Annotated in this window: 49 protein-coding genes (2 of these 49 only partly in view); 25 read left to right on the top strand and 24 right to left on the bottom strand. The window is 59.2% G+C overall.

What is annotated here, in order from left to right:
- Nucleotides 1-47, top strand: partial view of a DcrB/PsbP domain-containing protein gene (locus tag AC3IUE_RS12905; RefSeq protein ID WP_489267859.1) — the 3' end only. The gene continues 541 nt to the left of window position 1, outside the view; only the last 47 of its 588 coding nucleotides appear in the window; its start codon lies off the left edge, out of view; its stop codon occupies nt 45-47.
- A 3-nt stretch (nt 48-50) separates the two neighbouring features.
- Here AC3IUE_RS12905 and AC3IUE_RS12900 read toward each other — a convergent pair whose 3' ends face one another.
- From AC3IUE_RS12900 to AC3IUE_RS12890, 3 genes are all read right to left on the bottom strand, one after another.
- Complete coding sequence (locus tag AC3IUE_RS12900; RefSeq protein WP_489267857.1) at nt 51-767, bottom strand: alpha/beta hydrolase; 717 nt, start codon at nt 765-767, stop codon at nt 51-53.
- A 192-nt stretch (nt 768-959) separates the two neighbouring features.
- Entirely contained in the window at nt 960-2,072 is a 1,113-nt protein-coding gene (locus tag AC3IUE_RS12895) for a succinylglutamate desuccinylase/aspartoacylase family protein (protein ID WP_489267855.1), read from the bottom strand.
- Nucleotides 2,073-2,170: 98 nt separating this feature from the next.
- Nucleotides 2,171-2,950, bottom strand: a complete 780-nt coding sequence (locus tag AC3IUE_RS12890) for an ABC transporter substrate-binding protein (RefSeq protein ID WP_489267853.1) — start codon at nt 2,948-2,950, stop codon at nt 2,171-2,173.
- Nucleotides 2,951-3,198: 248 nt separating this feature from the next.
- Between AC3IUE_RS12890 and AC3IUE_RS12885 the strand changes: the two genes are divergently transcribed.
- A complete protein-coding gene (locus tag AC3IUE_RS12885; RefSeq protein ID WP_489267851.1) occupies nt 3,199-3,852 on the top strand; it encodes a type 1 glutamine amidotransferase in 654 nt (217 codons plus the stop codon).
- On the opposite strand, the gene AC3IUE_RS12880 is transcribed toward AC3IUE_RS12885, so the two are convergent.
- Nucleotides 3,820-4,254: a rhodanese-like domain-containing protein gene (locus tag AC3IUE_RS12880; protein ID WP_095131252.1), complete on the bottom strand. Its 435-nt coding sequence runs from the start codon at nt 4,252-4,254 to the stop codon at nt 3,820-3,822. The genes AC3IUE_RS12885 and AC3IUE_RS12880 overlap by 33 nt on opposite strands.
- Before the next feature lie 101 nt (nt 4,255-4,355).
- On the opposite strand from AC3IUE_RS12880, the gene ftrA reads away from it, so the two are divergent.
- Nucleotides 4,356-5,330 carry a transcriptional regulator FtrA gene (gene ftrA, locus AC3IUE_RS12875; protein WP_489267848.1) on the top strand — a complete coding sequence of 325 codons (975 nt, stop codon included), beginning with the start codon at nt 4,356-4,358 and terminating at the stop codon, nt 5,328-5,330.
- Nucleotides 5,331-5,459: 129 nt separating this feature from the next.
- Here ftrA and cobF read toward each other — a convergent pair whose 3' ends face one another.
- Together cobF and AC3IUE_RS12865 are read right to left on the bottom strand one after the other, a co-directional pair.
- Nucleotides 5,460-6,215, bottom strand: coding sequence for a precorrin-6A synthase (deacetylating) (cobF, locus tag AC3IUE_RS12870; protein WP_489267846.1), 756 nt, complete (start codon nt 6,213-6,215; stop codon nt 5,460-5,462).
- Nucleotides 6,215-6,787 carry a histidine phosphatase family protein gene (locus tag AC3IUE_RS12865; protein WP_489267844.1) on the bottom strand — a complete coding sequence of 191 codons (573 nt, stop codon included), beginning with the start codon at nt 6,785-6,787 and terminating at the stop codon, nt 6,215-6,217. The genes cobF and AC3IUE_RS12865 overlap by 1 nt, the downstream gene beginning before the upstream one ends.
- Nucleotides 6,788-7,128: 341 nt before the next feature.
- On the opposite strand from AC3IUE_RS12865, the gene AC3IUE_RS12860 reads away from it, so the two are divergent.
- The 8 genes from AC3IUE_RS12860 (at nt 7,129) to AC3IUE_RS12825 (ending at nt 15,333) form a co-directional block, all read left to right on the top strand.
- Nucleotides 7,129-7,983: a MurR/RpiR family transcriptional regulator gene (locus AC3IUE_RS12860; protein ID WP_489267842.1), complete on the top strand. Its 855-nt coding sequence runs from the start codon at nt 7,129-7,131 to the stop codon at nt 7,981-7,983.
- A gap of 2 nt (nt 7,984-7,985) precedes the next feature.
- A complete protein-coding gene (locus AC3IUE_RS12855; protein ID WP_489267840.1) occupies nt 7,986-8,630 on the top strand; it encodes a cysteine hydrolase family protein in 645 nt (214 codons plus the stop codon).
- Nucleotides 8,627-9,958 carry a type I glutamate--ammonia ligase gene (locus AC3IUE_RS12850; protein ID WP_489267838.1) on the top strand — a complete coding sequence of 444 codons (1,332 nt, stop codon included), beginning with the start codon at nt 8,627-8,629 and terminating at the stop codon, nt 9,956-9,958. Before AC3IUE_RS12855 ends, AC3IUE_RS12850 begins: the two co-directional genes overlap by 4 nt.
- Nucleotides 9,942-10,694, top strand: a complete 753-nt coding sequence (locus AC3IUE_RS12845; protein ID WP_489267836.1) for an N-formylglutamate amidohydrolase — start codon at nt 9,942-9,944, stop codon at nt 10,692-10,694. The genes AC3IUE_RS12850 and AC3IUE_RS12845 overlap by 17 nt, the downstream gene beginning before the upstream one ends.
- Nucleotides 10,695-10,751: 57 nt before the next feature.
- The gene (locus tag AC3IUE_RS12840) at nt 10,752-12,101 is read left to right on the top strand and encodes an APC family permease (RefSeq protein WP_056746654.1); all 1,350 of its coding nucleotides are present in this window, start codon (nt 10,752-10,754) and stop codon (nt 12,099-12,101) included.
- 119 nt (nt 12,102-12,220) lie between these two features.
- Nucleotides 12,221-13,237: an arginine N-succinyltransferase gene (locus AC3IUE_RS12835; RefSeq protein ID WP_461997861.1), complete on the top strand. Its 1,017-nt coding sequence runs from the start codon at nt 12,221-12,223 to the stop codon at nt 13,235-13,237.
- A 61-nt stretch (nt 13,238-13,298) separates the two neighbouring features.
- Nucleotides 13,299-14,333, top strand: a complete 1,035-nt coding sequence (gene astA, locus AC3IUE_RS12830) for an arginine N-succinyltransferase (RefSeq protein ID WP_489267833.1) — start codon at nt 13,299-13,301, stop codon at nt 14,331-14,333.
- A gap of 130 nt (nt 14,334-14,463) precedes the next feature.
- On the top strand, nt 14,464-15,333 hold the full coding sequence (locus tag AC3IUE_RS12825) for an isocitrate lyase/PEP mutase family protein (protein ID WP_033053984.1): 870 nt from the start codon (nt 14,464-14,466) through the stop codon (nt 15,331-15,333).
- A gap of 164 nt (nt 15,334-15,497) precedes the next feature.
- Here AC3IUE_RS12825 and AC3IUE_RS12820 read toward each other — a convergent pair whose 3' ends face one another.
- From AC3IUE_RS12820 to AC3IUE_RS12810, 3 genes are all read right to left on the bottom strand, one after another.
- Nucleotides 15,498-15,788, bottom strand: a complete 291-nt coding sequence (locus AC3IUE_RS12820; protein ID WP_489267831.1) for a hypothetical protein — start codon at nt 15,786-15,788, stop codon at nt 15,498-15,500.
- 125 nt (nt 15,789-15,913) lie between these two features.
- Nucleotides 15,914-17,155 carry a M20/M25/M40 family metallo-hydrolase gene (locus AC3IUE_RS12815; RefSeq protein WP_489267829.1) on the bottom strand — a complete coding sequence of 414 codons (1,242 nt, stop codon included), beginning with the start codon at nt 17,153-17,155 and terminating at the stop codon, nt 15,914-15,916.
- 91 nt (nt 17,156-17,246) lie between these two features.
- Complete coding sequence (locus AC3IUE_RS12810; protein WP_489267827.1) at nt 17,247-18,320, bottom strand: diguanylate cyclase; 1,074 nt, start codon at nt 18,318-18,320, stop codon at nt 17,247-17,249.
- 193 nt (nt 18,321-18,513) lie between these two features.
- Here AC3IUE_RS12810 and AC3IUE_RS12805 point away from each other — a divergent pair, with 193 nt between their 5' ends.
- The 3 genes from AC3IUE_RS12805 (at nt 18,514) to hglS (ending at nt 22,607) form a co-directional block, all read left to right on the top strand.
- Nucleotides 18,514-19,968, top strand: a complete 1,455-nt coding sequence (locus AC3IUE_RS12805; RefSeq protein WP_489267825.1) for a flavin-containing monooxygenase — start codon at nt 18,514-18,516, stop codon at nt 19,966-19,968.
- A gap of 22 nt (nt 19,969-19,990) precedes the next feature.
- The gene (locus tag AC3IUE_RS12800) at nt 19,991-20,932 is read left to right on the top strand and encodes an alpha/beta fold hydrolase (protein WP_056746639.1); all 942 of its coding nucleotides are present in this window, start codon (nt 19,991-19,993) and stop codon (nt 20,930-20,932) included.
- 289 nt (nt 20,933-21,221) lie between these two features.
- Complete coding sequence (gene hglS, locus AC3IUE_RS12795) at nt 21,222-22,607, top strand: 2-oxoadipate dioxygenase/decarboxylase HglS (RefSeq protein ID WP_489267823.1); 1,386 nt, start codon at nt 21,222-21,224, stop codon at nt 22,605-22,607.
- A 156-nt stretch (nt 22,608-22,763) separates the two neighbouring features.
- Here the strand turns inward: hglS and AC3IUE_RS12790 are convergent, their stop codons facing one another.
- Nucleotides 22,764-23,441, bottom strand: a complete 678-nt coding sequence (locus tag AC3IUE_RS12790; protein ID WP_489267821.1) for a type 1 glutamine amidotransferase domain-containing protein — start codon at nt 23,439-23,441, stop codon at nt 22,764-22,766.
- 444 nt (nt 23,442-23,885) lie between these two features.
- On the opposite strand from AC3IUE_RS12790, the gene AC3IUE_RS12785 reads away from it, so the two are divergent.
- From AC3IUE_RS12785 to AC3IUE_RS12770, 4 genes are all read left to right on the top strand, one after another.
- Nucleotides 23,886-24,401, top strand: coding sequence for an Hcp family type VI secretion system effector (locus AC3IUE_RS12785; RefSeq protein WP_054051032.1), 516 nt, complete (start codon nt 23,886-23,888; stop codon nt 24,399-24,401).
- Between the two features lie 132 nt (nt 24,402-24,533).
- Nucleotides 24,534-26,609, top strand: a complete 2,076-nt coding sequence (locus AC3IUE_RS12780; protein ID WP_489267818.1) for a type VI secretion system Vgr family protein — start codon at nt 24,534-24,536, stop codon at nt 26,607-26,609.
- Nucleotides 26,606-27,439 carry a DUF4123 domain-containing protein gene (locus AC3IUE_RS12775; protein ID WP_489267816.1) on the top strand — a complete coding sequence of 278 codons (834 nt, stop codon included), beginning with the start codon at nt 26,606-26,608 and terminating at the stop codon, nt 27,437-27,439. Before AC3IUE_RS12780 ends, AC3IUE_RS12775 begins: the two co-directional genes overlap by 4 nt.
- A gap of 19 nt (nt 27,440-27,458) precedes the next feature.
- Entirely contained in the window at nt 27,459-29,966 is a 2,508-nt protein-coding gene (locus AC3IUE_RS12770; RefSeq protein WP_489267814.1) for a LysM peptidoglycan-binding domain-containing protein, read from the top strand.
- Nucleotides 29,967-30,015: 49 nt separating this feature from the next.
- Here the strand turns inward: AC3IUE_RS12770 and AC3IUE_RS12765 are convergent, their stop codons facing one another.
- The 8 genes from AC3IUE_RS12765 to AC3IUE_RS12730 form a co-directional block, all read right to left on the bottom strand.
- Complete coding sequence (locus AC3IUE_RS12765) at nt 30,016-31,008, bottom strand: formylglycine-generating enzyme family protein (RefSeq protein WP_489267812.1); 993 nt, start codon at nt 31,006-31,008, stop codon at nt 30,016-30,018.
- 168 nt (nt 31,009-31,176) lie between these two features.
- Entirely contained in the window at nt 31,177-32,169 is a 993-nt protein-coding gene (locus tag AC3IUE_RS12760; protein WP_489267810.1) for a formylglycine-generating enzyme family protein, read from the bottom strand.
- A gap of 156 nt (nt 32,170-32,325) precedes the next feature.
- Nucleotides 32,326-33,138 carry a VanW family protein gene (locus AC3IUE_RS12755; protein WP_489268809.1) on the bottom strand — a complete coding sequence of 271 codons (813 nt, stop codon included), beginning with the start codon at nt 33,136-33,138 and terminating at the stop codon, nt 32,326-32,328.
- Nucleotides 33,139-33,495: 357 nt separating this feature from the next.
- Nucleotides 33,496-34,074, bottom strand: a complete 579-nt coding sequence (locus tag AC3IUE_RS12750) for a hypothetical protein (protein WP_489267808.1) — start codon at nt 34,072-34,074, stop codon at nt 33,496-33,498.
- Nucleotides 34,075-34,255: 181 nt separating this feature from the next.
- Nucleotides 34,256-35,320, bottom strand: a complete 1,065-nt coding sequence (locus tag AC3IUE_RS12745; protein WP_489267806.1) for a lipocalin-like domain-containing protein — start codon at nt 35,318-35,320, stop codon at nt 34,256-34,258.
- On the bottom strand, nt 35,310-37,781 hold the full coding sequence (locus AC3IUE_RS12740) for an ABC transporter permease (protein WP_489268807.1): 2,472 nt from the start codon (nt 37,779-37,781) through the stop codon (nt 35,310-35,312). The genes AC3IUE_RS12745 and AC3IUE_RS12740 overlap by 11 nt, the downstream gene beginning before the upstream one ends.
- A gap of 1 nt (nt 37,782) precedes the next feature.
- Nucleotides 37,783-38,451: an ABC transporter ATP-binding protein gene (locus AC3IUE_RS12735; protein ID WP_046049637.1), complete on the bottom strand. Its 669-nt coding sequence runs from the start codon at nt 38,449-38,451 to the stop codon at nt 37,783-37,785.
- A gap of 303 nt (nt 38,452-38,754) precedes the next feature.
- Entirely contained in the window at nt 38,755-39,561 is an 807-nt protein-coding gene (locus tag AC3IUE_RS12730) for a class I SAM-dependent methyltransferase (RefSeq protein WP_489267803.1), read from the bottom strand.
- Nucleotides 39,562-39,740: 179 nt separating this feature from the next.
- On the opposite strand from AC3IUE_RS12730, the gene AC3IUE_RS12725 reads away from it, so the two are divergent.
- A complete protein-coding gene (locus AC3IUE_RS12725; protein ID WP_489267801.1) occupies nt 39,741-40,127 on the top strand; it encodes a hypothetical protein in 387 nt (128 codons plus the stop codon).
- 3 nt (nt 40,128-40,130) lie between these two features.
- Here AC3IUE_RS12725 and AC3IUE_RS12720 read toward each other — a convergent pair whose 3' ends face one another.
- The 5 genes from AC3IUE_RS12720 to AC3IUE_RS12700 all read right to left on the bottom strand — a co-directional run bounded on the left by AC3IUE_RS12720 (nt 40,131) and on the right by AC3IUE_RS12700 (nt 48,615).
- Nucleotides 40,131-41,561 (bottom strand): sigma-54-dependent transcriptional regulator, encoded by a 1,431-nt coding sequence (locus tag AC3IUE_RS12720; RefSeq protein ID WP_056746619.1) that lies wholly within the window; start codon nt 41,559-41,561, stop codon nt 40,131-40,133.
- On the bottom strand, nt 41,530-43,023 hold the full coding sequence (locus AC3IUE_RS12715; RefSeq protein ID WP_489267799.1) for a sensor histidine kinase: 1,494 nt from the start codon (nt 43,021-43,023) through the stop codon (nt 41,530-41,532). The genes AC3IUE_RS12720 and AC3IUE_RS12715 overlap by 32 nt, the downstream gene beginning before the upstream one ends.
- Before the next feature lie 103 nt (nt 43,024-43,126).
- Nucleotides 43,127-44,170, bottom strand: a complete 1,044-nt coding sequence (locus AC3IUE_RS12710; RefSeq protein ID WP_489267797.1) for an SCO family protein — start codon at nt 44,168-44,170, stop codon at nt 43,127-43,129.
- Nucleotides 44,167-46,974, bottom strand: a complete 2,808-nt coding sequence (locus AC3IUE_RS12705; protein WP_489267795.1) for a multicopper oxidase domain-containing protein — start codon at nt 46,972-46,974, stop codon at nt 44,167-44,169. Before AC3IUE_RS12705 ends, AC3IUE_RS12710 begins: the two co-directional genes overlap by 4 nt.
- A gap of 192 nt (nt 46,975-47,166) precedes the next feature.
- On the bottom strand, nt 47,167-48,615 hold the full coding sequence (locus AC3IUE_RS12700; RefSeq protein ID WP_461997833.1) for a sensor histidine kinase: 1,449 nt from the start codon (nt 48,613-48,615) through the stop codon (nt 47,167-47,169).
- A 282-nt stretch (nt 48,616-48,897) separates the two neighbouring features.
- Between AC3IUE_RS12700 and AC3IUE_RS12695 the strand changes: the two genes are divergently transcribed.
- The 6 genes from AC3IUE_RS12695 to AC3IUE_RS12670 all read left to right on the top strand — a co-directional run bounded on the left by AC3IUE_RS12695 (nt 48,898) and on the right by AC3IUE_RS12670 (nt 56,620).
- Nucleotides 48,898-50,244 carry a hypothetical protein gene (locus AC3IUE_RS12695; RefSeq protein ID WP_489267793.1) on the top strand — a complete coding sequence of 449 codons (1,347 nt, stop codon included), beginning with the start codon at nt 48,898-48,900 and terminating at the stop codon, nt 50,242-50,244.
- A gap of 35 nt (nt 50,245-50,279) precedes the next feature.
- Nucleotides 50,280-52,523, top strand: coding sequence for a cadherin-like domain-containing protein (locus AC3IUE_RS12690; protein ID WP_461997831.1), 2,244 nt, complete (start codon nt 50,280-50,282; stop codon nt 52,521-52,523).
- A gap of 60 nt (nt 52,524-52,583) precedes the next feature.
- Complete coding sequence (locus AC3IUE_RS12685; RefSeq protein ID WP_489267791.1) at nt 52,584-53,045, top strand: curlin; 462 nt, start codon at nt 52,584-52,586, stop codon at nt 53,043-53,045.
- Nucleotides 53,046-53,072: 27 nt separating this feature from the next.
- Nucleotides 53,073-54,452: a curlin gene (locus tag AC3IUE_RS12680; protein WP_489267789.1), complete on the top strand. Its 1,380-nt coding sequence runs from the start codon at nt 53,073-53,075 to the stop codon at nt 54,450-54,452.
- A 459-nt stretch (nt 54,453-54,911) separates the two neighbouring features.
- On the top strand, nt 54,912-56,237 hold the full coding sequence (locus tag AC3IUE_RS12675; protein WP_489267787.1) for a hypothetical protein: 1,326 nt from the start codon (nt 54,912-54,914) through the stop codon (nt 56,235-56,237).
- Complete coding sequence (locus AC3IUE_RS12670; RefSeq protein WP_461997827.1) at nt 56,237-56,620, top strand: hypothetical protein; 384 nt, start codon at nt 56,237-56,239, stop codon at nt 56,618-56,620. The genes AC3IUE_RS12675 and AC3IUE_RS12670 overlap by 1 nt, the downstream gene beginning before the upstream one ends.
- 820 nt (nt 56,621-57,440) lie before the next feature.
- Here AC3IUE_RS12670 and AC3IUE_RS12665 read toward each other — a convergent pair.
- Nucleotides 57,441-57,671: the 3' end of a CsgG/HfaB family protein gene (locus AC3IUE_RS12665; protein ID WP_056746588.1), read on the bottom strand. It continues 636 nt past the right edge of the window; only the last 231 of its 867 coding nucleotides appear in the window; its start codon lies beyond the right edge, outside the window; the stop codon is at nt 57,441-57,443.

The raw sequence follows: 57,671 nt of genomic DNA, 5'->3' as shown, positions 1-57,671 counted from the left end.
ATGCTGGCCACGAGACGCTGGTCAAACAGATCGTCTCCGGCAAGTAACAATCAGCGATTGAGGCGCTGCAACCAGGCGCTCAAGTCCTGCATTTCGGCAGCGCTGATGTTGTGACCGACACCGGGGTAGGCATGAAATTCCGGCTTGAGTGACAGGCTCTGCAACAGGCTGTCGGCGTCCGTGCCGTCGATGTACGGAAGGCGTTTATCCGCCGTGCCATGACCGATGAAAATCGCCAGCTTCTGGCGTTTTTCATCCGGTTTCAGTTCGGACCTGAGCACCGGCAAAATCCGCCCGCTCAACGCCGCAATCCCGCCCACCGCCTCTGGGTGACGCAGGGCCACCTCGTACGACATGATTGCGCCCTGGCTGAAACCCACCAGGAACACCTTGTTCGGTTCGGTGTGATATTTCTTCGCCGCCTGTGCGACGAAATCTTGCAGCACCTGACCGCTGGTCTTCAGATCATCGGTCTCGCCGTCGTAGGCAGCGTTGCCCTTCTGACGAAACCACTTGTAACTGTCCTCCTCCATCACCATCGGTGCGCGTACCGACAGGTAGTTGTATGACGCGGGCAGTTCATCCTTGATGTCGAACAGGTCCTGCTCGTTACTGCCGTAACCGTGGAGGAAAATCACCAGGGGCTGATTGCGCGACTCGGGGTTGGCCTGCTCCAGGTACTTGAGCGGCAGATCGGTTTGCAGCGGGGTTTGAGCGTGGACGGTGGCGGACGCCAGGAGTGTCAGCAGAGCGAAAAACTTCAACATAAACCTTCCTTCACAAGTGCAGGATTCGGGGCAGAGCCTAACACTGTGAAGCTTGCCGGGGGATTCTGGGTGTTGCTGATGCCGCCATCGCGAGCAGGCTCGCTCCCACACTAGATCTCCAGTGTTCACACGATCCCTGTGGGAGCGAGCTTGCTCGCGATGAGGCCCTAAGACGCTACGAAGATTGCGCGGTTAATCATTGATGAGTTTTCCAACCCGAATCGGCTCGCGCCCCGCGACCTTCGCCTGCCAAGTGCCCGGCTGCGTATAGCGCCCGCGATCAATCGCAAACAACACGCCACTGGTCCCGGCGCAAACCGTGGTAACTCGATCATTCAGCGGGTCGACCACTTCGAACAGCGCATCACCCTTCTCCACCCACTCACCCGAATCGCGCAGGAAACTGACGACCCCGTGATGCGGTGCGAACAGGTATTGGGTGCCTTCGAACGGCATGCCTTCGCAGCATTCGCTCGGTGCCGCAGGCCAGGTGCCTTTGATGAAACCCTGCTCGGCGAGGAAGCCGAGAATCGCCTCGCAATTGGCCTGAGCCTGATCGACTCGCGTATCACCCATGCTGCCCAGCTCCAGCGTCGTCGCCAGGTTGGCCGGCGGGATCGCGGCCTCAGGGAAAGCCCTGGCCAGGCGCAACCACGGCGTTGAACACGACTCATCGAATGAGCTGCCGCCGGAGTCTTCACAGAGCAACGCCACCCCAGCCTTCAAACGCGCCGCCAGGGATTGCCACTGCGGCCAGTGTTGCGGCAAGGCATACAGATGAATCGCCGCGTCGAAATCACAATGCAGGTCGAGGGTGATGTCGGCCTCACAGGCGTGGCGCAGCAGCAAGCGGTGCATGGCTTCAAGCTGCGAGGCCGGTGCCGGCAGGCCGTCGAGTACCTGACCCATGGTCTGGCGAATCAGCGCAATGTTGGCAGCCGCATCACTGCCCAGCCGATCACCGATCAACTCGGCCACCGGTGCGCTGAGTTCGACGAAGGAGCGGTTGAAGTTCTTGCCGCTGCCCAGCTCGAAGCGGCCCATGTGGCTGCCTTGCAGGTGTTGATCGAGGCCGATGGGATTGGCCACCGGGACCAGTTCGATCACGCCCTGCAACTGACCCTGGGTTTCAAGTTCTGCAAGACGCTTCTTCAGTTCCCACGCCGTGCGCATGCCCGGCAGTTCATCAGCGTGCAGGCTGGCCTGGATGTAGACCTTGCGAGTGCCCGCGCCATAACGAAACACGCTGAGGGTGCGTTCGGTGCCCAGGTGACTCCAGGGCAGTGAATGATCGATGCGTTGCATGGGGTGCTCCTGTGTTCGCGTGCTGCGCAGAATAAATCATCAAGGCATAAAAAAAGTGGCAACCGCATCAACGGTTGCCACTTTTTTAAACGGCGTGATTACTGGCCGTAAACGTCAAAGTCGAAGTACTTGTCTTGCACTTGCTTGTACTTGCCATTGGCGCGGATTTCGGTGATGGCGGTGTTGAATTTCTCTGCCAGGGCGGTATCGCCTTTGCGCACAGCAATACCGGCGCCGCCGCCGAAGTACTTGGCGTCTTCATAAGTCGGGCCTACGAAAGCGAAGCCTTTACCGGCGTCGGTTTTCAGGAAACCGTCGTCCAGGTTGACCGAGTCGGCCAGCATCGCGTCGAGACGACCGGCGACCATGTCCAGGTTGGCTTCTTGCTGAGAACCGTAGCGAACCAGATTGATACCGGCTGGCACCAGTACTTCAGTGGCGAAGCGGTCGTGGGTACTGGCGCGCAGCACACCGACTTTCTTGCCTTTGAGTTCGGTCAGCGGGTCTTTGATGTCGGAGCCTGCCTTCATCACGAAGCGCGCCGGGGTGTGGTAGTACTTGATGGTGAAGTCGACGTTCTTTTTGCGATCGTCGGTGATGGTCATGGACGACAGGATCGCGTCGATTTTCTTGACCTTCAGGGCCGGGATCAGGCCGTCGAACTCCTGCTCGACCCAAGTGCACTTCACTTTCATCTGCTCGCACAGCGCGTCGCCGATGTCCACGTCGAAGCCGGTGAGTTTGCCATCAGGGGTTTTCATCGAGAATGGCGGGTAACCGGCTTCGATACCGAGGCGGATCGGCTTGGCGTCTTCGGCCACAGCCGTCAGGGACAACATCGACAGTGCCAGGGCACCGAACATCACTAGCTTCTTCATTTATAACTCCTGTGTGCGGAGGCTTTTATTGGCAGCTTTCGGTAGCTGCTTCCGATTGGAGAGCACCGAAGTGGCCGGCAGTCTAGAGCGGCTCAAGGAGGGCAAATTGTGTTTAAGCGACAAATAGTTATAGAAAAGTAGCCGGCAAATTCAAGTCCCTTGAAGCGTGCGCCAAGCCAGTGCAAAGACTGTAGGACAAGCCCTTTTTTCAGACAAAACCTACAAGCAAAAACTACAAGAGAGCCCTTATGCCCACGTTGAACCTGATCCAGCACCACCCCGCCGAAGGTCCCGGCGCCATTGCCACGTGGGCTGCGTCCCGAGGTTTGACCCTGAACGTGTTTCGCGCCGACCTCGGCCAGTTGCCGCCAGTCAGTGCAGCTCCCGTGATCCTGTTGGGTGGGCCTTATGAGTCCAACGGTGGGCCGGCCTGGCTGGAAGCCGAACGCCAGTGGTTGGCGGGCAGCCTGGATCAAGGCGCGCCGGTGTTTGCGATTTGTCTGGGGGCGCAGTTGCTGGCGCTGAGTCTGGGCGGGAATGTGCGGCGGATGGATCGAACTGAAACCGGTTGGACCCGCGTGACGTTCATCGATGGTCAGCATCTGAACGTGCTGGAATGGCACGAAGACGCCATCGACCTGCCGCCAAACGCGCAGTTGCTGGCCCGCAGTGATCAGTGCGAGCAGCAGATGTATCGCGTCGGGCCGACGCGGGTGGGTTTGCAGTTTCATCCGGAGTGGACGGCTGAATCGGTGGCGATGCTCAATGAACACTTTGCCGACGAGTCACCACTGCCCCGGGGTCAACAGGACAGCGCCGCCTACGCAACCGTGTTCGAGTGGTTGCAGACGACGCTGGATGCTTGGTGGTCAGCACTCACAACCGATCACGGCACTCACTGACTGTTGCACCCTCACACTCAACTCAAACCCTTCATCCAGCCACCCGGTCACCCCGCCGATCATTTCCTTGACCGGGTAACCCAGCGCCGCCAGTTTCACAGCAGCCTTGTTCGCACCGTTGCAGTGGGGCCCGGCGCAATACACCACGAACACGCTGGTTTTCGGGTAGGCCGCCAGACCTTCAGCGCTCAGCAGTCGCCCCGGAATATTGATCGCTCCCGGCACATGGCCACGCTCGAACGCGAGCGGACCGCGCACGTCCACCAGGACAAAATCCACCTCGCCGGCCTGTTGGCTGCCGTGGACGTCGGAACAGTCGGTTTCGAAAGTCAGACGGTTGCTGAAATGCATCAGGGCGATGGCCGATGGGGCGGCGGGAATCTCGCGGACCAGGCTGGTCATGGGCTGTACTCCAAAGTCTGTGTGGGTGTGAGAAGACTTTATCCGCCCGATGCTTGCGGCTACAGTGGCGCACAAGACACTCACCGGGAACTTTCCGCCAAATGCAGCCCACCCCTGGATTGGTCGCGATTCTGGCCTACGACGGCCTCTGTACATTCGAATTCGGCATCGCCGTGGAGATATTCGGCCTGGCCCGTCCGGAGTTCGACTTCCCTTGGTACGAGCACCGGATTGCCGCCGTGGATCAAGGCCCGATGCGTGCCATGGGCGGCATTCAGGTGCTGGCCGATGGCGGCATGGAGCTGCTCGAGGACGCCCGGACCATCATCATTCCCGGCTGGCGTGATCGCAGCGCCCCGGTGCCGGAGGCATTGATCGCGGCCCTGCGCCAGGCCCATGCGCGGGGTGCGCGGCTGCTGTCGATCTGCTCAGGCGTGTTCGTGCTGGCGGCCACCGGTTTGCTCGACGGTCGCGGCGCCACCACGCACTGGCGCTACACCGCTGAATTGGCTGAGCGTTTTCCGATCATTCTGGTGGACCCGGACGTGCTCTATGTCGATTCAGGTCAACTGATTACCTCGGCCGGCAGCGCTGCCGGTATCGATGCCTGTCTGCACTTGGTGGCGCGGGACTTCGGGACGCAGGTGGCCAACTCGGTGGCGCGGCGGCTGGTGATGTCGCCGCAACGCACCGGCGGTCAGGCGCAGTTCATTCCGACACCGGTCAGTCCTACGCCGCGTAGCGATTTGTCCCGCGTCATGCAGTGGGCACGCGAGCGTTTGCATGAACCGCTGGAGGTTCGCGAGCTGGCGAGTGAGGCGGCCATGAGCGAACGGACGTTTCTGCGCCGCTTCACTGAAGCCACCGGCATGCCGCCCAAGGCGTGGTTGCAGCATGAGCGCCTGGGCCGGGCCCGGGAGCTGCTTGAGAGCACGAGCCAGAACACCGACCAGATTGCCCAGCGCTGTGGGTATCGCTCGGTGGAGAGTTTTCGGGTGGCGTTTCGCAGCGTGGTCGGGGTGCCGCCGTCGGTGTATCGGGAGCGGTTTGGGCGGGAGGTTAAAGCAATAATTTGAGGTGTGTTTGAGGGCCTCATCGCGAGCAGGCTCGCTCCCACATTAGACCGCATCCGTCCAGACAACTCGGTCAACTGTGGGAGCGAGACCGGCTTGCCGGCGATGAGGCCAGCCCAGACACCGCTGCACTCAAGGCTTGCGCAACAGATACGTATCCATAATCCACCCATTGGCCAACCGGGCCGCCTTACGCACCCGTTCGATCTCATCCGCCACATCCTTGAGCTTGCCGCTGATCAGGATTTCATCCGCCGTCCCCAGGTAGGCCCCCCAGTAAATCTCTGTCTCCTGGTCCGCCACCCGATGGTAGGAATCTTCTGCATCCAGCATCACCACCAGGCTGTCGGCATCGCTCACCTGCCCCGCCGCCAGCCGTCGACCCGTGGTGATTTCAATCGAGCGGCCAATGCGATTCAGCGGCACCTTATGCTGCGCCGCCAATGCCTGGACACTGGTGATGCCGGGGATCACTTCAAATTCGAAGACGCACCGGCCTGAGGCCAGAATCGCCTGCAAGATCCGAATGGTGCTGTCGTACAACGCCGGATCGCCCCACACCAGAAAACCGGCGCACTGGTCGTCAGTCATTTCCTCGCTGATCAACCGTTCGAAGGTCTGCTGCTTGGCCAGGTTCAGGTCTTCCACACTGGCCTTGTAGTCCACATCACCGCGTTCGCGCTCCGGGCTGTGGGCTTCGACGAAACGGTAGTCGCGATCGGTGATGTAGCGCTCGCAGATCTCGCGGCGCAGGTCGATCAGTTTGTCTTTGCTCTGGCCCTTGTCCATGAGGAAAAACACGTCGACGAGGTTCAGCGCCTTCACGGCTTGCATCGTGATGTAGTCGGGGTTGCCGGCGCCAATGCCGATGACCAGAAGTTTTTTCATCAACGTGTTTCCTCAGGGTCCGTGCCCAGCAAGCGTAGGCGCCAGCGGCCGTTGAACCGCAACTCGATGGCCGACAGCGGTTCAACATCGATCAGGTTGAACGCTGCGCCTTGCAGCACCTGCGTCAGCGCGGCGCGAATGACAAACGGATGGGTGATGGCAACGATGTGTCCCGGTGTGGCCTCCAGTGTTTTCAGCCAAGCGGCCACCCGCTCACCGAGTTGCACCACCGACTCGCCACCATGGGGCGCCGAATTCGGGTCATCGAGCCAGATCTGAAGCGCTTGGGCTGAGGATTTTTGCAGATCGTCGATCCGCGCGCCTTTCCAGCTCCCGAAATCGCACTCCCTCAATGCCTCGACAATCTCCACGTCGCTGCCGAACAGCTCGGCGGTCTGCCGGGTTCGCAGTTCAGGTCCACACACCAGTCGCGGTGTCCCTTTGAACTGAGCACTACGAGATCCCATTGCCGATTTCCAATCCATCTCTATGGGTTCATTCGTAGGAAAACACGCCAATTTTTGTGCGACGGTTCGAGCGTGGCACATCAGGGTCAAACGGGTCGCCTGCACGAAGGATCACTCTGTCGATGGAAATTGAAACGGCGTCACGCCGAAAATAATTGCCTAATTGTGCCGCAAGAAGCGCGATCCAGGGCGTTTCGTTTGAGCCAGCCAACTCAGGTTCGACATCACCCACACCTGAAAAAATCGGCGATATCCGACACCGATAAGGGCAATGACCTACAAGCTCAGTCGACATCCATGTAGCCCAATGCCCACGGGGTTTTCGCCCTGTTTTGGGGCTTTAAAAAACCATGAAAAAATTCACTAGACATGTTGAGTCCACTACATAAATACTGTTTTAGCAATTTATGAAATGAAACCGACATATCCATCCAGCAGGAGCCCGGATGCCTTCTCTCAGAGACCTGATCACCGATCCCGGCCTGGACCTTACGCCGTCGGAACGCAAAGTCATCCGTGCCTTGCTGGACCAGTACCCGCGTAACGGACTGGGCCCGATGTCACGTTTGGCCGAACATGCCGGTGTCAGCGATCCCACCATCGTGCGACTGGTCAAGAAACTGGGTTTCAGCGGTTATGCCGATTTCCAGGATGCCCTGCTCAGCGACATGGACCACCGCCTCCGTTCCCCCAGCACCCTGTTGCAACCTCGTGCTCATCTTCAGAAAGGCGACGCCTGGAGCCAATATCTGGCGCACAGCCATCGAGCGCTGGTGGACACCCATGCGCTGACCCAACCCGAAGATGTGCGGATTCTGGTGGAATGGCTGCTCGACACCCGCCATCAAGTGCATTGCTTCGGCGGGCGCTTCAGCAGTTTCCTCGCCAGTTATTTACTCAATCACCTGCGCTTGCTGCGTCCGGGCTGTTTCGCGCTGGAAGACAATGCACAACTGCCCGACCGGTTGTTCGACGTGCAGCGTCAGGACGTGGTGCTGGTGTTCGACTATCGCCGCTACCAGTCACAAGCCCTGCGCGTGGCCAATGCGGCAAAAAGTCGATATGCACGCGTGGTGTTGTTCACCGACATCTATGCTTCACCGTTGCGGGAAATGGCCGACCTGATTATCAGTGCGCCGGTGGAATCGGTGTCGGCCTTCGACTCCCTGGTTCCGGCGCTGGCCCAGGTCGAGGCGCTGATTGCCTGCCTGTCCCTGCGCAGTCCGGATCTGGCCGATCGCCTGGAAGGCATCGACGCGCTGCGGACCGACTTCGACACCCACCTGCTGGAGGATAAATAAGGATGTTCACGCTCCCCCACCACTCGCCTCGGGATTTGCCGCTCGTCACCGATCACACCGCGCTGTTGCTGGTGGACATGCAACGCGCCTGGCTTGAGCCGCAGTTCGACCCGCACCTCAATGGGCCGGACGCCGAGTACTTCCTGACCCGCACCCACATGCAGGTGGTGCCCAATCAACGCCGGTTGCTCAGCGCCTTTCGCAGCGCCCGGCAAAACGTGCTGCACACGATCATCGAAAGCCTCACCGCCGATGGCCGCGACCGTTCGCTGGACCACAAGCTCTCGGACATGCACTTGCCCAAAGGCAGCCCGCAAGCACGGATCATCGACGACCTGACCCCGACAGAAAACGAAATCGTGCTGCCCAAGACCTCGTCCGGGGTCTTCAACTCCACCAACATCGACTACGTGCTGCGCAACCTCGGGACGCGGCACTTGATCATCGCTGGCATCGTCACCGACCAGTGCGTGGACATGGCCGTGCGTGACGCCGCCGACCGCGGTTATCTGGTAACGCTGGTGGAAGATGCCTGCGCGACTTACACACCCGCGCGGCATCAGGCCTGCCTGAATGCAATCAAGGGTTACTGCTGGATCACCGACACCCAGACTGTGCTCGGCCGGTTGCAGGAGATGCAGCCATGAGCGAGCGCCTGTTGCCACTGCCCCTGACCACCCTCGTCACCACTGACCTGATCGGTGTGACACGCGGACGCTCCTTTCCCACGGACGAACTCGAGCACTATCAAAAGACAGGGTGTGGCTGGGTGCCGGCCAACAGTGCGCTGACCCCGCAAGACATCATCGCCTACGCCAACCCGTGGGGTGCTTATGGCGATTTGCGGCTGATGCCTGATCTGCTCAGCCGAGTGACGGTCAGTAACGGCCCGGATGCCAACGCGCCGGCGCTGGACTTTATTCACAGCGACATTCGCGAAACCGATGGCCGCCCGTGGGGTGCCTGCCCGCGTACGGTGTTGCGCAACGAGGTAGAGCGTTATCGCGCCGAGTTGGGCTTGCAGGTCAATGCGGCGTTCGAGCATGAATTCAACTTGAACACCGGCGACGTTGAACACCTGGCGTTTTCGCTGCAAGCCCAGCGTCAGGGTGCCGAGTTTGGCGGTTGGCTGCTCAGCGCCCTGCGTGCCGGTGGCGTCGAGCCGGAAATGTTCCTGCCCGAGTATGGCAAGCATCAATACGAAATCACCTGTCGCCCGACCCTTGGGGTGGCCGCTGCCGACCGCGCGGTGAACGTGCGTGAAATCACCCGCGAGATCGCCCGGCAAATGGGCCTGGCGTTGAGCTTCGCGCCCAAGACCTCGGAGCATGCGGTGTGCAATGGCGTGCACCTGCACGTCAGCCTGCTGGACCTGGCTGGCCAACCGGTGATGTACGACGCCGGCACCACCAATGGCTTGTCGACTCTCGGCCAGCACTGGGCCGCCGGCATCCTGCATCACCTGCCCGCACTCTGTGCGTTTACCGCGCCGACGCCGGTGTCCTACGAGCGTTTGCAGCCCCATCACTGGAGCGCGTCTTACGCGTGCCTCGGGCAACGCAACCGCGAAGCGGCGCTGCGAATCTGCCCGACGACAAGCCAGGGCGGAAAATCGGTGGCGTCGCAATACAACCTGGAATTTCGCGCCATGGACGCCACGTCCTCGCCGCACTTGGCCATGGCCGCGCTGCTGATTGCCGGTCGGCTGGGCATCGAGCAACGCCTGGCCTTGAACGCAATCACCGATGAAGTCCCCGACGCCCTGAACGAAGAACAACGCCAGGCGCGCGGCATCGTCGCCCTGCCCGCTTCCCTTACCCAGGCCCTGGATTGCCTGCGCAACAGCGAGGCCCTGATTGAAGCCCTGCCGAGCGCGTTACTGGACACCTACTTCGCCCTTAAAACCGAGGAACTGACGCTGACGGAACAGCTGTCGTCCGCCGAACGCTGTGAACACTATGCGCGTCTGTACTGAATCTGCTGAGCTCGGTCTTTACACCGGGCCCGCGTACACCCTGAGTCGGGAAGACTCCGATCACCCGTTGATTCTGGTGTGCGAACACGCCAGCCGTTTTATTCCGGCCGGGTTAAATGACCTGGGCCTGAGTCACGAGGCGGCCCGCGAGCACATCGCCTGGGACATCGGCGCCCTGGCGCTGGCCGAGGGCTTGTCCCGAGCATTGGGCGCAACCCTGTTGGCGGCCAATTATTCGCGGCTGTTGGTCGACCTCAACCGACCGCGCCAAGCGCCGGACAGCATTCCGGCGCAGAGCGAGATTTATCAGGTACCGGGCAACCGGGACCTGGACGAAGCCACCCGCGAGTACCGTCGGCAATCCCTGTTCGAGCCATTTCACTCGCGTCTGACAGACTTGATCGACGAACGTATCGCTCAAGGACGACCAGTGCGGGTGGTGGGGATTCACAGCTTCACGCCGGTCTATCACGGCCAGCCCCGCGTGCTTGAAGTTGGCGTGTTGTATAGAGAGGCCAAGGAATATGCCCAGCGATTGATCGATGGTTTGAGCCAGCATCCGTTGAAAGTTGCCGGTAATGAGCCGTACAAAATCAACCCGCTGGGCGACATGACCGTGCCGGTCCACGGCGATGCACGCGGCCTGGAATCAGTGTTGATCGAGGTGCGCAACGACCTGCTGCGCACGCCTGAAGACATTAGTCGCTTTACCGAATACCTGGCGCCGCTGTTGTAAAGCAATCGCTTCAAACTCGCAGCTTGCAGCTGCTTTCATCCCAAGGAAAAGGGCTTCATGGAAATAGAAGAATTCGGCTACAAGCAAGAGTTGAAACGCAGCCTGTCGCTGACCGACCTGGTGGTGTACGGGATGATCTTCATGATCCCCATCGCACCGTTTGGCGTGTATGGCTACGTCAACGCCGAGGCCCCGGGGCTGGTACCGCTGGCCTACATCATCGGCATGGTGGCGATGCTCTTCACAGCCCTGAGTTACGGCAGCATGGCTCGGGCCTTTCCGATTGCCGGTTCGGTTTATTCCTACGCGCAACGGGGCCTGAACCAGCACGTAGGGTTTATCGCCGGTTGGCTGATGCTCCTCGATTACCTGCTGATTCCGCCGCTGCTGTATGTGTACGCGGCCATGGCCCTGAATCATTTGTACCCGGACATTCCGAAGGTCGGTTTCATCCTGGCCTTCCTGGTCAGCGCGACCTTCGTCAATTTGCGGGGCATCACCTTCACCGCGCGAATGAACATCATCTTCCTGCTGGCGCAACTGGTGGTGCTGGGGATCTTCCTGTTCTACGCCTGGACCGCGCTGCACAGTGGCGGCGGTAACGGTCAACTGACCCTGGCGCCGTTGTACAACCCCGAGACGTTCAACTTCGCCCTGCTGATGCAAGCGGTGTCGATTGCGGTGCTGTCGTTCCTCGGTTTCGATGCGATTTCCACCCTCGCCGAAGAGATCAAGGGTGACCCGGGCCGCAGCGTCGGCAAAGCCGCGCTGATCACGCTGGTGGTCATGGGCGTGATCTTCGTTGTGCAGACCTGGATTGCAACTGATCTGGCGGCCGGCATGGGTTTCAAATCGGCTGACACGGCGTTTTATGAAATCGCTGAACTCGCGGCCGGCAGCTGGCTGGCAACCCTGACCGCCGTGGCTACTGCCCTGGCCTGGGGTGTGGCGGTGGCAATCACCTCCCAAGCGGCAGTGTCTCGTCTGCTGTTCGGCATGGCCCGGGACGGCAAGCTGCCAAAGGTATTGGCCAAAGTTCATCCCAAACATAACACGCCGTACGTGAGCATCTATCTGGTGGCCGTGCTGTCGCTGGTGATCTGCTACCTGTTCATCAACTCGGTGGACACCCTCACCTCGCTGGTGAACTTCGGCGCACTGAGCGGTTTCATGTTGCTGCACCTGACGGTCATCAACTACTACTGGCGGCGGCAGAAATCCGGACAGGTAATCCGTCACCTGATCTGCCCGGTGATCGGCTTCATCATCGTCGCGGCGATCATGTACAACATGGGCGTCGATGCACAGAAACTCGGCCTGATCTGGATTGCCCTGGGCCTGGTCTACCTGTTTGTACTCAACAAACTGGGCACCCGTGCGGTACTGCCCGACCCAAGCAACGGCTGACAAGAAAAAGAGCGGCGTCTGACAAAAACTCAGGCGACCGCCGATTGAACGCGTGGAAACCGACAGTGATAGTCAGGTTCGGTGCCAACCGCCGAACCCTTTGATACAGGAGTGCATCCATGCTGGTCTTACGCCCAGTCGAGTTAACCGACCTGCCCCAGTTACAGCAACTGGCGCGCGACAGTCTGGTAGGCGTCACGTCCTTGCCGGACGACACCGAATGCCTGCGCGAGAAGATTCTCGACTCCTGCGCCTCATTCGAAAAAGACGTTGAGGGTCATGGTCCGGAGAACTACTTCTTCGTGCTGGAAGATCTGACCCGAGAGCGTTTGGTGGGCTGCTCGGAGATTCTTGCCACCGCCGGTTTCAGCGAGCCGTTCTACAGCCTGCGCAACCGGCACTTCACCAGCGCCTCGCGGGAGCTGAACATCGAGCACGGCGTGCCCGCATTGTCGTTGTGCCACGACCTCAGCGGCCATACCTTGCTGCGGGGTTTTCATATTGACGCAGCGCTGGTGCGAACACGGTTCTCTGAACTGCTGTCCCGGGCGCGGCTATTGTTCATCGCCGCCCACTCGCAGCGCTTTTCCGAAGCCGTCATCACCGAGATCGTCGGCTTCAGCAGCGACGAAGGTCACTCGCCGTTCTGGGATGCGGTGGGCAAGCATTTCTTCGACCTGCCCTACGCCGAGGCCGAGCGACTTTGTGGCCTGGAAAGCCGAACCTTCCTCGCCGAACTGATGCCGCAATACCCGATCTACGTGCCGATGCTGCCCAAGGCGGCGCAGGACTGCATCGGCCGCATTCACCCCGATGGCCAGGAGGCCTTCGATATCCTCGAGCGCGAAGGCTTCGAAACCAACAGCTACATCGACCTGTTCGACGGCGGTCCGACGTTGTATGCGCGCACTCCCGGCATCCGCTCCATCGCCCGGAGCCAGACTGGCACGGCGCAACCGGGCTCACCGATCGATGCCCGTGGCAGCTATCTGGTGAGCAATGATTCGCTGAAGGACTATCGCGCCATCGTCGCCGATCTGGATTACCAGGCCGGGCAACCTGTGGTGTTGAGCGCCGAGATGTGCGCCGCCCTGAACGTGACCGAAGGCAGCCCGATCCGGCTGATCGCCCTGTGAGCATCACCCGGCCCCGCGCCCAACGACAGCGCCCGAGCAGGCGTGCAGAAGGAGTTGCATCATGATTGTCCGCCCGGTTCGCGTCACCGACCTGCCCGCCTTGCTGAACCTGGTGCACCAGGCTGGCCCTGGCTTCACCACCCTGCCGGCCAACGAGGAACGCCTGACCCACCGGGTGCGCTGGGCCCAACGAACCTTCGCCGAACAGGTCGAACGCGCTGATGCCGATTACCTCTTCGTACTCGAAGACGACGATCAGCAGTTGGTGGGCGTCAGTGCCCTGGTGGGCGCCGTGGGCCTGCGCGAGCCCTGGTACAACTACCGGGTCGGACTCACAGTCAGTTCGTCACCGGACCTGGGTATCCGGCGGCAGATTCCGACGTTGTTCCTGAACAATGAAATGACCGGCCAATCGGAGATTTGCTCGCTGTTTCTGCGACCTGATCAACGCCAGGGCAGTAACGGTCGATTGCTGTCGTTGGGGCGTTTGTTGTTTGTTGCCGAGTTTCCGCACCTGTTCGGCGACAAACTCATCGCCGAACTGCGTGGCAGCGCCGACGAACAAGGTTGTTCACCGTTCTGGGACAGCCTGGGCCGGCACTTCTTCAAGATGGATTTCAGCCACGCCGATCACTTGTCGGGGCTGGGCAGCAAGTCGTTCATCGCTGAGCTGATGCCACGCCAACCGCTCTACACCTGCCTGCTCACCGAACAGGCCCAGGCCGTGATCGGCAAGGCGCACCCGAACACCGAACCGGCGCTGAAAATCCTCACAGCCGAAGGCTTTGCCCATAAGGGTTACATCGACATCTTCGACGCCGGCCCGGTGATCGAAGCCCCGGTCTCGAATATCCGCACTGTGCGCGACAGCCAACCGCTGCTGCTGGCCATCGGCACACCCGACGAGCAGGCCCCGGTGTGGCTGATCCACAACCGTCGCCTGGAAAACTGCCGCATCACCGCCGCCCAGGCCAGGCAAGTGGGCAACAGCCTGATCGTCGACCGCCTCACCGCCAAACGCCTGCAACTGCAACCCGGCAACTCGGTACGCGCCGTGCAGCTGCTCAATCAACAACAGCAGGCTGTTGCGGCGTGACCGACGGCGGTCCATCCGCCTCTGCAAATTCGTCATCATCCTTCCCCCGCTCGCGTGATAGCCTTTTGTTCCTTCGGCGTTGACACTTTTGCTCAAGCCCTTCCATTCCCATTGCAGTGGTGGAACTCATATGTCCAGGCTTTCTCATCAAGATTTACGCCGTAACTTTCGCGAGCTGTTCGCCTCCAACACCTGCTACCACACGGCGTCGGTCTTCGACCCGATGTCGGCCCGCATTGCCGCTGACCTGGGTTTTGAAGTGGGGATCCTGGGCGGTTCAGTCGCATCGTTGCAGGTACTGGGTGCGCCTGACTTCGCCCTGATCACCCTCAGCGAGTTTGCCGAGCAGGCCACTCGCATTGGCCGTGTTGCCCAACTGCCGGTCATCGCCGACGCCGACCACGGCTACGGCAACGCGCTCAACGTCATGCGTACCATCGTCGAACTCGAACGCGCCGGCGTGGCCGCCCTGACCATCGAAGATACGCTGCTGCCCGCCCAGTTCGGCCGCAAATCCACCGACCTGATCGGGGTGGCGGAAGGCGTCGGCAAGATTCGTGCGGCGCTGGAAGCCCGGGTCGACTCGGAGATGGCGATCATCGCCCGCACCAACGCCGGGATCCTGCCGGTGCAGGAAGTCATCAGCCGTACCTGTCATTACCAGCAGGCCGGTGCGGACGGGATTTGCATGGTGGGCGTGCGGGACTTCGACCACCTCGAACAAATCGCCGAACACCTGAGCGTACCGCTGATGCTGGTCACCTACGGCAACCCGTTGCTGCGCGACGATAAACGCCTGGCCGAACTGGGCGTGCGGGTCACCATCGACGGCCACGGCGCCTACTTCGCCGCGATCAAGGCCACGTATGACAGCCTGCGGGAACAACGGCAGATCTTTACTCAAGCGTCGGACCTGAGCGCAACCGAGTTGACTCATACCTATACGCAGCCTGAGGAATACATCCGTTGGGCGGAAGAGTTTATGAGCGTGAAGGAGTAGCGGTTTAGCAGATGTCGAAGTAGTGACTGCAATGGCCCCTTCGCGAGCAGGCTCGCTCCCACATGGGTTTTGGGTGAACACAAGATTCGTGAACACCGCCAATCCAATGTGGGAGCGAGCCTGCTCCGGGCGGCGCTCCGACGATGGCGTCCTTCTCTACACCGCTAAACCGGAGTCTTGAACTCCACCTCCCGCTGCAACGCCCGCGCCTGAACCACATTCAGCATCGCGCAGCCTTCGCGCATCAACAGATGAACCGCCCGGGTAACGCGCATCAGGTCGCAATCGGAAATGTCTTTGAGGTTCAGGCTGGACAAGGTGTCCGCCAGATCGCGAACCACGGTGAAGCGATGCGCAGCGCAAGCGGCGATGTCGCTGAGTTCTTTGTGAGTGTTGATGAAGAGCACCGGGGTTTCGGCGTCGTAGGAAACGTCTTGGAAAGTTGTGCGCCACAAGTTGATCGTTCCCACGCTCTGCGTGGGAATGCAGCCCGGGACGCTCCGCGTCCCTTCCGAAGCCGAACGCAGAGCGTCCGTTGAGGCATTCCCACGCGGGAGCGTGGGAACGATCGGCGGTGAGATTAGTGCTTGGCCAACTCCATAATCATCCGCGACAACAGATAAATCCGCGGCGCCACACTCTCAACCTCCGCGTATTCCTCCGGCGTATGAATATTGCCGCCGACAATCCCGAACCCATCCAGCGTCGGCGTGCCCACACCCGCTGACAGGCTGGCATCCGCCGCCCCACCGCTTCCCTCTTCCGTCAACTTACGGCCAATCTCCCCGTAAATCCCTTGAGCCATGGCCATCAACCGATCGGATTCCGGCGTTTGCGGCATCGGCGGCAATCCGCGCTGAAGTGTGGTGGTGACCTCGGTGTCAGGAATCAGCTTGTCTTTCGAAACCCGCGCGAGGTCCTTCTCGATCCGGTCAAACTCCTCCGGCACTGCCGCCCGCACGTCTGCCTTGGCGGTGGCTTGATCCGGAATCACGTTGGTGCGGTCGCCGGCCTTGAGCACGGTGAAGTTGATGGTGGTTTTCTTCTCCGCGTCGCCCAGTTTGCCGAGCTGCAAAATCTGGTGCGCCGCTTCCATGACGGCGTTGCGTCCCAGCTCCGGCGCGACACCGGCATGAGCCGCCTTGCCCTTGACCTCGACCACGGCTGTGGCGCTGCCTTTGCGCCACACCACCAGGCCATCCGCCGGGCGGCCCGGTTCCAGGTTGAGGGTGACATCGTGGGACTTGGCGGTTTTCTTGATCAGGTCGGTGGCGATGTCCGAGCCGGTTTCTTCGCTGGCGTCGAGCAGGAAGGTGATTTGCGCGTAGTCCTTGAAGTCGAGGTTTTTCAGGACTTTCAGCGCGTAGATCCCGGCAACGATGCCGCCCTTGTCATCCATCACGCCCGGCCCGTAGGCGCGGCCGTCCTTGATGTGGAACGGACGCTCGGCGGCCGAACCTTCCTTGAAGACGGTGTCCATGTGCGCCATCAGCAGGATTTTCGCCTTGCCGGTGCCTTTCAGGGTCGCGATCACATGGCTGCTTTTGTCCGGGGTATTGGGCACAAGCTCGATGGTCGCGCCGAGTTTTTTCAGTTCGTCGATGGCGATGTCGCTGACTTTCGTCAGGCCCGGTTCATAGCCGGAACCGGAGTCGATGTTCACCAAACGCTCCAGTAACTTCAGGGCTTCGCCCTTGTACTGTTCGGAATCGGCGAGGACTTGTTTGTGCGGTTCGGCGAAAACGGCGGGAGCGAAAACGCCGAGGGCGAAGGTCAGGCCAAGGCTGGTGGCCAGCAGGGAGCGAGGGAGATTGAACGTCATGAATCGATCCTTGTTTCGTGTCGGGGGTGAAAAACACCCTACCTGACTACGACGCAAGGCTCTAGACCGAATGCGACACCTGCGAAACGGTTCACACCGAATCAAGCATTTCGTGATGCGATTTGCCATCGCCGCAACAGATGACGCGGTTGCGACCGGTGGCTTTGGCTTCGTAGAGCGCCTGGTCGGCGTCGTTGAGCCACAGGGTCGCGTCGGTGTGTGCCGGGTTGAAGGCGGCCAGGCCGATGCTCAGGCTGACTGTCAGCGCCGGGCTCTGCTCATAACCCAAGGTGGCGAAGCGATCACGCAGGGCATCCATGGCGGCCGCAGCACTCGTGAGCGGAAGGTCCGGGAGGATCACGCAGAACTCGTCGCCACCGTAGCGCCCGGCTACATCCGCCGCGCGCAGGTTCTGCTTGAGCATTTTGCTCAACTGACGCAGGACGATGTCCCCGGCAACGTGGCCGTAGGTGTCGTTGATGGATTTGAAATGGTCGATGTCGATCAGCGCAATCGCCCCGCCCTGCTGCTGACGTTTGCAACGCTGGAATTCGACCTCCAGTTGATCCTTCCAGGCGCCGTGGTTCAGCAGGCCGGTGAGGCTGTCGGTGCGGCTCAGGGCCAGCAATTCACGCTTTTGGCGGCCGAGGGTGTGGGCCTGACGGAAGCAGATCCAGCCCAATGCCAGCGGATACAAACACATCAAGGGCAAACAGGCATACATCTGCAGTTGGCTGGTTTGTGGGATGAACGTGGGGGAGAAAATCAGCAGTCCGACGCCCATCCCGAGAATCTGCGCCACGGTTCCCGCCAACAGGAAACGCAAACCGCCAATGGCCACATTGTTCATCGCCATCATGCCCAGGGTCGTCGCGCTGGGCAGTGGATTGAAGTGCATGGCGGCGACCCAAAAGCCGCCGAGAAAGGCGTCCACCAGCAGGTTGCGGTGTTCGGCGTGATAAGGCACTGGCGCGCGGCGCGCCCATTGGTAAGCCAGGTGCGGCCAGAGGATGGCGTTGAGCAGCATCACCACCCAGACCCACGGTGCAGGGTTGAGTGGATACATCGCCGCGCTCACGAGCAACAGCCCCAAGGCCAAACCCAGGGTTCGCGATGTATAGAGCCTCCTGGCCAGTGAAAGTCCTTTTCCTCCCGTTTTTTCCATAGAGGCCTCTGCGCCACAGAACGGAACCTGAAAACACAAGGGTTTCAAGTGTGGTGAGAGTCTATCAGGGCAACGGCAAATAGCCATCACCGGCTGGCGGTCTGAATACCAAGGCATAGCCATGAGGCGAGCGACCAATGTTTGGCTATACATGAAAGGAGGGTTCGATCAATAACGATAAAAAAGGAGGCCCATGCAGACCTTTCAAGTGTTGATCATCGGCAGCGGTTTTGGCGGCCAGTGCGCGGCGATCAATTTGCTCAAGGCCGGCATCGACGATTTCCGCCTGCTGGAACGGCGGGACTTTTTCGGCGGCACCTGGTGCCAAAACACCTACCCCGGTGCGGCGGTCGACGTGCCCTCGCCGCTCTACTCGCTGTCCTTCGCGCCCTATCGCTGGACGCAAATGTTCGCCGAACAGGCCGAACTGCACCACTACACCCAGTACGTGGTGGAGCACTTCGGCCTGCGAGACAAGGTGGAACTGCAGGCCAATGTCGAGCGCATCGAGTGGGACGACGACAGCAAACACTGGGCGGTGCACACCGCCAGCAAAGGCACGTTCCATGCGCAGTTCCTGATCAACGCCACCGGGCCGCTGAGCCAACCCATGGTCCCCCACTTTGAGGGCCAGGAGCGGTTTCAGGGCAAGACCTTTCACACCAACAACTGGGATCACACCTACGATTACCGGCAAAAACGCGTGGCCATCGTTGGCAGCGGCGCCAGCGCGGCCCAGGTGATTCCGACGATTGCCCCGGACGTCGAGCATCTGCATGTGTTCCAGCGCACGCCTCACTGGGTATTGCCTCGGGCCGACCGCGCCTTTGGGCCATTCCAGCGTTGGTTACTGGGGCTCAAACCGGCCTACAAACTGTTGCGCTGGATGATCTACTGGCTGTTCGAAACCCGAGTGATTGCCTTCAAGTATTCGAAACCAGCGATCCGCTTGGTCCAGCAACACGCCCTGCGCTTTCTCAAACGGCAAGTGCCCGACCCCCAATTACGGCAAAAACTGACACCCGACTACGTCATCGGCTGCAAACGGATAATCATCTCAAGCACCCTGTACCCGGCGTTGGGTCGCAGTAACGTGAGCCTGCACAGCCGCGAGCAAGGCATCGCCGCCATCGATGAAACCGGCATCGTCACCCAGGACGGCCAACACATTGACCTGGACCTGATCGTCTGGTCCACCGGTTACGACGCCACCGACGGGGTGATTTCCTACCCGGTCACCGGCAAAAACGGCACACAACTCAAAGAGTTCTGGGCCCAGTACCCGCGGGCCTATCTCGGCACCAGCCTGCCGGACTTCCCCAACCTGTTTATCGTCACTGGCCCCAACACGGGCATCGGCCACACCTCGGCGCTGTTCATCATCGAGTCTCAGATGAACTACATTCTGGATTGCATCCGCACGTTAAAAGAACACGGTTTGCGCAGCATCGAAGTACGCCCCGAAGCAGAACGTACCTACACTGAAATGATCCACCGGGAGATGGAACGCACGGTATGGAAGTCCGGGGGCTGCCACAGTTGGTATCAAAGCAAGAGCGGTCATGTGATTGCGATGTTTCCGGGGTTCAGTTTCAGCTATCACCGGTTGACCAGGGCGCTGAAACCCGCCGATCACATTCTGTCCTGATCACGTAAAAGGAAGATGCCTGATGCTTTTGTTGGTTGTCGCAATCGCAGTTTTCGTGGCCTGGAGCTGGTTGAGTTACCCGGCCATCGGTCATTGGCTCTATGACTTGAACATGTCGATAGAGGCCAAGCTGTATGGACTGCACAAAATTGTCGTGCCGATCGCCGAAATGACCGTCTCGACCTGGCAAGGCGGGCCGTACGAAGCGTCCAGCAGCGTGCTGATGCTCCACGGTTACAGCGCCGACAAAAATATCTGGCTGCGCTTTGCCCGGCACTTTGTCGGCAACTATCGGGTGATCATCCCCGACATCGCCGGCCATGGCGAAACCGGCTTCAAGGCGGGCGGCGGCTACGACATTCCCTTGCAGGCCAAGCGGATGATCCAGTTGCTCGATGTCTGCGGCGTCGAGAAAGTCCACGTGATCGGCAACTCGATGGGCGGCTACATGGCAGCGTGGCTGGCGGCCACTTACCCGGATCGCATTGTTTCGGTGGCCCTGATCGACCCCGCGGGGGTCACCGCCCCCGAAGCCAGCGACCTGGAGCGGCATTTGGCCAAGGGCCACAACCCGTTCCTGATTCATTCACGGGAAGAGTTCCAGCGCTTCTACGCCATGACCATGGCCGAACCGCCGTGGGTACCCAAAGTGGTGCTGGACGCCATCGCGCAACGCTATGAACAGCAATGCGAGGAGCTGGAAGAAATCTTCAGGGACTTGCGCGCCAGCCCGCCGATGGAGCCGAAACTGCCCGACATCAAGTGCCAGGCGCTGTTGCTGTGGGGACACAAGGACCGCTTGATCGATGTCAGCAGCGTGGCGATCTGGAGCAAAGGCATCGCCGATCTGCGAGTGGAAGTCTGGGACCACACCGGCCATATGCCGATGGTGGAACAACCGACGAACACCGCGCGGCTGTATCGGGAATTTTTGGCATCGCTGCGTTCAGAACTTCCTGTGTAGCAGCTGCCAAACACCGCGCCCCTGTAGCAGCTGCCGAGCCTGCGAGGCTGCGTTCGGCTGCGCAGCAGTCGTGAAATCAGCCACTGCGGTGTGTCAGAAGGAACGTGCATACAGGGTTTGCGACTGCTCCGCAGCCGAACGCAGCCTCGCAGGCTCGGCAGCTGCTACAAGCTGCTACAACCAGCAGTCCTTTGCAGAATGAAGTTCGTAAGATTCTTCGTTTGTCGGCGGCGCGCAAGGCTGCGATCTTTTCCCGCATCCTTTACGTCACCGCATCAGGAATTCCTTCATGAGTCACCCGAACTTCATCAGCCCTGACCTGATCCGCCAACGCTTCTCCAAAGCGATGTCCGACATGTACCGCGAAGAAGTGCCGCTGTACGGCGCGCTGATGGAACTGGTGGAACAGACCAACCGTCACGTGCTGGACAGCGATCCACAGATCGCCCGACAGTTGAACAGCACCGGTGAAATCCAGCGCCTGGACCTGGAGCGGCATGGCGCGATCCGTGTCGGCACCGCCGATGAACTGGCCACCCTCGCCCGGCTGTTTGCGGTGATGGGCATGCAGCCGGTGGGTTATTACGACCTGACCCCGGCCGGTGTGCCGGTGCACTCCACCGCTTTTCGCGCGGTGCATGAAGCGGCGTTGCAGGTCAGCCCGTTCCGGGTATTCACCTCCCTGCTGCGCCTGGAACTGATCGAAGACCTGGAACTGCGAGCGTTCGCCCAATCGGTGCTGGATAAGCGTTCGATCTTCACGCCCACCGCGCTGACCCTCATCGAGCGCGCCGAAACCCGGGGCGGCCTCACCGAACAGGAGGCCCAGGACTTCGTCGAGCAGGCGCTGGAAACGTTCCGCTGGCATCACACCGCCACCGTGACCGCCGAGCAGTACCGCAAACTCAGCGCCCAGCATCGCCTGATCGCCGACGTGGTGGCGTTCACCGGCCCGCATATCAACCACCTGACGCCGCGCACCCTGGACATCGACATCGTCCAGGCGCAAATGCCTGCCCACGGCATCACCCCCAAAGCGGTGATCGAAGGACCGCCCCGCCGTCAGTGCCCGATTCTGCTGCGCCAGACCAGTTTCAAGGCCCTGGACGAGCCTGTCGCCTTCACCGATCAAGCCGAGAATCGTGGCAGCCACAGCGCCCGTTTCGGCGAAATCGAGCAACGCGGCGCCGCGCTCACTCCCAAAGGCCGGGCGCTTTACGACCGTTTGCTCAACGCGGCCCGGGATGAATTGAAAGACTTCCCCAATGAGGCCAATGCCGCACGTTACAACGCGCTGATGGCGCAGCACTTTGCAGAATTCCCTGACACCGTTGAGGGCATGCGCCAACAGGAACTGGCGTACTTTCGCTACTTCGTCACGGAAAAAGGTTTGGGGGCCGATGAGCTGAAATCGTGGTCGCTGGAAGATCTGCTCAGCGGCGGGTATTTGCGGGTTGAACCGTTGGTGTACGAAGATTTTCTGCCGGTTAGCGCTGCGGGGATTTTTCAGTCGAACCTGGGGGAAGCGGCGCAAACCCACTATGGCGTGCAGTCGAACCAGCAGGTGTTCGAGAAGGCGCTGGGGCGATCGGCGATTGATGAACTGGCGTTGTATGCCGAGACACAGCGGCGCTCGATCGAGGAATGTTTCGCGGCGTCGAGCCTCGCGATCTGAGGCGTGGCACGAACCTGTAGCAGCTAGCGCAGCCTGCGTCCGGCTGCGCAGCAGTCGTTGTTTCAGCCGCCACGGTCTTTCAGACAAACCGTGTTTGCCGGTTTTACGACTGCTCCGCAGCCGAACGCAGGCTACGCCAGCTGCTACACGTCAGATTTAGCGGAGCTTCGCCAACAGTTCTTGTGCCGCAGCCTCAGACGATGCCGGATTCTGACCGGTAATCAGCAAACCATCAGTGAGTACATAACTCGCCCAGTCAGCACCTTTGGAATAGACACCACCCTTCTCCTTAAGCATGTCCTCCACCAAAAACGGCACGACATTCGTCAGTTGCACGGCCTCTTCTTCAGTGTTGGTAAACCCCGTCACGCGCTTGCCTTTGACCAGCGGCTGGCCGTCCGCGCCCTTGACGTGACGCAACACACCCGGTGCGTGGCAGACGGCCGCGACCGGTTTGCCTGCCTTGTAAAACGCCTCGATCAGAGCGATCGAAATTTTGTCTTCGGCCAAATCCCACAATGGGCCATGGCCGCCCGGATAGAAAATCGCGTCGTAATCTTCAGCCCTCGCGCTGCTCAGCAGAGCGGTAGACGCCAATGCGGACTGGGCGGCGGAATCTTTGCGAAAGCGCTCGGTGGCTGCGGTTTGCGCGTCGGGCTCGTCGCTTTTTGGGTCCAGCGGTGGTTGACCACCCTTGGGCGAGGCCAGGGTCAACTGAGCACCGGCGTCTTTAAAGGCAAAGTACGGTGCGGCGAATTCCTCCAGCCAAAAGCCGGTTTTCTTACCCGTGTCACCCAATTGATCGTGTGACGTTAGAACCATCAGGATTTTCATGTCGTTCTCCTTGAGTTCGCAGATGTTCATTCATCTCGGCGCTGAGTTTGACCTTCAGGCTGCAGCATTCGTTGCACCAGTCACCCTAGCGGTTCTGCTACCGGTTTTCGGCCAATCAGACGATGGGGCACCGAATGATGGCTAACCGCCTTGATGCGCAAGAAGTTGCGCACTCAACGCTGCGAAAGCCCTTCCCGGGACGCTGATCGCCCGGCCTGTCAGGCGCCCCAGCCAAGTGCGCAAGAAGTTGCGCAGTACTGCGCAACTTCTTGCGCACATTCTCCGGCGATCTCTGCCGAAGATTCTCCGCGAGCGCTTAAAAACCTCTCAACCGCCTGATTTATATAGCCTTAACCGCTTCTGGCACGGACCTTGATAACAGTCAGGCACCCACCGGGCGATACCGCCTCCCGGGCACCCTAACTTTTAGCAAGGAGCACATCCATGGCTACACCAGCGTACATGTCCGTCACTGGCGAAAAACAAGGTCTGATCACTGCCGGCGCATTCACCGCCGACTCGGTTGGCAACACCTACCAGGAAGGTCACGAAGACCAGGTCATGGTTCAGGCTTTCAGCCACGACGTGATCATCCCGCGTGACCCACAGTCCGGCCAACCGACCGGTCAGCGCGTCCACAAGCCAGTCGTGATCACCAAGGTGTACGACAAGGCTTCGCCACTGCTGCAAGCAGCTCTGACCTCCGGCGAGCGCATGAGCGAAATCGTTATCCAGTGGTACCGCACCTCGGCTCAAGGTACCCAAGAGCACTACTACACCACCAAACTGGAAGACGCGATCATCGTCGCCATCAACAACAAAATGCACAACTGCCAGGACCCGTCGAACTCGCACTTCACTCACCTGGAAGAAGTGCAATTCACCTACCGCAAAATCACCTGGACCCACGAAGTATCCGGTACTTCGGGTTCCGATGACTGGCGTCAGCCGGTCGCCTAACTCAGGCCGACCGTCTCAAGCATCGGCCAGCTCTGCTGGTCGATGTTGTTTTCGCCCTTCCAGAATTTTCGCGTCCGCAAGCTCCCTGCACGGGTGCCGGCGAGCGCCGCTGCACTGCACGAGGAACAAGGGATGTTCGCGCCGGCCAATCAAACTCACTTTGCCCTGACCATCGAAGGTCTTTCCAGCGACTTCCAGGTTTTTTCCCTGCAAGGTCGGGAAGCCATCAGCCAGCCTTTTGTGTTTGAGGTGGAGCTGGTCAGTGAACAGCCGTCCCTGGACCTCGAGACCCTGCTGCACAAACCGGCCTTTTTGCAGCTCTCGCCCGACGGTAGCGGCATTCATGGCCAGATCTACCGCGCCGCCCAGGGTGATTCCGGCAAACGCCTGACCCGCTACGCGGTGACCCTGCGCCCGCACCTGTCTTACCTCGCGCACCGCATCAACCAACGCATCTTCCAGAACCTCACGGTGCCGAAAATCATCGGCAGCGTCCTCGAAGAGCACGGCATCCAAAGCAATGCCTACGAATTCAAAGTCGGGGCGATTTATCCGGAGCGCATTTACTGCGTTCAGTACGATGAATCGGACCTGCAGTTCGTCCAGCGTCTGTGCGAGGAAGAAGGTATCCACTACCACTTCCAGCACAGCGCCACCGCCCACAAACTGGTGTTCGGCGATGACCAGACGGTGTTCCCGAAACTCGCGCCCGTGGCCTACCAGCAAGACTCCGGCATGGTCGCCAACGACCCGGTGATCAAGCGCTTCGACCTGCGCCTGGAAACCCGCACCAGCCGCACCACCCGCCGCGACTACGACTTCGAAAAACCGCGCCTGACCCTGGAAAGCGAGAACCGCGGCGACGCCCTGCCCGACCTCGAAGACTACGACTACCCCGGCCGCTTCATCGACCGCGAACGCGGCAAGCACCTGGCCAAACGCGCCCTCGAACGTCACCGCAGCGACTTCCAGCTCGCGGAAGGCAAAAGCGATCAGCCGTTGCTGGTCAGCGGCCATTTCCTGGCCCTGACCCAACACCCCAAGGCCAAATGGAACGACCTGTGGCTGCTCACCGAAATCCTCCACGAAGGCAAACAGCCGCAAGTGCTGGAAGAGTCGGTCACCAGTGACACGACCAAACTCAAAGACGATTTCCACCAGGGCTACCGCAACCGTTTCCAGGCCACCCCGTGGGACGTACCGAACCGCCCGCCCCTGACGCAAAAGAAACCGCGCATCCTCGGCAGCCAAAGCGCCGTGGTCACCGGGCCCAAGGGTGAAGAGATCCACTGCGACCAATACGGTCGCGTCAAAGTGCAATTCCACTGGGACCGCGAAGGCCAGGCCGACGACAAGACCAGCTGCTGGCTGCGCGTCTCCTCCGCCTGGGCCGGCGCCCACTACGGCGGCATCGCCATCCCGCGCATCGGCATGGAAGTGCTCGTCACCTTCCTCGAAGGCGACCCCGATCAACCGCTGATCAGCGGCTGCCTGTACCACAAGGAAAACGTCGTCCCGTACGCCCTGCCGGCGAACAAGACCCGCAGCACCTTCAAAACCCTGAGCTCCCCCGGCGGCGGCGGTTACAACGAACTGCGCATCGAAGACAAAAAAGGCCAGGAACAAATCTTCCTGCACGCCCAACGCGACTGGGACGAAAACGTCGAGCACGACCAGAAAATCCGCGTCGGCAACGAACGCCACGACACCGTCGAGCAAAACAGCTACAGCGAATTCAAGGCCGAAGAGCACCACACCGTCTACGCCGACCGCAAAGTCGAAACCCGCGCCAACGACCATCTCACTGTGGGCATCAACCAGCACATCAAAGTCGGCACCGGCCAATTCATCGAAGCCGGCCAGGAAATCCACCTGAGCAGCGGCATGAAAGTCGTGCTCGAAGCGGGCAGTGAACTGACCCTCAAGGGCGGCGGCAGCTTCATCAAGATTGATGGCAGCGGCGTGACCATGAGCGGGCCGGTGATCAACATGAACTCGGGTGGCAGCCCCGGCAACGGGACTGGCGCGGCACCACTGATGCCGGGGCCGTTGAAGCAGGCGGATGCGGATAAGGCTGGGCAGGTCGTTGCGCCCTCCCTTGCATCGTATAAAGCGCAAGCAAAGACGGGGGTGCTACTGCCGACTCCTTCGTGCCACCTCGATGCTTCCGGCCATTGCCCCATTCACCAGCCGGGTAAAACAGCATGATGGACTCGATTCCTTCGCCGTTCGAGCAAGCTGCGTCACCGGGCACCATGTGCCTGATCCTGGATGGCAGCTTTGATGCTGATTTGCTGACGCGTCTGTTTCAAGGTGACGAACAATCTCGCCCTCGGTGTATTCCACTGTTCCTCAACACGCCATATGCCGAACTTCAGCCTGCTGGACCTTACGTTGTCGTGTGCCCGGAAAAAAGCGACTCGACGGCATATGCCAGCGCCTTATTGGAGCAGTCAGACGCCGGCTGCGTGGCCTGGCTGAGCAATGAACAAGCCTTGGACAACGGGGTTGAACACTGGCGCAGCCTGCTCACTGTGCGCACCGACGACACGCCGCAACAGATGATGCGGTTTTTCGATCCACGTTGGATGGAGCCCCTGCTGCGCAGCCTCAATGAAACTGAGCGCGCCCAGTTTATCGGGCCATTCACCGGCATGGCCTGGCGTAACGAAATGGGCTGGCGGTATTGCGCCAAGTCCCCCAAAAGTCCCGCCACCGAACTGCAACCGCCCGCTTGGCTGTACCTGAGTCCGGAGCGCGAAGAATCGATTGAGCAAGGTCGATTGAAGGTCATTGCAGCACGCTTTGCCGAAGACTATCGCGAAGTGTTGCCTGCCGAAGACACCGTCGAGTTTGTACATCGTCAATTGCTGGCCGGGCAACAAGCGGGCTACCAACAGGTGGCAGATCAGGAGCGCTGGCTACGCCTCGCCATAAGCCGTGGAGACTCCTTTTGGGCAAACGCCCCGGATGCAGAACTTCTGGCTCGTAACGACGTGGCGCTGGGTGAAAAATTGACTCAGCTGGAAAGCCTCTGAATCACAAGGACGATGAGCAATGAGCAACACCTATACCGTCAAAAGCGGCGATACCCTCGGCAATATTGCCAGCGCTAACAAATGCTCCGTGGCGGATCTGCGGGCACTTAACCCCAATATCACCGACCCCAACCACATCAAAGCCGGTTGGGTGTTGCAGCTACCAGCCGCTAAAGTGTTGCCGCCACCCAAGCATGCGGACAACCAGAGCACCACCAGCGTGAAGGGCGAAGCCCAATGCAAGGACGAACTGGTGGACGTGGTGCATATCACCGGTGAAGACACTTTTTACGTTCTGACGGAAAAAGAGTCAAAAGCACTCAAAACGCAGACTGACCTCGTTAAAAAACTCATGGACGAGCTGCACCAGAACCTGGCCAAAGCCACCGAAGCGAGCAAATGCACCAAGGCATCAAATCCTCAGACCAGTTGCGCCTGCTCGCGCTGTGTCAAAGACGCCTGGAACGCCAAGGCTGAAGATGCCAGCCTGGTACAGCGATCAGAGCCACCGCCGGAAAAAGCGACCGCAAAGGCGGTTACGCGCAAAGAAGACTTACAAGGTCAGTTGGCAACGGTGCAGCAGGCACGTGACTGGTATCAGCGCTATACGCCGAAGGTTTCGCTTGGGGGCAACTACCTGGAGAGCAACTGGAAACAGCTGCAAACCAAAAAAGTACTCGAATTGAACGCCGAGATTGAATCCCTGCGAACCAAAATCGCAGCGCAAGGAAAGGCCGAAGCCGGCGACAGTTCCACCAGCGCCAACAGCGCTGCGCCGGACATCAAGCATGGCAAGGGAAAAACCACCGAAAGCCAAAAGGGTCGGCAAGTAAAAACGGGCATTACCGTCATCGAAGTCATCTCGTTCAGCGACCCAAGCCGCCGGCACTACATACCGATGAGTTACCGGGAACAGCTTGACTGGAAAGTGAAGGTCAGCACGAAGGTAATGCAGGGCAAGCCACTCGATAAAAACCTGGCTAAAGAGCTGTTCAAGGACATCAAGTCCGCCGTCAATGAAAGCCGCAAAACCAGCCCCCTGGGCGGTCTGGAAGCCAAATTTACGAGCTGGACGAGCAAGGACGACAACCTGCTTAATGCTCTGCATAAAGAATGCTCCTGGACTTCCAACCAGGCAGACTCGGCTAAATACGCAGTCTCCGCCGAAGCCCACGCCTTCCGTTTCGCCGCCACAGCCAGCGCCGGCATCAACAGCTGGGAACCCGGCAAGGGCAACATCGAAGTGGGCGTCAAGGGCAGCGCTGCGATTTCGTTGGCAGAAGGCTCGGCCGCCCTCAAGAGCTTCTTTCCCGATCAGGGCGGCTATGTCGTGCGAATGCCTTACCGCAACGCCGAAGGCAAGGAAGTGGTGAGCGACATCGGCATCTTCCGTCTTGACGGAAAAGTGGAGCTGTCGTGTTTCGTCGGTGCGACGGCACAAGGTCAGGCTGGCGTTAAAGCACAATACAAACCTAAAGAGGTTGAAGCTTCTGGCGCGACGGCGTTGCTCAGTACGCCAAGCATGGCTGTGGATAAAAAACGCGGGGGTAGCCTTGGTGTGAAGGGCAACGCGTTTGCTGGCGTACAAAGTGGCGGCACAGTGACCGGGACATTGAAATGGCTTGATCCGGCCAAGCAAGGGGGCGGCAAAATTGTCGCGGGCCAGGCGAATGATAGTGGGAGCACCGACTGGGCGAGTCTGGTTGAGATTAAGGCTGAAGGGAATGTGGCGCTTGGTGTGGGGGCTGGATTCGATTTTAGTATCGAAATTAACGCGGATCGCTTGGCAGTTAATTGCAAAGCGAGCTTGGTATTCGGTCCTGGAGCTGGCGGGGGTTTTGGCACAGCAGTGGATTTGGAACAGGTAGGGAATCTGGCGTTTGTGTTTTGCAGTGCGCTGTCTAAAGCTGACTTTCACTATCAATTGGCGGTAACTCAGGATGCCTTCAACTACATGGCCAGGGGGTTATACCAAATTGCAACCCATCCTGGAGAAGTAGCGGGAAAAGCATTTGCGGATGGATTTCGGAACATGGGGCTTTGGTGGAAACAGCGCGAGGCTACAAAACAGGAAGCTGAAAATCTTGCAAAATATCTACTCAGCAACCAAGCCATCAACGTGAATGGAAAGAAAATCCCCCTCAAAATACTGCCACCAGAAACTATTGGCCCCATGCTGTATTTATTAACTGAAAGTTTTGTCGAAAGCTGGGCCGAAGATCAGGAAAAAGCCGTCGTCTTGTTGCTGTCACATTTACGCAGTTGGCGGCATTTTTTCGAGGTATTGGAACATTGTTCGAAGAGCGGTAGTAAAGTCAAAGCCATGGACAGTTTGGATCGTATCAACGCCATGCTAGACGGGAGCGAGCAACGAGAGTTCAACCGATTTATCGGCACCTTAGCAATCAATGGAGAGTCATCAGTGCAGTCTGAGGGTATGCTGGCTTGGACTCCAGGCTTGCCGTGGCGCAAAGAAGGTGTGTTAGTTGCAGCACGGCGCAGCAATCTATTTGATGGCTTGTCTTAAATATACAATTAATTATAAGGGCGCCATCGGCGCCCTAACATTTAATACGCTATAGATTCTTATCTGACTGAATAGCACAGCGAAAGCTCGTACCAGGATAATAAGCATCCTGTATTGGCTTATCGGGCCATCGCCTTACAATTGAAGCAGCTAGCAATGGACCCTCAGGATAATACGAGCCGCGCTTAACTTTATCTACCCCTGTCTTCGGACCTTGCGGATTTTCCAACGGCGAGTGCTGATAATAATCTTTAGAATACCAATCGTTAACCCAGTCCGTAGCATTACCGGACATATTGTAAATACCCAAGGGATTAGGGGTGAATCGGCTAACTGCAAAAGTCTCACCTTCACCTTCTACCGGAAAGTTCTTCCCAAAACTCAGGCTTCCGGTATCGGTAGGAAATAGCACATGTTGCCCGCGGCTACGGGCGGCATATTCCCACTGAGCTTCTGTAGGCAAATCTACCGGATAGCCACTCAGCAGCCCAATCCATTGACAGTAATCTTTCGCCTCCTGCCAGCTCTTTGTGGGCGTCGGTAAATTTGGGGTATACATACTTTTCAAATCTGCTCTGTCGCGGAATTTAGTATCAAACAACGGCTTATTATGCACGGTAAAAAACAGATCGAAATCACCCAAAATAGTTTGAAACTTCGACAGGTAGTAGCTGCTCAGTTTTACCGGATGTACGAAATCGTCATTACCGTCCATACTGATATTACAAAGCTGCTCAGGATCCTGCCCACAAGGCCAGGTGCAAACATCCTTCTCGTCGTATTCACAAATCCAACCGAAGTCCCCCATATCAAACTGACCACCCTCGACAAACACCATATTGTCGATGGACTGCACGACGGTGTTGAGCACCTTGCCGCGAATCTCACTAGAAAGATCAGGGTACTTCTTCGCGATTGTGGCGGCGATGGACGCGACTTTCTCTGGGGCAAGGCTCTTGCTGCTTGGCAAAGGCCCGGATTCCGCCTCGCAACCGACCAAAAACATCATGGCTGGCAGGGCAAGTACAAGCTGACGTAGCACTGGGAATATCCTTATAAAATGCGACAAAGACTGAACATTACCATTCTCCGGCCGCACAACAAAGCCTGATAACGAACCTTAGAGAAAAGGACAGAGGAAAAGGGGATAGATTTATTTTTACGCGCTCACAAAAATAAATCCACCCCCTTATTTCTGAACTACAGCTAACTATAAAGATTTGTCAGTTTGAACAGCACATCGAAAACTCACTCCGGGATAATGCGCATCCTTTGATGAAGCATCAGCCCAGCGACGAACAACCGGAGCGGCGCCTATAGGCCCCTCTGGATAGTTTGAACCGCGCCTAACCCTCTGAGTACCAGTTTTAGGCCCTTGTGGGTTATCCATAGGAGAATGCTGATAATAGTCCTTTCCATACCAGTCATTGACCCAGTCCGTAGCATTCCCGGACAAGTTATAGATACCTAAAGGATTAGGAGCAAAACTATCGACGGCAAATGTGCTGCCGCCACTCTTCACTGGGAAATTGCGTCCAAAGTTCAGACTGCCATTATCAGTAGGAAATAGTACGTGCTGACCACGACTACGAGCTGCGTACTCCCACTGCGCCTCTGTAGGCAAATCAACCGGGTATCCACTTAGCTGACCAACCCACAGACAATAATCTTTAGCCTCTTGCCAACTTTGTGTAGGCGCGGGTAAGTTTGGTGCATAAAAATGCTTCAGACCTTCTTGTTCTCGATCTTCATTATCAAGTATCGACTTACCCTGCGCGATAAAAAAAACGTCAAAATCACCTAGCCGGGTCTGAAACTTTGAGAGATAGTAGCTACTCAGATTTACTGGATGTACAAAATCATCATTCCCGTCCCTGCTGATATTGCAAAGTTGCTCAGGATCCTGCCCACAAGGCCAGGTACACACATCCTTTTCGTCGTATTCACAAATCCAGCCGAAGTCACCCATATCAAACTGACCACCCTCGACAAACACCATATTGTCGATGGACTGCACGACGGTGTTGAGCACCTTGCCGCGAATCTCGCTAGAAAGATCAGGGTACTTCTTCGCGATGGTGGCGGCGATGGACGCGACTTTCTCTGGGGCAAGACTCTTGCTGCTTGGCAAAGGGCCAGACTCCGCCTCGCAACCGACTAAAAACATCATGGCTGGCAGGGCAAGTACGAGCTGACGTAGCACTGGAAATATCCTTATAAAATTCGGCAGGGGCAGAACATTACCACCCTCCGCATGTACAACAAAGCCCAACACTACGCCTTCAAAAAAGACCAAATGAAAGGCACAGGCTTAGATAATAAAAAATGGGCAATCTAATGATCGCCCGTTTTATGCATTTCAAGTCAGCAACCTTTCCTCAACCTCGTACTTAACCACCACCCGATTCTTATAAAGCCGCTCACTCTTCAACACCTGACTCTCCTGCCCCTTGCTCCTGACCTCCCGCCATATCTCGTTCTCCCGAAAAACCCGCCCACCGTCTCGCACAAAACGATGCCCAAGTTGATAAACGTGATACCGAAACTCTCTCACCTGATCGCACAACAACTCCCCTTCCAACTGTTGCTCGGCGACATTCAGTTTCAACTGAAAATGGCGATCGGTCGGGTTATGCAGTACCAGGTCAATGTAGTTGTAAAAGATCGCGGCCCCGGAGCCGAATGGCAATACCCGCCCTTCGTCAGGAAAGGGATCGAAGCTGTGGTTGGACCGCTCAACCACGACCAACGGTGAGTGAATCGCCATCCAGTGAATCAGGTTGCTCAGTTGGCAGATCCCGCCACCGATGCCGCTGCGGGCTTCACCAAATGACAGCTCCATGCCTTCGACATAACCGCGTTTGCGGGTGGGCCGACCCACGAGGCGGCAGAATGAAAAATACTCGCCAGGGCCGATGACGACGCCGTCCATCGAAGCGACGGCCAGTTTCAGGTTGATGACTTTGTTGTGTTGCAGGGCGAGATCGGAGTTGCCGAGTTTGCGGATCAGTTTGGAGGTGTGCTTGAGGTAGCGAAATGGCAATCGGGAGACGGTGTTCGGCGAAACAGCGTATTGCTTGCGGGAGAAGCGCCAGGTCAGTTGGCGGAACAGTCTTTTTTGCCACACGCGAAGCCAGTAGAGCGCCGGGTGGTAGAGGGAGAGTGGTTTCATCCGTGTCAGAACGGCGGCAGCCGTTTTCTTCCTTGATCTGCAAAATGCCGCGCATTTTAACGTATTGCTGCAGGGGTGTACCGCACTTCGAAAAGGTGTTCGCCCAGTGTAATGGCCTGGCAATCCATGCACCGGTAAAGAGCCCTGACACTGGGCGAACGGGAAGCATTTTAATTGAAGTTTTCGAATATGTCCGCGTATATGAACATGAAATTTATCGAAACAACTTTCGATTAAATGTCGGCCCAAATACTATTTTACAGACCAGCAAACTCACCAGTTAGACCATTAAAACTGATTGTTCTTATACAGGAAAGTTGTACAAGAACAATCAACATATAGAGCTAATACTCAACTTCAGTGCTTGCTGGTCACTTTCAATATGTCGGTATAGGTCACAACGACACTCTGTCCAACTTTCAGGTCTTTCAATTTCGCTTGAACTTCGGGTCTTACGACGTCAACAGTCTTGGACTGGCCGGCGGGGTTTTCGAAGGTTACCTGGTTTTTCTTCACGTCGATTTTGGTGATTTTCAGTTGGACCTGCACCTGACGGTAGGCTTCGCCGCCCGGGTTGTCGCTGCCAGGGGCTGCGCGGACTTCGCCAGCGCGTTCGACGGTGCCTGGCAGACCTTTGTCGACATCGGTGTCGAGGTAAGCGGCGACAGAGCTAGTAACCTTGACATCGACTTGGTCGCCGGCTTTGAGTTTGCCGAGGTTTTTGGCCTTGTCGGTCAATTGCACATGGACCTGACGACCTTCCGGCCCCTCCAGGACGACCTGATGTTTGGCAGCATCGACCGAGACAACTTTGGTGGTGACCTGATCTGCCTCCACCACGGCAGACAGCGGGATTTCCGCAGCCATGGCGCTAAGGCTGGCGGCAGACAGCAGCGTTGCGAGGGTGATGGCTTTGGTTAGTGCATGGAGTTTCATAGGCGATACATTCCCTGTGATTTGGAGGCAGCAAAGAGCGCTGAACCACCGTCCAGCGCTCTCTGTGCAGATGAGCATAGACGCTGATCAGGGAGTGTTCGCAGTTTCTTGGGGCGTTCCTCAAGCCTCGGGATTGTCAACCTCTTGGGCGACGGGCCATCGCTCTGCCGAGAGCTCCGACTCAATACCCGGTCATTTCCAGATAACCCTGCCCACCATGGCTGCCGCTCAATTGCACCGGCCCTTCCCAATAGGGAATGCGCAAAGCCATCCACGCTTTGGGGTTGAGCGCGCTGATCGTAATGTCGAGGTGTTTGTCAGGGATTTTGATCGACCAGCGCACCGGCATCGAACGTCCAGCAACGTTGGCAGTGTCTTGCGGTGTGAGGCTGATGTCGGCGGCGTGCAGCAACTGCGTCTGGCCGTCAGCGTCGATCCAGGTGCCGGTGAGGTAAGGTGCGCCGTCCTTTTGCCGCATGCGGTAGAGCATCACCTGCTCGCCGCTGTCCAGGTGCAAGGAAAACCAGTCCCAGCCGATCTGGTTGGCGGTCAGGGGTTGGCTGCTCCATTCGCGGTCGAGCCAGGCCGGACCACTGACTTGATACGTTTTGCCGTCGATTTCCAGCGTGCCGCTGGCCTGAAAAAACGGCTGACTGTAGTAGTACGACGCCTGCCCTTGTTCGGATTTCTGACTGAAGCCTTTGTCGCCCTGAAGCACCAAGGGACGTGTGGAGGTCAGCCGCAGTTGATAGCCAAAATCCTTGTCCCGGGCGCTGAGTTGAAGATCCGCCATAGGGTCGGAACCCTGACTGCTGAAACGCCAATCATCGATCCACGCGTTGAACGGCGCGAGACTCACGCCAGCCTGACCAACGCCACCACGGGCATAACGCTCGGCAGCGTGATGCACCGTCGCCGACGTCACGGCCGCGTGGCCAAGCCAGATAATTTGATTACCCCAGCCAGCCACTTCGGGCGTCGCTTTCAAGGCGCTGCGAAACAACGTCCACTGCGCGCCGAACTCGCGTCCCTGATCGTCCTTGAGGTTGGCGGTGACGTACCACCATTCGATGCGAAAACCGTCATGAGGACCGTGATCCGCCGGAAAGCTGAACACCCGACCGGGCACCACCGGCGTAAACGCGGCGGCCTGATGACCCAGCCCCGCGAAGCCTTTCTCAACAGGCGCCGAGTTATCGCACCCGCTCAATAACGCCAATAGCAACACGCCAACCTTAATCTTCATGAGCAAACGTCCTCAGCAGATCCGCTGGTTGCGTGCGGTACAGCGAGTACAGCGGCCACGCCGACGCCAGTAAAGTCGCCAACAGCGCCAACCCCATCAACTGCAACAGCTGCATCGGAAACACCCGCAGCGGCAAGCGCCAGCCGAAGGCCTGGACGTTGATCACCGTGTCCAGGCACCACGCCAGCGCGATCCCCAACGGCAACGCCAGCACCAGGGTCAGCACCGCCAGCAACCAGGTCTGCCCGAGATTGAGCAGCATCAGTTGCCGGCGAGTCACGCCGAGCGCCCACAGCGGTGCGAGTTGCCCGAGGCGGCTCTGACTTTGGGTCAACAGGCTGATGAACAGCGCCACGCCCGCCACACAGAGGGTCAGGCTGTTGAGCGCAGCGGTTGCGGCAAAGGTGCGTTCGAACACTTGCGTGGACCAACCCTTGAGCCGGGCCTGGTCGACGATGCGGCTGTCCTCCAGCGTGAAGCGGGTTTGCAGCGCGGTCAGGAAGGCGGGGATCAACGTCGGGTCGATGCGCAGGTTGAAACGGCTCGGTGTCAGCTGCGGCCAGCCGCGCAGCAGATGGTTGACGTTGACCAGCATGTGGCCCTTGGGATTGCCGTAGTCGGCGTAGATGCCGACGATCCGTGGCGACCAGGCGCCGTTCGGTGTGGGAATCGTCAGGTGATCGCCAAGGCGCACCTTCAGCCGACGGGCTAGTTGCTCGCTGAGCATCAGTGCGTCGTCCTTGGCCAGTCGTTCCCAAGGGTTGTCGCCCAAGGCTTCCAGCAGCGGCCAATGCTGGCGATACGTCGGGTGATCGATCACGCCGAAGACGTCCGCCGGCCAGCCTTGCAACTGGATCGACACTTGCCAGTTGGGCAGCACCGCCGTGAGCCCAGGTTGCTGCTTGAGCCAGGTTTGCAGCTCTCTGGCCTGGGCCGGATTTCGCGGGTTGACGTACAGTTCGGCGGTCAGGCGTTGTTCGAGCCAATCGCTGAAGGTCTGACGAAAACCGGCCGTCATGCTGCCCGCTCCAATGTTCGCCGCCAGTGCCAACAACAGCGCCATCAACGCCAGGCTCAGCGCCGGCAGTTGCTGACGGCAGTCGGCGAGAAACCATTGGCCGAGCACCGAACGACTGCGATGCAGCACCCGATTCAACACCCAGTTGAGCACCACCGGCAACGCCAGCGCAGCGCCGATCAACAGTGCCGCCATCAGCACAAAGCCACTGCTCAGGCTGTCGCCAAAGATCAACGCCAGCAGTGCGATCACCGCGGCAATCACGGCAACCCAACCCTGACGCCGCAACCAGCGCGCGTGAGCCTGATGCCAGGCTTGCGGGTCGGCCAGGGCCAGCAAAGGCAGGCGCGCAGCCCGCAACAAACTGTTGGCCCCCGCCAACAACGCGCCCAACAGGCTCAGGCCGACGCCGCTGAGCCACCACCACGGACTGAGACTCAACTGCCCCGCCACTTCGGCGCCGTACAACCCGCGCAGACTGGCGGCGACGTCCGGCAACAGCACGCTGGCCAGCAGGTAGCCGCTGGCCACGCCGACCAGTCCGCCAATCAACGCCAGACCACCCAGTTCAACCGCCAGACAGGCAATCAGCATCCGTGCACTGACACCGCAGGCGCGCAGGGTTCTGAGCACGCCACGGCGTTGTTCCAGCGCCAGGCCGATCGCGGCGTGGACGATGAACAGGCCGACCACGAATGACAGAAAACCCAGCGCATCGAGGTTCAGGTGAAAGCTTTCGGTCAGGCGCGACAAATTGTTCTCTTCACCGCGGGTCTTGAGCTGCAACTGCCCCTTGAATTGATCAGGCAGGGTCGCGGTGAAATCCTTCGGCAGCAGCAGGCGCGACAGCTGATCCGGCAGGCCGAGAATCTGCTGGGCGAAGCCGATGTCGACCAACAACACACCGGGGGCCATATCGGGTTGGGCATGCAGCGGCGGCAATGCCTGACCACTCAAAGTCAGCGGGCGTTCGCCCTCGTGCAGACCCAGAGCCTGCAACGTCTGCGGCGAAATCCAGGTACTGCCTGGAGGGCTGAAAAACTCGACAACCTGCTCAATCGCCAACGCCTGCCCGGCCACTGAGGAACCGGCGGGCAGCGACACCGGCTCGATCCCCATCAGCTGCAAGCGCTGGTCGTCATGGCCCTTGAGCGTCACCCGGCCTTGCAGGACCGGCGACACCGGCCAACCCGCACGGCGCAGGTCGACAAACACTTGCTGGGAGAAGGTTGCGCCACTGGGTGAACTGAGGCTGGCCTGGGGTTCGCCGCCGATCAACTGACTGGCCCGGGCATAGCTTTCACGCGCCTGGCTGTTCAGCGCCTGCACGCCGGTCAGCAGGCTGGTGGCGAGCCAAAGCCCGGTCAGCACACTGAAAAACTGCACCGGGTGCTGCCGCCAATGACTGAGCAGCGCCCGCAGCGTTTCGCGAAAGACCTGCACCTCAGCGCTCGTCCGCGCCAGCCAGACGGCCACCGTGGAGCACCACTTTTTCGGCCAGCCGCGCGGCAACCCGTGGGCTGTGGGTGACCATCAACAAGGTGGTGGGACTGTCGTCGAGCAACTCCAGCAACAACTTCAAGACCTCATCGCTGGTGGCTTCATCGAGGCTGCCGGTGGGTTCGTCGGCCAGCAGCAGTTTCGGCTGCGACGCCAGGGCACGGCCCAGCGCGACCCGTTGCTGCTGGCCGCCGGACAGCTGTTCCGGATAACGCTGCAGCAAATCACCCAAGCCCAGACGTTGCACCAGATGCGCCTGCCAGCGCGGATCATGGCGCCCCGCCAGTCGTGCCTGGAACGCCAGATTGTCCTCCACACGCAGACTGCCGATCAGGTTGAACTGCTGAAACACCAGGCCGATTTCGGTCCGTCGCCAGTTCGCCAGTTGCCCTTCACTCATCTGCTCCAGCCGATGTTCGCCACTGCGGATGCTGCCGCGATCGACCTTGTCCAGCCCGGCAATCAAGTGCAGCAAGGTGCTCTTGCCACTGCCCGACTCCCCCATCAACGCCAGGCTGCTGCCGGGTTTCAAGGTGAGGTCGACACCTTGCAGAACCGGCAGTGGGCCCTGTGGAGTGGCGTAACTTTTGAAGACGCCTTGGACCGAAAGCATGGGGAAAACCGTTCGATGTGCGTGGAGCAAGGATAGCGGACGGCAGCGGCACCGCGTTATCGTTCATCGCGAGCAAGCTCGCACACATTTGACCTCGGGTGAACGCTGGATGTGTGATCAAACTAATTCCCTGTGGGAGCGAGCTTGCTCGCGATGGCGTCCGCACACTCAACATCAATGTGACTGACGCACCGCTATCGCGAGCAAGCTCGCTCCCACATTGGACCTCGGGTGAACGCTGGATGTGTGATCAAACTGATTCCCTGTGGGAGCGAGCCTGCTCGCGATGCAGACGACGCGGCTTTAGGTCTTCACAGCCACCCACGTAAAACACAACGGCAACTGCGCCGTTTGCTGCTCATACCGATCATAGAGTTCCTCGCGGTTGGAATGCGGGTACTCCTTGAAGTGGCTGATCTGCAATCCGGCGTCGATGGCGCCGGTGAAAATGGCGCCGAGGGTGTGGACGAACCAGTAGGACGAAGCCGCCTGCTGGTCGACTTTGCCTTCGTAGACGATCGGCTGGTCCTGCACGAAAGGTTCGCTGCGAAAGTACGAGCTGTCCGGCCGATACGGATCGGCGGACTCGGGGTCGAACATTTCGAGGAAGGGATGGGTTTCGTACACCACCAGGCTGCCACCGGGCTTCAGGGTTTGCGCGACGTGGCGGAAGAATTCGCCAATGTCCGGCATCCAGTTCAACACGCCGATGGTGATCAGGGCCACGTCGAAACGGCCATGAAGTTCAGTCGGCAAGTGATGGATGTCTGCCTCGATGAACTCAGGTGTATGGGGCGAGCGTGACGCCAGTTCCCGCGCCTGATCGAGGAAAGCCTCGGACTGGTCGACGCCTACGACGCTGCGGGCACCCAGCGCAAACAACGAAAGGCTTTCGCGGCCGTTGTTGCAGCCCAGTTGCACCACGTCTTTGCCGTCGACACCCACTTGTTCCAGCAAACCTCGGAGGGTGTCGTCCATGCAGCAAAAATCCCTCTCACCCACAGCCGCCAAACGGGCCTGCCATTCGGGGGTGTCTTTGTGGTGTCGGGCGGAGTCATTCCAGGCATCGCGGTTACTGGCGATGGCTTTTTCTTTTGTCGGCATTTCCATTGCGCGCTCCAGACGGGGGTCTTGATTGACCGGCACGAGTCTAGATCAGCGCTTTGAAAAACCCCATTGCGTCTTTGTTCAAATCTTGTAATCCGGGCATCGCGAACGCGCGCTCATACGGCAAGCTATAGTTAATGACCTTGGGGAATTGCGGGAAAACCGATTTCGCAGGTGCTGCCATGAAAACAACCGATCCGAGGCTACTGCTCGCCCTCTGCCTGATCACCACAACCGGTGCTTACGCGGATAACAGCCTGACACCCACTACCGATTACAGCAGTGAATTCAACTATTACGGGGCCGACCAACCCTTCGCTCACCCCGTGCCACCGTCACTGAGCACGGTGCCGCCCGGCTCGTACATCCCGACAGCGCCTCAGGACTTCATCCCCATTTCGAGCCAGCATGAGTTCTACGACTCAAGATTGCCGACAGTAGCGGATGCCACGGTTCGAGTGTTCATCCGCTCCTACGATCAGCAACGCGGTGTCTACGTGAACGAAGAAGTCCTCGACCCCACGTGCCTGCTCGCGTGCCTCAGCCGTCAGGGGCCATTGATGCAATAAAGCCTACCACTGGCGTTTTTCCGGGCGCGCGAGGCCGAGCTTCTCGATTCGGTAGCGCAGCATGTCGCGGCTCAGGCCCAGCAGTCGTGCGGACTTGGTGACGTTCCAGTCGGTCTTGTCGAGCATCTTGCGCACCATGTCGCGCTCCACTTCCGGCAGGTTCATGGACTCGGTGCCGTTGTAGACCGGACGCGGCTCGTAGTGTTGCGGCTCTTGCTGGAACACCAGCGGCTCATCCACCAGGCTCAGGCACACGTTCAATTGATGGGCGGCGATGGTGTCGCTCTGGGCCAGCAACACGGTTTGCTCAAGCATGTTGCGCAACTCGCGCACGTTGCCCGGCCAACTGTAGCTGAGCAGCAATTCTTCAGCCTGATCGCTGAAATACAGGTTCGGTTTGCCATAGCGTTTGCCGTGGATCGCCAGGAAGTGTCGAGCCAGCAGCAGGATGTCTGCGCCACGGGCATACAGGCGCGGCACCTTGATCGAGATAATCCGCAAACGGAAGAACAGATCGCGGCGGAACTTGCCCTGCTGGACCATTTGTTCGAGGTTGCAGTTGGTGGCGCTGATCACCCGCAAATCGACCTTGCGCTCCTTCACCGAGCCGACCCGGCGGATCGTCCGATCCTCCAGCAGCTTCAGCAGTTTGGCTTGCAGCAACAAGTCCATCTCGCCAACTTCATCGAGAAACAGCGTCCCGCCATCGGCTGCTTCCACCAGCCCGACGCGGCGGTCCTTGGCGTCGGTGAAGGCGCCCTTCTCGTGACCGAACAGCTCCGACTCCACCAGGTTGGAAGGAATCGAGGCACAGTTGAATTCAATGAACGGACCTTTGCTGCGCGGGCCGTCGAAGTGCAACGCACGGGCCACCAGTTCCTTGCCGGTGCCGGTCTCGCCTTCCACCAGCACCGGAGGCAGATCGGTATTGGCCATGCGCCGCTCGGCGTCGATTAACTGGCCAATGGTGCTTTTCAGGTACTGCATCGGTGCCGATTCGCCGATCAATGCCTGCACCCCTGACCTCTGCGCTTCGCGTTCCTGATAGAACGACAGTGTGCGTTCCATTCGGTCGGTGGCCAGGGCCTTGTCCAGCAGCAGCTTGAGCTCCGGCAGCGCCACCGGTTTGGTGACGTAATGGAAAGCGCCCTCTTTCATCGCCACCACGGCGTCTTCGACGTTGCCGTAGCCGGTCATCATGATCACTTTCAGATCCGGCGCGCTGATGCGCAGCTTCTGGATCAGGTCGTGACCGCTCATGCCCGGCAGCGAGTTATCGGTCAGCACCACGTCCGGGACGAAAGTGCCCAATTGGTCCAGCGCGTCCTCAGCCGAGTGGCAGACCGTCACCTCGAAGTCCTTGCGCTCCAGGTAGGTCTGAATATTCTCGGCGAGGAGTTCATCATCCTCGACCAGCAGAATGCTGTGCTCCATATACCCCTCCCGTTGCCACTTTAAAATTGAGACAAACGCGGGTTCCTTCCTGCTCTCGGCTGGTCAATTCGACCGAGCCTTCAAAACGCTCCATTATTCTTTTGACCAGGGCCAGGCCCACGCCCAACCCTCCTTGTTTGGTGGTGAAAAACGGCTTGAAGGCCATTTGTTGTTGCTGTGTGGTCATGCCCTTGCCGGTATCGTTCAGGGTCATGCGCACGAGTCCGGGCTGCGGCGTTTCAATATCGATACTCAGCACGCCGCCCTTGGGCATGGCTTCCAGGGCATTGGCAAACAGGCTATTCAGGATTTGCGTGAGCAGCACCTGCTGGCTGACGACCGGCGGACAACTCTGAGGGGTGAAACGCACGTCGATGCCGGAGCGTTTAATCAGCGCGTCAAATGCACTCAACGTGTCGTCGATGACCAGCACCAGGTCTACCGTTTCGTAGTCGTCGTTTATGGGTCGCAATGACACCAGCAACTCCCGAACCCAGCGCGACATGCGATCGACCTGGCTGATAATGTCGCCGATGTTCTTCTGCGCATTCTGGCTGGCGATTTCCTGAGCCAGTTCGGCGCTGGAACGAATGTTGGCCAACGGATTGCGCAAGCTGTGGGCCACCGCCGAGGACATTTCCCCCAGCGCGACGAAGGTCTCGTTGCTGATCAGTTGTTTCTGCTGGCTCTGTAGCAGCATGGCCGCATGCCGCACAATCCAGAACAGTCCGAGGTAGATGGCCAGGCCGCCGAGCAGGGTTGCCAGCCAGATCGACTTGAAGCCGCGCTGGATACGCTCCACCAGGTCTGCGGGTTCCTTGTAGATCTCCACCATGGCGATCACTTTGCTCTTGTCGGCATTGAACATCGGGATGTAGTTCTCGATGAACAGAAACTCAGGCTCACGCAGCAGTTGCTGCTCGGGACGTTCCTCATCGATTTCGTGGTAGCTGGTGGACACGGGTTCCTTCATTTCGAAGGACTCGTCCAGTTCCTCATCACCTTCAACGCGCATGCCAATCATTTGCGCATTGGTCGACCAGACCACGGTGCGATCCAGGGCGTACACCACCGCCAACAGTGTGTCCGGCAGGTGTTCGACATGATCGAGAAACTCTATGCGGGCAGCGGCACGCGCCGCCGGATCTACGTCGGGATAGGCAAGGTCATCGCGCGGATCGAGCATTTCACCCATGGTTCTTTGCAGCGTGATGCCGGCATGGCGAACTTCCGCATCACCAATGGCCTGAATGAACTGCGCAGTCAGCAAGGAATCACGCTCGATGCTCTCATCGACGACAAAACGCGTGGACACGTAGCCCAATCCCAGCGCCACAGCGGCGATGATGAAAAAGCTGCCCAGGGAAAACCAGCGCAGCAAATTGAACTGTCCTCGCCAGCCCTTGCTTTCTGCTGCCGACATAGCCGACGCAGGTATTTTTTGTTGTCCTGGTATCTGCATAGGACCTTCCCGGATGCCTTGCATCAAGCCTTTTCAGCCGCGGTTCGGATCAGTGTAGGTGGCATTGATCGAAACTGACGGCCCCAATGACAGGATTAAGCCGCTATTGCGTTTGCGCCGCCTGTAGCGGTTGCTGACGATCGGTTTCTTCCTGCAAAAAACCCACGATGGACTGCGCCGCGTTCTCATCCAGGCGCAGGTTGGGCATGGGTATTTTTTCGAAACGCTCAAACAGCTCCATCGCGATCGGGTCTTTTTCCGCCAGCATGCGGTCCGGTTCGCGAATCCAGCGACTCAGCCAGGCCGGATCACGCAGGCGAGTGACGCCGATCAGGTCCGGGCCAATGCTGCGCATGCCGATGCCCTGCCCGTCCATCGGACCCAGGCTGTGGCACGACGCACAGCGGGTGCGAAACAGTTCTTCGCCATTGCTCGGCGGACGAACCTCGGGCGCATCTGCGTAGTTTTCTTCAACGCTGGGCTGTTTCCAGTTGTGCAGCGTGTTGGCCAACTGATCGGCCAGAATCCACGGATTTTCGAAAGGTGAAGCTTTCATCCAGCGGCCCGTGGCCTGGTTACCCACGATCAGGCTCAGGTTGTGGTCCTTGCTGCGACCGTTGTCGACGCCTTCGATAAACAGCCCGAGTTTTTTTCGCAGATCAGTGACATCGGCAAATTCCCCGGTGAGAAACTTCCAGCCCGACCCGACCTTGAAGCGTTGTGCGTAGGCCTTGAGCACGTCGGGTGTATCGCTCAAGGGATCAATGCTGATGGAGTAGAAAAAAATGTCCTGGCCGACCCGGTCCCCCAGCAACTTCTGCACCTGACGCAAGCGCGCGGTTTCCAGCGGGCAAGAGTCGCTGCATGACGTGAAGATGAAATTGATCACCACCACTTTGTCCTTGATCAAGTCATCAAAGAAACGCACCTGCCGACCGTTCTGATCGGTCAGCAAGGTGTTGGGGAAGTAATCGCCGCCCCAGGGTGTCGCCGACTCCGTCGGTGACGCTGACACCGACGGAGCCGCTTCATGAGCCACCAGCACCCGACTGGCCAGCAGGCAGGTGACCAGCATCAAAACCAGGTGCATGCCCAGGGCGCGGGAGCGCGGCGTATGCAGTTTCATGTCGGCTCCCTTGCGGTTCATGGTTTGACCACCACTTTAGGGCCGAAGCCGTCGCCAGTGCGGAAGGTTGGCAGCGCGGCGGAGTTCACGTAGCGCACACCATCCCAACTCGGCAGCGGTGTCGGCATCAGCTGGAATTGCCCGGGTTTTTCAATGTCCCAGCGCAGCAGCATGGAGTTGTCCTCATGCTGAGTGTTGTGACAGTGCTCCATGTACGTCCCGGCGAATTCGCGGAAGCTGATCGCCATCTCGACGCTGTCCAGGCCATCCTTTTCCGAGCCGATGCGATACACGTCCTTGCGTGCCCATTTTTCCCATTCCGGTGGCGCCTTGCCGCCGCGACTGAGGATGATCCCCTCCTCGAAGTGCACATGCACCGGGTGGCTCCAGCCCTCGCCGCCGAGCTTGATGTTCCACACTTCCAGGGTGCCGAAACCGGTGGCACCGGCATCGGTGGGGCCACTGGCCAGTTGGGTCGAGGTGTTCAAGCGACGTGGGTCCATGTGGAAACCGAAACCGCCATCGGTCTTGACCGTCCACGGTGCTTCATCGGTGCCGTCGGAACGACCGAAGGTGAAGGTGCGGTGGCGGGCTTTGGCCAACAGCGCCTTGTCGGCGACGTTGTCGCGATGGATCTTCAACGGGATCATCACCAGGCCTTCAGCCTTGCCCGGTTTGGCCGGTTCATAAGCGCCCGGGTCCATGGCCAGGTCCTGGCCGGTGTACGCCTTGACGTTGAATTGCAACACCTTGCCTACCGCCGGATCACCGTCCTCCCACTTCGGCCCCTTGCTGGTTTGCTTGATGATCGCCTTGTATTTCTCGGACAGCACGTCAGCCAGGGAGACGGGTTCTTCCGGGCCCTTGCCGTCTTCGTGCACCAGCAGGTTGACGAAGAACAGCTTGTCGCCCGGTTTGATCCCGTATTTCGAGAAGTTGACGATGATGTCGAAACGTTCGGCGATGCCCAGGGTTGGCAGGATCGCGTTGTGGTTCTGCTTATCGCCGTCGGCATCCAGGTCCATGCTGCCGTCGAACGGCACGCTGTGTTCCATGATGTTGCCGTCGTTGGCAATCATGTGGAACGGCACGCGGGCATACGACACTCCCGACCCGGCAGGCCCTTGGAACTCCCCGCTGGTGCCCTTGATCTCGCGCACGAGCGCCATTTTGAAGAAGCGCGACACTGAGCCATTGAGCATGCGGAACCGATAGCTGCGGGCGCGCACATCCAGGATCGGTTTCCACTGCCAGTTGACCAGCACCTGATCCCCGAGGAAGCCGTCGGTATTGAACGGGTTAAACCACAGTTGACCGTTCTTGTCCCACGCCTTGTCGGCAAACAGAAGGTTGACGTCGTAGTCGCGGTTACCCCAAGGCAAGGCGCTGCCACTGGGGAAGCGCAGGTTGACGCCGTCATTCACCGATTCATTGCCGCGGTCCAGGGCACTGTAGTAGTTCATCATTGCCGCGTTGCCCTTGTAGACGTTCTGCGCGGTGAAATCGAGCATGTGGTCGTGGAACCAGTGGGTGCTCATGGTTTCGCGCCAGTCGCCGCGGATTTTGATCGTGCCGTTGTTGCAGGTCTTGCGGCTGGGGATGAGGTCGTTGGTCCACAGGGTTTCGCCCGGCGCGCACGGAAAGGCTGCACGCGGGTCTTCAGCCTTGGTGTTGATGCTGTCGTAGCCGGCCAACTGGATCGGCCAGCGATAGTCGTAAAATTGCCCGGGGAAGAAAAACGCATTGGCATAACCGTCGCTTTCCGCCGGTGTGTGGCCGTTGTGTTCGTGGGTGGTGATGGTGTGCAAACCGAACCCCATGTTCGCCGACGGGTCGATCGGCAAGCCGTTGTAATGACGCATCAACGTGGGTTGCCCGTAACGCACCATCAGCAATTTTGGCGGCAAGGTGCCGTCAAAGGTCCAGACCGAGTTGTGGTTCTGCACCGGCATTTTCGGGTGGAAACGCGCATCGACGCCCTTGGCGGTGCCATCGGTCGCCGGTACGCCAGCCACGTTGTGATAGAGGCCGCCCGGGCCAAACTCGCCCACGGCATAGCGGTGCATCTGACGACTGTCACGCAAACCGGTATTCAACCGTGCACCGGTTTGCACGGTCTTGTAGGCGGCCTGCGGGTAAAACTCGTTCCAGCGCTGGTGCGACCAGCCTTTTCCTGGCGGACGGCCTTCGGCCGAGGAGCCGATACGGCGGTTGAGGAAAAATTCGATCTGCTTCTGCCACGGGTTACGGTCGATCACGTTGGAGTACAGACTCGGGAACGGTGTCAGCCCCGGTTGACGCAGAAAGGCGTCGAGTGCCGCACTCGGCGGCGCACTGCGGGCCGCACTGGTGGGGTCCTGCTGTGGCAACGGGCCGATGGCTGGCGGTGGAAAACCCAACGGCGCTGCCGGTGTGGTGGGGTCGAGTTTTTCCGGGCCGAATTCTTCGAACAGCACCAACTGCTGAGTGAACGGCTGAGCGCCATACAGTGGGCTCGGCTTGCCGTTGGTGGGGTAGTTGAAACTGGTTTGCACCGCCGGCGGCAGAATGTTTTCCACCCGCGTGGTGTCTCGGCTGCCTTTGACGCCACCGGGTAAATCGAAGGAGTCCTTGTTGGCCTCGGGCATGGTCAAAATGGCGTTCAACGCCGCCGCTTTGTCAGCCGGTTCATCTTGGTAAGCCGAGGGGTCGGAAGGTTCTGGCTGTCGCTCGTCGTCGATGGGGCTGGCGCGCAGAGTCGTTGTGCCCAGCGTCATTGTCAGAAGAACGCTCAGAGGCGTCAGGAGGCCAAACCGTTTGAAGGGGTACCGCGCTTTTCTGTCCATCACCAGCCGCCTCGAAGTCATGAGTCATGAAGGGGGTAATGGGGGTTTTGCAAGGACCTCGCCAGAGTTGTAAGCGTTTTTTACGAAAGCATTAATATTCATCAAAACAATGGCTTATCAACATCAATGTGCCATGACCGGGGAAACGACTGGGGAATGACACCCGCTAACGGGGAAAGTTCACACCCGTTTTCAGGGGACCAATTTGAACGACAGACGGACACTCGTGCCCTCGCCTTCACGGCTTTCCATGGTCACCGCACCACCAAACCGCTCCATGATCCGCTTGACCAGTACCAGCCCGACACCCAGCCCACCTTGTTTGGTGGTGAAAAACGGCCGAAAGGCCATGCTGCGCTGTTCTTCGTTCATGCCTTTGCCGGTGTCGCTCACCACCACGCTGAGGCCACGGGAATCGGTCGGCTCCAATGTGATGGTTAACGTGCCGCGCTTGTCCATGGCTTCCAGTGCATTGGCCAGCAAACTGTTGAGGATCTGCGTCAACTGCACCTGCTGGCTCAGGACCATGGGCGTCAGCTTCGGGTCGAACACCACGTGGACCGAGGCTTTGGTGATTTGATGCTCGAAGGCCATCAGGCTGTCATGCAGCGCCGCCACCAGATTGACAGGCTCGGCGTCATCGTTGAGCGGACGCAAGGATTGCAGCAGCTCCCTCACCCACTTCGTCATGCGATCCACTTGGCCGATGATGTCGTTGATGTTTTTGTGGGCCGGGCCGCTGTCGAACTCCAGCGCCAGTTCGGCGCTTGAACGGATGGTCGCCAGCGGATTACGCAAACTGTGGGCGACCGCCGACGACATCTCGCCCAGGACGACAAAGGTTTCGTTGGTGATCAGTTGCTTTTGTTGCGCCGCCAGCAAAATGGCCGCCCGGCGCACGATCCAGTACAGCCCCAGGTAAATCAGCCCGCCGCCCAGTGCAGTGGCCAGCCAGATCAACACCAGGCCGCGCTCCATGCGGCTGATCAGGTCCTTGGGCTCCTTGTAGATCTCGACCATCGCCGTGACTTTGTCGCCGTTGGCATCGAACAACGGAATGTAGTTCTCGATGAAGATGTATTCCGGAGGCGTCACGAACTTCTGTTCCAAGCGGCTCTTGTCCACATCGTGATAACTGGCCGACACAGGAATTCTGGAAGCAAAGGCTTGCTCCAGGTCTTCGTCGGCGTGGATCGTGGTGCCCATTAACGCCGGGTTGGTCGACCAGATCACCATGCGGTCGGGGGCATAGATGTTGGCCAGAATCACGTCCGGCAAGTGTTCGATATGGTCGAGAAATTCGCCCCGGACAATCGCGCGGGCCAGCGGGTCGACGTCGGAAAAGCCCTTGTCTTTACGCGGATCGAGCAGCTCGCCCATGGTCCGCCCGCTGGGAATCGATCCGTGGCGTACCTCGACCAAGGCAATTGCCTGAATGAACTGGGACGTCAACAACGCATCGCGTTGCACGCTTTCGGCAATCACGAACCGGGTGGACACCGCCCCCAACGCCACCGCCACCGTGCCAATCACCGCCAGGCTGATGAGCGAAAACCAGCGCAGTAAATTGAACGGCTGCTTGCGCGAGCTCAGGCGAATATCACCCCCCTCGGCCTGGAGTGTTTGAGTAGGCATGTCCATGGACGTGTTCCCGACGATTCCCCCTATAGGGTTATAGCCCACTAACGGCTGTTTGCCCGACGTTGGGTCTCGTCCCCCCACTTCTTCCTTATCCCCATCTACCCCCAATCCTGGGGACAGTGGCCCGCGCCCAAAAACCGCGCTCCGATGTCGTTTGTGAGTGACACGCCCGTGACTCGGGCCTCTGCCGGCCGTTTTCGCCGGTTGGTATGGAAGTTGCCGACCCCCTCTCAACTGGCCCGTCTCCATGGGGCAGGCATTCCGATATAGAGGGCTTAACTCATGCACCCTTTACTGTCCAAAACCGCGGCCGCCCTGGTCGTTAGCGCACTGGCCCAAGGCGTCGCCCAGGCGGCGTTGTTTGCCGTCGACCCCGGCCCCTACGTGCCAGCCAACGGCTCGTTCGCCGCCTGGTATCAGGACACTCACGGTCGAACCCTCGAGCTTTGCCTGTCCAAGGCCGTCAGCTCGCGAGTGCCCAGCGCACCGGGCGCACCGACGTACATGTGCAACTTACTGCCGGCCCCCGGGATCTTCGACGACACGCAACCGCTCGTCTTCCCGACCAACTTCCCCGATGAAGCGTTCTGGTTCACCGGTGACGGCACCATCGTCGACGCAGCCCGAGGCATCGACCTGACCTATGTCAGCGCCGTTGAAGCGGCCTTCAGCGGTGGCGACCCAATCGAAGGTGACCAGATCAGCTTCGCCCGCATCCGCATACGTGTCGATGTACCGACCGCGGGCACCTACGTCATTACCCACCCGTACGGCGTCGATGTCTTCAACGTCGACACCCCCGGGCGGCGGGCGATCAACATGACCCGGGACATCGGCATCGGCGTGCCGAAAACCTACGACGGAGCCCTTAAGGGTGATGTCGGGCCGTTCCTGCGCAGCGTCAATGGCCCCTATACCGAGACCAATCCGGTCACCGGTTCAGCCGAGCAATTCGTCGGCGACCCGAACCTGGAGGAGGCCTTCACCGGCAGCCCTTTCAATACCAACTACATCCGCATTGAAGGACCCAACGGGCTGGATTTGCGCACTGCGGTGATGGCCATCTCCGGCAAGTTGGCGACAATGGCACGGCCGACGCCAATGATCACCCAGCGCAGCACCTACTCGCGTAAACCCGGCGCCAGCGCTCCAGTGGCCCAGCAAGACGTGTTCGTCCTGGCCCCGCCGCCACCGGCCAAAGTGACGCTGGACAGCAACAACCCGGTGTTGAACCTTACCGAGGCCAACACCACCGGCAACTGGTATGCGCAGTCTTCGACCAACCCGAGCTTGCCAAGCACTTTGCAAGTGACCGCCGACAACCACCTGGCCATCGCTAGCAGCACACCGACCACCTTACCCATGCCCCTGACGGACCTGGTGGTGATTTCACGTGCAGAATACAGCCTTAGCACCGGGCAAATAACGGTCGTGGCCTCGACCAGCGACGAAACTTCGCCTCCGGTGCTCACTGCCACCTCTGGCACAGGCGTCGCCATTGGCGCCCTCAGTGGCGATGGCGCAGTGAAATCCCTGGCCACCGGCATCTCGCCGATACCACCGGCCAAGGTTCGAGTGACGTCATCCAATGGCGGCAGCGACACCGAAGAAGTGGTCATCGTGCAATGAACGCTCACATGCCCAGATCCTCATCAGGAGGCATCATGAACAATTGGCCACGCCTGGCGCTCAACGCACTGGGACTGACTCTATCGCTGTCCGGCAGTGCATTCGCGCAACTCGCTGCTGTCGACCCCGGTCCTTATACCTTTGCCACCGGGAAATTCCCGATGTGGTACCAGGACAACAATCTGCTGTCGATGGAACTGTGCCAGTCCCGGGCCGCCAGCTCGCGGGTGCCGGCTGCCACGCCACCGGCCTACATGTGTACCCTGCTGCCGGCACCGGGCATTTTCGACGACACCCTGCCGATGGTGTTCCCGGATAACTGGCCAGACGAAGCCTTCTGGTTCCTCGCCGAGACCAACATTCCCAACAACGCCGCTGGTTATGGAATGGACGCCTACGTGGCCGGGATAGAAGCCGCTTTTGCCGGCGGAAATCCGCTCGATGGCGATCAAATCAGCTTTGCGCGGATTCGTATGCGGATAAACGTGCCCGTCGCCGGGACCTACACCATCACTCACCCTTATGGCGTGGAAACGGTCAAAGTCACCACCCCCGGTCGTCGTGCAATCAACATCACCAGAGACATCGGCGTCGGTGTGCCGGGAGTTTTCAACGGGGCATTGAGCGGTGCTATCGGGCCATTCCTGCGCAGCGTCAACGGCCCCTACACCGAAGTGAACCCGGACACCGGCGCAATCGAAACCTTCGTCGGCGACCCGAACCTCACCGAACAAGTCACCGGCAGCCCCAACAACACCAACTTTGTGCGCATCCAGGGCCCGGCCGGGACGATCCAAAGCAACCTGTTCACGCTGGCCGGCAAAGTCCTCGACAATCGTGCGCAAACCCATGTCGACCTTAGCCGTGCAACCTACCGTCGCATCGCCTCGGGCACCGGTACCAGCACCCGGGTCGAAATTTTTGGCAAAGCGGACAACAGCTCTACATTGTGCTTCCGCGAAACCCTCGCCCTTGTGCCAGGCCCACCGCCTACGCCATGCCTGACCAATATGGTGGGTGACGGCACCGGGTTGTACTTCGGCCAACGCCTGCTCAGCGGCCCCGTGCCTCCGGTCGTGGTGCTCACCGCCACCAACCCGGCCGGCACCACCCGCCCTACGGCGGTCTCGAGCAAGCTCGTTGACCTGGTGAAAATCCAGACTGCTCGCTACAACTGGAGCAATCACAGCCTGCTGATCGAGGCCACGTCCACTGACGAAGTGGCGGTGCCAGACATGGTCGCGCAGGGTTACGGACGTCTGTCGAAAACCGGCACCCTGCAAAAAATCACCGTCGCCGATCTGTCCCAGCCACCCGCCACTGTGACGGTCAAATCCGCCGCCGGCGGCAGTGACACCGAGCCTGTCGTCGTGGTGGGTTCTGCACCGGATGCCGGTGAGAACCAGGCGCCACTGTCCGTGGCCGACACCGGCAGCACCAGCTTCGGCGTGCCCATCACCCTCAACCTGCTGGCCAACGACAGAGACCCCGACGGCAACACGCCGCTGAGCATCACCGCGCTGACCCAACCGGCCGCAGGCCAAGGCACCGTGGCGTTGAGCGGCACGACTGCGGTGGTCTACACCCCGCCCGCCGTGGTCACTGTGCCGTTAACCACGACCTTCACCTACAAGGCTCAAGACATCAAAGGCCTGGCTTCGACTACCCCAGCGACCGTGACCATCACCGTGGCGCCTAACCGACCACCGGTGGCAGTCGCCGACGCCGTCGCGACCCTGGGCGTGGCGATACCGATCAACGTGTTGGCCAATGACACCGATCCGGAAGGCAACGTGCCATTGGCAGTCGCCAGCTTCACCCAACCACCGGCAGGTCGCGGCACCGTCAGCAGTAACGGCACAGTGATCACCTACACCCCACCGGCCACGGTCACGACGGCCTTCACCACGACCTTCACCTACATCGCCCGGGACAGCTTCGGCGCCCTGTCGACACCGGCCACGGTCACCGTGCAAGTCTCGCCAAGGCCTGCTGCGGAAACCTTCACGGTGACCACGGCTACGGTGTCGGCTCGCTCCAACAACCGCTTCACCTGGGACTTTGCAGGCACCTCATCGGTGACCACCGGCAACACCATCACCATCAAGGTCTCCACCCCGACCGGGCTGGCAACCCTGGGCACCACCACGGTACCGGCGACCGGTCGCTGGAGGCTGACGGTGAACAACACCACTGCGGTGATTCCATCGGCGAACCCGACAGCCACCATCACCTCGTCCCAAGGCACCGTGCGCACGGTCTCGGTGATCTCCAACTGAGCCCTCGCCCCACCCGCCGATTCGGTGGGTGGGGCCGGCCTCTTCCCAAAGGACGCAGCCATGAACACCTCGACCGCCGCCCTGCTCTGCCTGCTTCTGCTTTGCAGCAGTGCGGGTGTGCGCGCCGATGACTTGATGGAAAACGATGACCTGGGTCCCGGTGGCGATCTGGGAGAGTTACCACCACCGGTTGGCCAGCACGCGCTGATCGACCAGAACGGCCAGGCCAACGTGGCGCTGCTGCAACAGAACGGTCAGTCGCTGCTCGGCACCATCGTCCAGTCAGGCAGTCATCAGGAAGCCTACATCCTGCAACAAGGCAGCGACCTGATGGCAATGATCACCCAGCAAGGCAGTGGCAACGCCGCCTCAATCACACAAAACGGCAGCCACAACCGCGCGCAGATTTCCCAGAACGGCAACAACAACGACGCCAGCATCGACCAGGCCGGCACGGGGCTTTCAAGCGCCGTGACCCAGTCCGGAAACGGCATGAGCGTTTCGGTCAAACAATACCGCTAAAGCACTGCACCACATGGAGGTTTCATCATGTTCAAACTGACGCCCCTCACCGCCACCATCCTGGTCCTAGTCAGTGCCCAGGCGATGGCCGACGACAGCGTTTCCACCCAGGACCAGGTCGGTACCGCCAACATCGCCGACGTTAAACAGACCGCGGCCCCGTACAGTACCGCCACCCAACAACAAGTCGGCGAGGGCAACGATGCCGCCGCGGTGCAAGACAACGCCACCGGAACCATCACCCAGGATCAACTCGGCGACTACAACGCCGGTTACGCCGAGCAACTGTTCGAAAACGGCAGCACCATCACCCAGCAACAGGTCGGCAGTTCCAACACCAGCCACGCCAGCCAGTCGATAGGCGTGGGCGGCAACGAAGCGCTGCAACAACAGCACGGCACCGGTAACTTCTCGTTCATTTATCAGGACACTCAGGAAGGCACCCAAGGTCAGACCTTCCAGTTTGGTGACAGCAACGAGGCCAACATCGAACAGATCCAACTGGGCACTGCCAACAACGCAGTGATCATCCAGTACGGCACCGCCAACTACGCCACCGCCGAACAGATCGCCCACATGGGCGGCCAGATCAGTCTCAACCAGGCGGGCGAAGGCAACTACGCCTATGGCGACCAGCGCGATGGCAACGGCGGCACCGTGACCATCAACCAGTTCGGCGACTTCAACGGCGCCGAAGTCTGGCAAGGCGGGCAAACCGCCAGCGAAGCCACCGTCAACCAGTACGGGAAAACCAACGAGACCGTGGTCGACCAGAGCTTCGGCGAAAACAACGTCGCCCAGGTGCTGCAAGTCGGCGACCTCAACGCGATCTACGCCGACCAGTTCGAATCCGTCGGCTCGACCCTGGCGCTGTACCAACAAGGCACCAACAACGTGCACTTCACCTACCAGAAGGGCGAAAGCCATGTGCTGAACGCCACCTCCGTGGGTAGCGGTAACAAGGTCTACGCCAGCGACTGGAAAGGCCCGGAAAAGGGTGGCCAGTTCGGCAGCAACCAACGTGCAACCGTCAACCAGAACGGCACCAACAACACCGCCAGTTTCAAACAGGACGGCATCGGCCACGTGATGACCACCAATCAGACGGGCTATGGCAACAAAACCACGGTCAAACAGGCCGAAAACTACAACGAGCTGTACTTCGACCAGAACGGCAGCGACAACATCCTCATCGCCGACCAGCGCGGCACCACCAACCTGGCCCAGGGCAGCAGCACCGGCATCGGCAACACCACCAACTTCGACCAGTCCGGCAGCATGAACGTGGCCTACGTCACTCAGGGCGGCACCGGCAACATTGCCAGTGTCACTCAGAGTGGCATGACCCAGACTGCGACCGTGCAGCAGCTGGGTGCTGACAACAAGGCGACTGTGCTGCAGCAATAATCGCAGGGCGTAAAAAACTGCGGTCCTGGGTGGAGGGTCGCAGTTTTTTTTATGCCTGATGGAAATGCATCTGCTATGAAGCCGCCATCGTCGGAACACCGCCCGGAGCTGGCTCGCTCCCACAGTGGATTTTCGTCGTTCACAAAAATTGTGTCCCATGAAGATCAAATGTGGGAGCGAGCCTGCTCGCGATAGCGGTGTGCCATTCAACCTTGATGGTGGCGGACCCACAGCTATCGCGAGCAGGCTCGCTCCCACAGGGGTATTGGGTACATCTGCAAGAGACTGGCCGGCTGTCAGGCCGCAATCGCAGGCAAGCCAATAACCTACTGACAAACCACCCTCCCCCAAACACCGCAAAAAATTCGGACTTCCCCTACAAGCCAAACCGAATCCCCCGGCATCCACCCTTGAGCCCTATCGCCAAAGTGCCCCGTTTCCAAGGACCGGGCGACAAGCGTGACCAAACTCATCCCCCAACACCAACTCGCCAACCAGCGCGGGCAGGTACTCGAAAGCCATCAAGCCATCGGCGCCCTTCGCCAAGCCCTGAACTACCCGTATGACTTGCAAGGCTTCGACGACCTGCTGAATGCCGTAGGTGCCAACCACTCCAACTACATGCAGGCCGCCCACCAGCAAAAACTGATCAACGCCGTGAGCAACGGTGATTGGGTAATGGTCACGCCTCGCGCCAATCCAGATAACGGTGGCGCTTCATGGAACGGTTTCAAGACCAAGCCCGAGCCACCACCAGCGCAACATCTGGTCGAAGATCACGCCTTCACGCAGCCCAAACCGTCGGAGTCGGATTTTCACATTGTTGAACGGCCCATGAGCCTTGAGTCCCTGGAACGCTCACTGTACGAGAGCTCGCCAAGCGAGGCGCTACGTCGCGAATTTCGTTCGCTCAATCGCCATCTGGGTGAACACGTGAAACCGGGGCAAATGGTGATTTTGAGCGACTCACGGCATTACATGTGCCGGCGTGAAGAGGCGCAGATGATGATTGCTGCGCAGAAGGTCAACGACGCGCTCAAGGATCTGAGTGATGAAGAAGCTTCGTTCATGGTTGAGCACCATGAGGTGATTGAGCCGTTTCTGGAGGTGTCGGCGGGGTCGTTGGGTGTGGCGTCGTTCATGATTGGGCAGCATCTGGAGGGCTTGAAAAATGCCCTCAAAGAACTGGAGGAGCTGCATCAGCAACAATATCGCCAGTACCGCAATCTGCATTCGCCAGAGTTTTTTTCCAAGCGTAAACGACTTATGGCGAAGCTTGATGCCAGCCTTGGGTCACTCGTACGCAAAGGCACCGGCATTGCGGATCACCCAAAACTCAAGCGAGCCTTGGGGTTATCAACTCGCAGAACGATTCATCGTTGGGACAAGGCTGGGGCACCAACACAGTTGCCTGGGTACGCAACGAACATTGAGGGTGTCTCACGAGCGGCAAAATATATGAAAGCCGGTGGTTATGTCGGGATTGGTCTGCAGTTAGGCGCATCCAGTTTAAAAATTCATGAGGTATGCACGACTGGTCGCGAGGATGAATGCAAGCAAATGAAATTTGTTGAGGGCGCAAAAATGGTGGGCGGTACAGCTGGAGCTGTCGCCGGGGGTGCAGCAGGCTCGAAAATAGGCACCGCTGTGTGTGCAAAAGTAAAAGGACTCGGAAAACTCGTTTGTGTACTCGTTGCCGGCGCGGTAGGCGCCACCGGAACCGGAACGCTGATGACCGACGGCAGTGAACTGATTGGGCAAGAACTCTATGAGCATTCTGAATAATGGAACTCACTAGAACAACACTCGCCTGGGTCTGGGGAGCGCTTATCCTGCTGAGTCTTTTCGACGTAGCTATCATTTTTTATGCTGCTCACACAAAACTCGAAGCGCTGGAAAAGCATTTCAAACAACTGGATTCCATAGGCGTCAACCGCCTCACGTGGGGCACGGGGCATCATGGAAGAATTTTTCGTCTGGCCGCAATCAGCGCTTTAATCTCGTCTAAAAAAATTCAGCGCCAGGAACCCTTATCAGTTGAAGAAGTGAAACGGTTGCCTAAAAGGCTTAAGCGCTGGGCAGCGTATCCATTTCATATTGCCTATTTCGTTACAGGGGCGGTGGTGGTTCTTTGGTTATATGGAAAATACACCGGCCTGCTCAAATGAAGAACCAGCAGCTAATTCTACGACCCAATACGAGTCTCTGAGATTTACTGCCTGTTCATTCTTCGGTTTGGTAGCGCTTTGGCCACTGGGCTACTGGGCGTACACCCTGTGTGAGATAGGTCGGCTATCAGGCCGCCATCGCAGGCAAGCCAGCTCCCACAGTTGAACCGAGTACATCTGTAAGAAACAGGTCGACTGTCAGGCCGCCATCGCGAGCAAGCTCGCTCCCACAATGGATCGGGCACGCCTTTCGCTTCTCACCACTCAACAGGCCGAGCGTTAGCTCGCTTGCCGCTTTTGATCTTGATCTGGCTTTTGATGTTGATCTGCCCGCCCCATCGGGAGGCTGAGTGGAGGTGTTCATCTGGGGGGAGGCGCGCAGCGCCGTTCGACGAAGTCGAACACATCGAGAGGAGGTCGAAGCGAAGCCGACCGGAGGCGATGCCCCCAGATGAATGCCGGAACGAAGGAACGCCGAGCCTAGGCGAGGTGCCGGACGCTCGGGGCGAAGCCTTTTGGTTCCTTTTTGGCGTTTGAAAAAGGGACTCGCCGTAAGGGCGAAACCATAAGCGGCCGTTACCGCAGGAATGGATATGTACACCTGAAAGAAATAGGTCGGCTTTCAGGCCGCCTTCGCGAGCAGGCTCGCTCCCACAGTTGGACTGGGTACATCTGAGGGAGACTGGTCGGCTGTCAGGCCGCCATCGCGAGCAAGCTCGGCTCCCACATTTGATCTGGGTACATCTGTAAGAGCTTGGTCGGCTATCAGGCCGCCAAGATCAAAAGATCAAAGCCAGGTCGGCCCGAAGGCCGCCTCGGTTCACTCTTCCTCTCCCTCAGGCACAACCTTGTTCTGAGTCAAATAGCGGTCGAGCGTCGCATTGTTGTCAGGCGAAGAATTATCCCCGGCCACCTGCCACAACCGCCGCTCAATCCCTTGGGCCAAAAGGTGCCCCACAGCCGCCTCGATCGCCGACAACACACACAACTGCGCCGGCTCATTCGTGGTGTACCCGACCTCAGCCTCCAGCAACTTCTTGAACTCGATAAA

This window comes from Pseudomonas sp. GL_093 (genome assembly GCF_057837605.1).
This window is presented reverse-complemented; position numbering and strand designations above follow the sequence as displayed.

Excerpts from the sequence above, each read along its gene's own strand:
- AC3IUE_RS12900 (WP_489267857.1), bottom strand. The coding sequence starts at position 767 with ATGTTGAAGTTTTTCGCTCTGCTGACACTCCTGGCGTCCGCCACCGTC.
- AC3IUE_RS12895 (WP_489267855.1), bottom strand. The coding sequence starts at position 2,072 with ATGCAACGCATCGATCATTCACTGCCCTGGAGTCACCTGGGCACCGAA.
- AC3IUE_RS12890 (WP_489267853.1), bottom strand. The coding sequence starts at position 2,950 with ATGAAGAAGCTAGTGATGTTCGGTGCCCTGGCACTGTCGATGTTGTCC.
- AC3IUE_RS12885 (WP_489267851.1), top strand. The coding sequence starts at position 3,199 with ATGCCCACGTTGAACCTGATCCAGCACCACCCCGCCGAAGGTCCCGGC.
- AC3IUE_RS12880 (WP_095131252.1), bottom strand. The coding sequence starts at position 4,254 with ATGACCAGCCTGGTCCGCGAGATTCCCGCCGCCCCATCGGCCATCGCC.
- ftrA (WP_489267848.1), top strand. The coding sequence starts at position 4,356 with ATGCAGCCCACCCCTGGATTGGTCGCGATTCTGGCCTACGACGGCCTC.
- cobF (WP_489267846.1), bottom strand. The coding sequence starts at position 6,215 with ATGAAAAAACTTCTGGTCATCGGCATTGGCGCCGGCAACCCCGACTAC.
- AC3IUE_RS12860 (WP_489267842.1), top strand. The coding sequence starts at position 7,129 with ATGCCTTCTCTCAGAGACCTGATCACCGATCCCGGCCTGGACCTTACG.
- AC3IUE_RS12855 (WP_489267840.1), top strand. The coding sequence starts at position 7,986 with ATGTTCACGCTCCCCCACCACTCGCCTCGGGATTTGCCGCTCGTCACC.
- AC3IUE_RS12850 (WP_489267838.1), top strand. The coding sequence starts at position 8,627 with ATGAGCGAGCGCCTGTTGCCACTGCCCCTGACCACCCTCGTCACCACT.
- AC3IUE_RS12845 (WP_489267836.1), top strand. The coding sequence starts at position 9,942 with ATGCGCGTCTGTACTGAATCTGCTGAGCTCGGTCTTTACACCGGGCCC.
- AC3IUE_RS12840 (WP_056746654.1), top strand. The coding sequence starts at position 10,752 with ATGGAAATAGAAGAATTCGGCTACAAGCAAGAGTTGAAACGCAGCCTG.
- AC3IUE_RS12835 (WP_461997861.1), top strand. The coding sequence starts at position 12,221 with ATGCTGGTCTTACGCCCAGTCGAGTTAACCGACCTGCCCCAGTTACAG.
- astA (WP_489267833.1), top strand. The coding sequence starts at position 13,299 with ATGATTGTCCGCCCGGTTCGCGTCACCGACCTGCCCGCCTTGCTGAAC.
- AC3IUE_RS12825 (WP_033053984.1), top strand. The coding sequence starts at position 14,464 with ATGTCCAGGCTTTCTCATCAAGATTTACGCCGTAACTTTCGCGAGCTG.
- AC3IUE_RS12815 (WP_489267829.1), bottom strand. The coding sequence starts at position 17,155 with ATGACGTTCAATCTCCCTCGCTCCCTGCTGGCCACCAGCCTTGGCCTG.
- AC3IUE_RS12810 (WP_489267827.1), bottom strand. The coding sequence starts at position 18,320 with ATGGAAAAAACGGGAGGAAAAGGACTTTCACTGGCCAGGAGGCTCTAT.
- AC3IUE_RS12805 (WP_489267825.1), top strand. The coding sequence starts at position 18,514 with ATGCAGACCTTTCAAGTGTTGATCATCGGCAGCGGTTTTGGCGGCCAG.
- AC3IUE_RS12800 (WP_056746639.1), top strand. The coding sequence starts at position 19,991 with ATGCTTTTGTTGGTTGTCGCAATCGCAGTTTTCGTGGCCTGGAGCTGG.
- hglS (WP_489267823.1), top strand. The coding sequence starts at position 21,222 with ATGAGTCACCCGAACTTCATCAGCCCTGACCTGATCCGCCAACGCTTC.
- AC3IUE_RS12790 (WP_489267821.1), bottom strand. The coding sequence starts at position 23,441 with ATGAAAATCCTGATGGTTCTAACGTCACACGATCAATTGGGTGACACG.
- AC3IUE_RS12785 (WP_054051032.1), top strand. The coding sequence starts at position 23,886 with ATGGCTACACCAGCGTACATGTCCGTCACTGGCGAAAAACAAGGTCTG.
- AC3IUE_RS12780 (WP_489267818.1), top strand. The coding sequence starts at position 24,534 with ATGTTCGCGCCGGCCAATCAAACTCACTTTGCCCTGACCATCGAAGGT.
- AC3IUE_RS12775 (WP_489267816.1), top strand. The coding sequence starts at position 26,606 with ATGATGGACTCGATTCCTTCGCCGTTCGAGCAAGCTGCGTCACCGGGC.
- AC3IUE_RS12770 (WP_489267814.1), top strand. The coding sequence starts at position 27,459 with ATGAGCAACACCTATACCGTCAAAAGCGGCGATACCCTCGGCAATATT.
- AC3IUE_RS12755 (WP_489268809.1), bottom strand. The coding sequence starts at position 33,138 with ATGAAACCACTCTCCCTCTACCACCCGGCGCTCTACTGGCTTCGCGTG.
- AC3IUE_RS12750 (WP_489267808.1), bottom strand. The coding sequence starts at position 34,074 with ATGAAACTCCATGCACTAACCAAAGCCATCACCCTCGCAACGCTGCTG.
- AC3IUE_RS12745 (WP_489267806.1), bottom strand. The coding sequence starts at position 35,320 with ATGAAGATTAAGGTTGGCGTGTTGCTATTGGCGTTATTGAGCGGGTGC.
- AC3IUE_RS12735 (WP_046049637.1), bottom strand. The coding sequence starts at position 38,451 with ATGCTTTCGGTCCAAGGCGTCTTCAAAAGTTACGCCACTCCACAGGGC.
- AC3IUE_RS12730 (WP_489267803.1), bottom strand. The coding sequence starts at position 39,561 with ATGGAAATGCCGACAAAAGAAAAAGCCATCGCCAGTAACCGCGATGCC.
- AC3IUE_RS12725 (WP_489267801.1), top strand. The coding sequence starts at position 39,741 with ATGAAAACAACCGATCCGAGGCTACTGCTCGCCCTCTGCCTGATCACC.
- AC3IUE_RS12720 (WP_056746619.1), bottom strand. The coding sequence starts at position 41,561 with ATGGAGCACAGCATTCTGCTGGTCGAGGATGATGAACTCCTCGCCGAG.
- AC3IUE_RS12715 (WP_489267799.1), bottom strand. The coding sequence starts at position 43,023 with ATGCAGATACCAGGACAACAAAAAATACCTGCGTCGGCTATGTCGGCA.
- AC3IUE_RS12710 (WP_489267797.1), bottom strand. The coding sequence starts at position 44,170 with ATGAACCGCAAGGGAGCCGACATGAAACTGCATACGCCGCGCTCCCGC.
- AC3IUE_RS12705 (WP_489267795.1), bottom strand. The coding sequence starts at position 46,974 with ATGGACAGAAAAGCGCGGTACCCCTTCAAACGGTTTGGCCTCCTGACG.
- AC3IUE_RS12700 (WP_461997833.1), bottom strand. The coding sequence starts at position 48,615 with ATGGACATGCCTACTCAAACACTCCAGGCCGAGGGGGGTGATATTCGC.
- AC3IUE_RS12695 (WP_489267793.1), top strand. The coding sequence starts at position 48,898 with ATGCACCCTTTACTGTCCAAAACCGCGGCCGCCCTGGTCGTTAGCGCA.
- AC3IUE_RS12690 (WP_461997831.1), top strand. The coding sequence starts at position 50,280 with ATGAACAATTGGCCACGCCTGGCGCTCAACGCACTGGGACTGACTCTA.
- AC3IUE_RS12685 (WP_489267791.1), top strand. The coding sequence starts at position 52,584 with ATGAACACCTCGACCGCCGCCCTGCTCTGCCTGCTTCTGCTTTGCAGC.
- AC3IUE_RS12680 (WP_489267789.1), top strand. The coding sequence starts at position 53,073 with ATGTTCAAACTGACGCCCCTCACCGCCACCATCCTGGTCCTAGTCAGT.
- AC3IUE_RS12670 (WP_461997827.1), top strand. The coding sequence starts at position 56,237 with ATGGAACTCACTAGAACAACACTCGCCTGGGTCTGGGGAGCGCTTATC.